Source organism: Cytobacillus sp. NCCP-133, from assembly GCF_026011715.1.
Classification (GTDB): Bacteria; Bacillota; Bacilli; order Bacillales; family Cytobacillaceae; genus Cytobacillus.
In genome coordinates this window covers 1-45655 of sequence record NZ_BRVM01000024.1, presented here as the reverse complement: position 1 = coordinate 45655, position 45655 = coordinate 1, and the positions used below count along the sequence as shown (strand labels likewise).

The window sequence follows — 45655 nt, the reverse complement described above, 5'->3', positions numbered from 1 at the left end:
CAATTGTAATCCTTTTTCTTTAGCTTTCATTTTCGTCTTTACTATTGCATTTTCGACTACTTCAACCAAATCTACTTCCTCAAAAAGCAATTCAACCTTTCCTTCCTCCATTTTAGATAACTCAAACAAATCATTGACTAATTTAGACATTCTTCTTGCTTCTTGTTGGATGATTTGAAGATATTGCTTTTTTTCTTCTTCGGATTGATATAGATTATTTTCTAATGCATTTGCATAACCCTCTAAATACGTAATGGGAGTCCGTAACTCGTGAGAAATGTTTGCAAAAAACTCCCTTCTGTTCGACCGATATCGGTGTAATTCAACGGCTAAATCATTTATAGCAGTCGCCAATGAGCCGATTTCATCATTTGTCCCTTCAGAAACTCTAGTATTCAAATCACCTTTTGCGATTTTACGAGTTGCTTTCTCCATTTCCAAAAGTGGATTTGATAATTTACGGGATAAGATAAAGATAAACCCAAGTGCCAAGAAAATAGCACCTATTCCTGCTAAAATCACTGCCTTTTCAACCATTTCCACCGATTGATACATGTCTTCGATTGAAGCCAAAACGAAGATTCTACCTATATACACTTTATTAGAATAAATTGGTTTTCCGATACTTAAATAACGTTTATTATTTGTTTCATCATAATATTCGGTTTGAGTAGCTTCACTATTTTTAACCCGCCATTCAAACTTATCTGAATGTACTTTTTCTCCTTTTGGTAAACTGGGTACTCCCGAATTGGCAACCACAATTCCCTGGTCATTAACGATAACGATTTTTTGCTCTGTCATGGCTGCATGCATTTCAATCATATTAAGATTGGGTACATCGAATGAATTTAAGGATGCTGCATAACGACTTGATAAATCATCAATTTGTTCTTGTACTTTGGTAATATAAAAACCAGAAATTATTTGATTTATAACAAAACCTAGTGGGAGTAAAATAGCTAAAACAAGAAGTAAGATACTTGCACCTAATTTGACAACAATACGATTCCACTTCATTGTCCTTCATCGGGCGCTTGAAATTTATAACCCTTTCCCCAAACTGTTTTTATTGGATTAAACGACAGATTATTTTTCCGAAACTTTTCCCGTACATTTTTAACATGCGAATCAACTGTACGAATATCAAGAACGTCATGAATCCCCCAAATATGATCCATAAGCATATCACGTGTAAAGATTGTTTTTGGATTTAACACGAGAAGTTGAACAAGATCATATTCCTTAGGAGTTAACTCTAAAGCGATATTTTTTATATAAACTTGCCTTTCTTTTTGATCTAATTTTAAATCTGATATTTCAATAACCCCATCAGAAAGTAAATTAATGTCTGACGATAACATTGAACGTCTAATAAGAGCTTTAGCTCTTACAAGTAACTCTTCTATGTTAAAGGGCTTAACAAGGTAATCATCTGCCCCAACATTAAACCCTTGAACTTTGTCCTTTATTTCTCCACGAGCTGTTAGCATAAGAATTGGTACTTGACTTATTTCTCTTATTTTCTTACAGACTTCCCAGCCATCCATTTCTGGCATCATTAAATCAAGTATCACTAAGTCTACCTTCGTTTTTTTTAGTACACCAAAGGCTTCTAGCCCGCTTGAAGCTTCTTCGACTTCAAAGTAGGGAGATAAATGGATTTTGAGTAAATTCCTCATATTCCATTCATCATCGATCACTATGACACGTTCCTTTTTCTTCACTGTTTCACCACCTCTGTAACGGATTTAGCTGGAACGACATCTTTTAACCTTCCCTTTCATCATTTTCCCTTTTCCTATTTAATTTTTACAGAATATATTTGAAGAAAATAAGGAGAGGTCTATATTATCCAGTAGGTAATTGTATCTAATACCCCTAATACAACCAAAATCACACCAGCAACTCTTTGAATATACAGGCCAATCCTTCTCCCTTTTTTCATCACAGCGCCACTAGCTCCGAAATACCAAATTAATAACATAGCTAGGAATAAAGGTAAGGATGTACCAATTGCGAACAAACTAGGCAAAACAATTCCATACGATGTTGAAAAAACAATTGGCATTAATGTTACAAAAAATAAAACAAACATGGTTGGACAGAAACCAAGTGAAAAGCTAACTCCCATGAAAAATGAACCCATTTTTCCCTTTTGGAAAAATCTTTTCGGTATTTCTAATAGTATTAGCGTCCTTTTTATCTTAATAAAGCCCAGCATAAATATACCGACAATAAAAAACATCGGACCAATTACTTTCCTAAACCATGGAAAATATATTGTAAGTTGAGATTCAAATCCTCTACCCAAAAACCAAACAAGAAGTCCTAAACCTGTAAACACAACAATTTTCCCTAGAGTGAAAAAGAAAACATCAACCCATGCAAGTTCTTTTTGGAGTGATTTACTTCCATAAAGAGTAATTGCACCAATATTTCCTGTGAATTGGCATGGAGCCATAGCACCAACAATCCCAAGTAAAAAGGCAAATAAAATTGGGATGCTTTCAAAACTGCGCGCAAGGTTTAAAAAAGGTTGAATCATCACATTACTTATTTGATTAAAAAATTCGTACATCTTTTATCACCATTTTCTTAAATTAACACTGTGGAAGATTCTATTATAAAAGTTTGAAGAAAATATGGAGATAAAATTCTAAATATCGGGGAAAAAAAAATTATCATAATTTTAAATTTTCTTCAACAAATATACTGGTAATGATGATTTTCAACATGTTTTGTCCTCCCTGATATTTGCGATGTATGGTTCTCGTCTAACAATCTGGCTGCAAATTAAAAAACGCATACATTCGCCATAAACTATAACTTAATCTACCCATCCTTTCAGCAAATTTTTAAGCGGTTCTTTGTTAAACAAAAGCACCCGGTATTTTCCCTTTCGTTTGGATCGTACGAGCCCCGCATCCTCCAATATATTAAGATGTTTAGCGATCGCCTGCCTTTCCGATCTCATATTCACATCAAGACGAGGATAGCCCCCTCAAATGAATCAGTAATTTTGATTTCCCTAATATTATATTTAAAAAAGGATATCTAATTTATAGGAGGTATATATATATATGAAGGACAGGACATTATTGAACTTGTTGACTTTATCTGGTGTGTCTGTCTGGAAGCATATTTTTTTTATAGCTTTTTGTAAATTCTTTTCTTCCGGTAACGATTGAGGGATGGTACATTTTGTTATAATCTTATTCTGTTAAATGGACCTTTTCCTAAAGAAAGGCCATCTATATTCGAAAATGCACTTCGAATGTGGAATAAGCTCAAGTTATATTAAACCTTTCTAATTCACGGATCTCATCTCTGATAAATTTCCCTAGCTTCATACCAGGAAGATGAAATGTAAGCATGTGGTCCTTGGAACATAATCGATATATCATCATTCTCAACCCATTGCCCCTCCTTCATTTGAAGAGCTGTCGAATGAGAAAATGGAACTTTTCCATAATGGCCAAAAGATCAGTGAAGGTGTGTCTTCCGCTGTTTTGGGCAATCCGGTTTCGTCTGTTTCATGGTGATCTCATAAACTAGCAAAGAAAGAAAAGAGGTTAAGGAAAGACATGATAATTTCATCAGGCACTTTTATTTCCCCGCTCGCTGCAAAAGAAGGCACCTATATCGCAAACTATCCGAATATTGGCAAAGCTGAAATAACCTTTAAACCATAAAATAAGGTACCTAGTCCCCTTTTCATGCAGCTGAGGGCAGGCACCTTTACTTACCAAGACGCTCAGTAAGGGAAAGTGCTTATCTTCCAATCTATATGCTATAATTTGGAGGGTAAAATGAAAATAGAGGTGACAATTCTTGGCATTACATGTTGTCCTATATCAACCAGATATTCCGGCTAATACCGGAAATATTGCCCTTACTTGTGCTGCAACGGATACAGCCTTGCATTTAATCCGACCACTTGGCTTTTCAACAGATGACAAGATGATCAAACGAGCAGGCTTTGATTTCTGGGGATCTGTAAACATAACGTATTATGACTCATTGGATGACTTTTTCTCAAAAAATCAAGGTGAGTACTACTATATTGAAACCTTTGGTGAAATAACACATTCATCCTTTGATTTTAGTGATGAATCAAAGGAGCATTATTTTATGTTTGGAAAAGAAACAACGGGTTTACCAAAAGATCTGCTAGAAACAAATAAAGATCACTTTTTGAGAATACCAATGAATAATAATGTCCGTTCACTCAACCTTTCGAATACAGCAGCTATATTGGTGTATGAAGCTTTACGCCAGCAGGGATTTCCCAATCTAAAATAAAAAAATCTTCCAACTGGAAGATTTTTTTGTATGCAGTGAAATCATCATCCTGCCCCCTTAGCCGCTAACGCATTCATGCATCTGGGGCATCAAAGGAAAGAAATGTTTTTCAAAATAGCAACAAAAATGGTGTTTAATGTAAATTATTTGCGAATGCTAGTAAATAGAAACAGAGGTGAGCTTGTTGCACTATTTACTTGTTTTATTCGTTATAATCCTTGCTTTCAAAAAAGGCGATTGGAAAAATTGGGAGAACTATTATCCCACAATGCTTTATGTTTCCTTGTCTTCTTTTGTTTACGAGTTTATTTCACACAGCCATTTTCATTTATGGGAACTTGAGAAGAAGCTTTTAAACTTGATGGGTGTCCATTTCTTGCATAACTTAATCATCAACCCTTTGCTGGGATTTGTGTTTTTATCCAGATATCCAAGTAATTCAAAAAGCCGTTTTTTCTATTGTGCCAAATGGATCGTCTTGTTTTTGGCTGCAGAATGGATTGCCCATCGCATTGGTATCATCACATACTATAATGGGTGGAATATTGGGTGGTCTCTTTTATTTGTGTTGATTATGTTTCCCATGATTCGTCTTCACTACTTACATAAACGTATAGCTTTATTGCTTTCGGTTGTTATTGCGACCATTTATTTGTTTTTGTTTGATTATCTATAATGCTCACTTGGGTGATAGACATAGTCAATTATAGAAAATAGACCTGGTTATTTTTTTATGTCTTCCTTAGTCAGCCTGTCAGCTCTGAATGATAAATATTTTAAAAATCTCTTGGACGCAAGGGAAAGTGATTTTTGCTCTCTCGTAGCAATCCCAATATTTCTAAACGCAGGAATTTCAAGTTCTTTCGCTATAATATTGTGAGGAATACGCTGTAAAATCAATTCTGGAAATATACTGATTCCTAACCCGTTTTCCACCATAGACATAATTGCATAGTCATCCCAAGTTGTAAAATGAACATGCGGTGAAATATGGTGCATCTCAAAAATTTCAGAGATTTCTGTTTTTGCTCCCTTTTCCAATAGCATAAACGGACTGTTCAATAAGTCATTGATTGGAAACTTTTCACAATTAGCAAGCGGATGATTTTGCGGAATCACTACCAGCAACCGGTCTTGCTCCAAAAAAGTAGTTTCAACCTCTGCTTTTGACGGTAGCCGCACAAATCCAAAGTCAACACGTCCATTTAGCATCCAGCTTTCAATTTCTGTATAATCACCAAGCAGAAGTTCAAAATCTATCTTTGGGTAATCTTTCCTGAAAATTCTAATCATGTTAGGGAGCCAATGGGTTGCTACACTTGAAAATGTTCCAATAGGAATCATCCCAGACTGCATATCATATAGGTCTTCGGACTTTGATAGGTATCATTTTTCTGATTTTAGTTTTTGCACTATCTAAGCAGAAAGTACAGTTTTGGAAAAACAGAACACACTTTTTATATATAGTGATTTCCGCCATGGCGATGGGTACAAGCTGGATGTTTTTATATGAAGCATACGCACAAATAGGTGTAAGCATTGCCAGCATTGCTTATTATTGCGGTCTCTCCTTTTTCACTATATACGAAGCAGCAACACCGTTTCAAAACATTTAAAACAATTGTGGATTATTCAGTTATCTTGCCTCTTTTTTAACCTTCATCAACAATCGGGTACATTATTTTAAAATCCGGCCGCCATCTTAGGCGGCATAAAAAAATAACCATTGGTAATGATACAACGGAGGTGGTCATTGTGGTTCGTAAAATATTGCTTTCATTCGTTTATATATTTTTCCTGCTTAATCTTCAAACAGTAAATGCACAAAACAGCACGAATATTGAACTTCTTGATATTGAAAAAAATAAAATAACCAAAACAATCCCCACTAATCCGGAGATACAATTAGAAGCTGAAAGAATGATAAAAGAAATTGATGATGTGGTTAAAAAGTTAAAACCTGTTCCTGACAAGGGTTATATGATCAAAATCCCCTTAGAGCCATCTCACCGGTTAGAAAATAAATGGATGAATGCAATGATTGATGAAGTAATCATTATTATTGCAGAAAATGAAAAGCCCTATTTACTCCTATTCGATGATGAAAATAACCCATATTTTTTTACATTTGATACAACAATCGATCTGTTACGAAACACTTTAGATTTGCCGCAATAATAGACCTCGTGTTCCACAAATTTATCCCGTTATCACATTAACATCCCTGTCTCTATTCATACAGAAATTCCACAACCACTTACCTATGTCCTTCTTCGCATATTAACTCCACCAAATGAAAGACCCACCAATATTATCACTTCTTCTTCAACCCAACCCGCCTTTAGCTTCATAAGAAATTCCATAAAAAAGGCCGCTCATCCTTCCCGGATTAGCAGGCCCGCAATTTTCGGTAAGATATCTCTCACCAACTCTTCCTTTCCTTCGTATGATTTACCCCTAAAAAGGATAAGGCATTCTTAACATTGGAAAAAGTAATTAGGTTTTTGAAGTTGAAGCCAAGCTTAACTGCTTCTTCAGCTAATTGTGGCCTTATCCCCGTCAAAATGCACGTTACCCCAAGTAATTTTAGTACATTGTTAATTTTAAAAAGAGATTCAATCACTAAGTTATCAATTTTATAAATTCCTGAACAATCTATAATTAAACGGCTTACTTTTTGCTCTTGAACATTGACTGGTACTAATTCTAAGAGTAGTTTTGCCCTATCCGGATTGATTGCTCCTAATAAAGGAAGAACAGCAATGTCTTCTAAAAGGGGCACAATTCTAGACGCTAGCTCATTTATTTGTAAATTCATTTCATTTTGTATTTTTTCTTGTTGTTTTCTCTCTGTGATGTCTTTTACATAAGTTTGAATAGCTTTTGTTTCCCTAATCTTGATAGGGTGGCAATATAACTCAACTTCAACTGGAGTCCCATCCATTCTATATATTGTTTCCTCAATAAGCTCTGCTGGTTCACTATAAGCCCCCGATATTCTTTTTGTAATTGCGGGTTTAGAGGTATCTTTAAAGATATCCAGCGGACTTGCCCCAATTACCTCCTCCCTTGAAGCTCTAAAAAATTTCTCTGCTGCTTTATTTATATATATTATCTTCAGCTGCGAATGAACAATTAGCGGATCCAGTGCATATTCAATTACTTCTTTGTAATTAATTCCTTCGATATTCTCACTCATTACTATCACTCCCTAAACAAAGAGTAAATTATTTTTTCATTGTATACAAGGAGAAGCCATCTTATATTCACATTAAGAGATTTTTATCATTCATCTTCTTCTACCTGCTTCGTAAGCCTATTCATTCTTATCTTTTTTTCATCTATATGTCAGAAAAATGACATATAGATGAAATCTTTTTTTTAGAATAATCACTTCTTTATAAAAGGCTGTTTTCGCAAAAGGTGTTGCTTACAAACTACAAACTAATTTGAGCTGGAAAAGGAAGAATTCATTGACGCACGCAGCGAGTGGGAAAACAAGGAATTATAAAAATTTCTTCAAATGACTACAAATTTTTTAGAAACAGTTGTATTATTATATATGCGGTTGGAAATGTGAATGATCTCACATAGGATAAGACACAGAATGGATAATCAGAAGAAGTGTGATTGTATCAGGAAAGTAATGAGTAGAATGGTGTCTAATCCCTCAGTCATTTGACGTGACCTAATGTATAATAAAATACTTGAATTGTTTTTTGCAAAAGTTTGTGAAATTATTCACGTCATATCCACTTCGTATCCATTTACCTGATAAATAATTTTTTTAGTAAAGGGGAATTGAATATGCCAGCAACTTTAATACGAGAAAAAACGGAACAAGAGTCAGGAACGATGACTACAAGCCAGGAACAGCTGGATATCCTTGATCAGCTATTGAAACCAGAGGTCCAGGATTCTCTGACTGCTTTAGTAGAGCAGCTTCCAAAATTAACTGAGCTTGTAACCATTTTAACTAAGTCCTATGACTTTGCTCAATCAGTGGCTACTGATGAGGTATTGAAAGAAGATACGGCTGGAGCGATAAAAGAAATTATTGATCCTATTAAAGGCTCTATTAAAACCATTACAGCAACAGCAATCGAAGCAAAAGATCGTGCAGAAGAAAGCAACGAGGTAATTGGTCTTTTTGGAATCTTAAAAATGCTTAAAGATCCACAGGCGCAGAAGCTTTTCCGTTTCGTAAATGCTTATCTTCAAGTCGCTTCAGAACAGGAGACTCAAAAATAATTCTCTATAATATTCAATAGCAGGGTGGGGGAATAAAATATGACAAAGAAAATTGTTATTTTAGGTGCAGGCTATGGAGGGCTTCTAACTGCCTTAACAGTTCGGAAATATTTAAATAAGGACGAAGCTCAAATCACTGTCGTTAACCAATATCAAACACACCAATATATTACTGAACTACACCGCCTGGCGGGTGGAACCATTTCAGAAAAAGCAGTATCTATTCCTTTAGCAACGCTCTTTAAAGGGAAGGATATTGATCTTAAAATCTCAAAGGTGGAAAATTTCACAGTAGATAAAAAAGAAGTCAGTCTTGAAGACGGAACGAAGTTAACCTATGACAACCTTGTTGTTGGTTTAGGCAGCAAGACTGGTTACTTTGGCATTCCAGGACTTGAAGAAAATAGTATGGTGTTAAAATCCGTTGATGATGCAAATAAGATTTATAACCATATTACAGAACGGATTCGTGAGTATTCGAAATCGAAAAATGAAGCAGATGCCACAATTTTAATTGGCGGTGGCGGATTAACAGGCGTAGAACTCATTGGTGAAATTGTAGATTACATGCCAAAAATTTCAAAAAAATATGGCGTCGATCCCAAGGAACTGAAATTTATGCTTGTAGAAGCTGGTCCGAATATTCTTCCTGTCTTGCCTCCAGAGTTAATTAATCGTGCAACCAAAAGCTTAGAAGCACGTGGTGTCGAATTTCTTACAGGATTACCAGTTACAAATGTTAAAGGAAATACAATTGAATTAAAAGATGGCCAGAAAATTGTGGCTAATACATTTGTATGGACCGGCGGAATTCAAGCTCTGCCAATCATAGGAGAATCAGGACTTGAAGTTGATCGCGGAAGGGCAACAGTGAATGAATACCTTCAGTCTACTTCACATAAAGATGTCTATGTTGTGGGTGATAGTGCTGTCGCTTTCCCTTCAGAAGGGGAAAGACCATACGCACCAACTGCCCAAAATGCATGGCAAATGGGTGAAGTTGCCGGATATAACTTGTTTGCCTCTTTAAAAGGAAAAACACTTGAAGTATTTTCACCAGTGAACTCAGGTACACTTGCAAGCTTGGGGCGTAAAGATGCTGTTGCTACCGTAGGTGCTAACGAAAATTCTCTTAAAGGGATGCCAGCAAGCTTAATGAAAGAAGCCAGTCACATCCGCTACTTAGCTCATATCAAAGGCTTACGCAGCTTAGCATATTAGGCTGCGTAGGAATTCAAAAAAAAAAAAAAAAATAAGAACCTGCAGCAAGGGTTAGATCATAATGTTGGATACCGCACAAGAGAATTACTGTGCGGTTTTTCTTTTTTATATCATGCTTCATTACAGGACAGCTGCTTTAGCCGCAGGTTTTTTACCCTTAAAAATAAAATGAAGTTGACGGAATGTGATTTACAATTGATTCCTTTTTCTGATTAATTCATCTCGATCAGATGCCATTGGAGGCTGTTCCAACCACCTATTTTTAATCATGATATTAGCTCCATCCTCAGAATACATCTGAACTTCTAAGGATAGCCTGTTATACATGGCACTAATATCTCCTCTAGGACTTTGGCTAATAGCTGCACCATAATAGCCAATACTCAAAGAAATCAAACCACTTGTGAAGAACATCATCAGTTTATCTGAAAAAGTATGGGATGTACTATTTGTTATTTCTGAATCCCAGCCCATAGGTGCTGGAAGTTTGCTTTCCTCTAGCTTCTCTCTAAATAATCGAATATGTTTATTCCCAACCTCTAAACCCTTTAAAAAGAATTGTTTTACATCCTTATCCTTTGCAACCTGACTAAAGCCAGTAAGTGTAGCTACTCCCAAGGCATTTCTTTGTAGATTCGCAAATAAATTATCAACTTCCGAAGCAATTAATGGTCTTTTTTCTCCGAAGACATCTAATATAAACCATTGCTTTTTTACAAATTCAATTTCCTCTAAATTAGGCAGGCCGGGAGACCTGATAAATAATCCTTTAGATAATAATAATTCAGTTGACTTATCATATAATTGCATTGTTTCTGTAAGGCAATCCATGTAATAGGATCTGATATCACTTCTTACAGATGTTCCAACACTGCCGGAATAAGCTGTAAGTCCAACCTTGGACATTTGGTTTATAAAATTTAGTACAAAACTGTCGGAATAAAGTCTAGGAGCATTTAAATCCACATCCTTTTTAATACTAAAGCCATCTGGAACTACATTTTTTTCCTCTGTTAGGATTGCCGTAATCTTTTGAATATGTGACTTTGATAATTCTAAAGCAAATTCAATTATAGGCTTAATTTCCATATCCTCAGCTTTTTTCAGAAAAAATGTAAGAATACATATGCTAGAGCTATCATTTAAGTATTGAAGCCAAAGCTGACCTACTTCACCCGCTGTTAGCCTAATCTGTTTTTCTTTTCCATCCATAAGCAACCTCCAAAAAAGTTATACTAAAAAATACCTTCCCCAGAAATTACGTATAGTATGTATCGGTTATCTTAATATCCCATATCTTCAGTAGGGCCTCTGTATTTTCATTTGTGTAAAGATAAGAGTGATGGATCAGCAACAAGCTTTACGAAAACAGCCAAAGATAAAAAGCATTCCTTTATTGAGATCCTCCTGTACTCTGATGGAAATATGATTTATTTTTACCTCGCTGAGCAAAATTCAGACCCTCAGCGAACCGCGAAAACCCCTTGCCCCATAGTAGGAATCTGCTCCGTTGTGGTACATAAAGACCGTGTCGTAGCGACGATCGCAAAAGATCGCCCCGCCAAGTTTTCTAATATTAGCAGGGGTTTGCACCCAGCTCGACGTTTTCATATCGAAAGGATCCAGCTCCTGCAGCGCTCGATATTGTTCTTCCGTTAAAAGTTCAATGCCCATGTCAGCGGCCATATCAATTGCGCTATTTTCTGGTTTATGTTTTTTCCTTGACTCCAGCGCTTCACGGTCGAAACAAACACTTCTGCGGCCTTTAGGACTTTCCGCTGAACAATCATAAAAAATATATTCGCCCGTCTCGTTATCAAAGCCAACCGCATCCGGCTCACCGCCAGTTCGTTCCATTTCATTGAGCGACCATAGCTTTTCAGTATTAGCTTCGAGCTTAGCTTGTACTTTAGCCCATTCAAGATCTTCATGGCGATGCATGTTCTTCTCAAAACGGGCTTTCAATGTTTGGAGTAATGCTTCACGTTCGTCTAGCGGCAGCTCCCTTTTATTGCTCTTTGTCATGGCAGCTTCCTCCTTTTTCATAATGGCTTTAACTTAATGTAGGTATTTTCGTTAAGTTATAAATTCAGTTTACAATAAAGGATATGATTGAGTAAATCCACTCACTCCTCCACAATCTGGCCCTAAAGCTTATAAATATAATCGTTTGGAAAACATTAGTCTGTGATATATGGCACGATTTTCAATTCCCCCGGATTTCCCCCAAAATGGCATAACCCCCTGCCTTTATTGATATATTTATAGAAATTAAATTTTTTATTGGGGGAAATAGTAAATGAAAAACATTATATTGTTTGCAGACCCCGGAATTGATGATTCCCTTGCCATCATCTATGCCCTCCTGAATCCAAAAATAAAAATATTAGCGATTGTATCGAGCTATGGGAATGTGACAAAAGAACAAGCAACAGACAATATCGCCTATTTACTCAAACTGGCTGGCAGAACGGATATCCCTATTATTGGAGGAACCAATATTCCTTCATCTGGGGAGACTCCAAGGCACTATCCGGAAATTCATGGAGAAGAGGGATTAGGTCCCATACGGCCCCCGGAAGATGTAAAAGGGGAACTAACCAATTTTTCCGATCTTTACAACATAATAAGAGAGAACCAGGACATAACTGTAGTCGATGTGGGGAGAAATACCTCTTTAGCTTCCCTTTTTCAATTAGGGGAAAATGTTTCAGGTATCATCAAGGAGTTTTTTTTAATGGGAGGAGCTTTTATGGTTCCCGGAAATGTAACCCCCTCAGCAGAAGCAAATTTCTATGGTGACCCTATTGCTTCTCAGCTGGTACTGACAAATTTAGATAATATATTCGTCGTTCCGCTCAACGTCACGAACCGGGCGATCATCACAATGGAGCATATTAAAATGATTCAGGAGATGACTGACAACCCCGTGATTCAGATTATGGATGAGGTGATGGAATACTATATAGAAGCCTATAAAAAACTCATCCCCGGAATGAGTGGCGCTCCATTGCATGATGTCTTAACACTTTTCCTTATGGTCAATCCAGACATGGGACGCACGATTAGAAGAGAGATAAATATTTTAACATCGAATGATGGAAGAGGTACGTCCATTGCAGATTTCAGAGTCAGTTCCAAACCTTCTGAAAAGAATATAAACATCTTTCTGGATTTTAATTATCAGGGATTTATTGAAGATTTTATAAAAGTCATGAGTTCTTCAGAAAATTCATAAGCACGAGGAAAAGAAGAGCAGATACCAGTAATGTTGCTATTTTCTTCTGTTCATTTCTATTTCAGCCAATCTTTCACCTCCGAACCCTCTATTCCCTTATTATACAACAAGGCATTAATTTCCAATAAAGGAGTTAATAGGCCAAAACAGCCGCGCTTTCCTTTTGGTTATAGCGAGCAAATTGGGTATATTTATGTAAGAACGCTGGAAGGTTTGATAGGTTTTCTTGACTGCCTGAAAACCTTCCTGTTATTCTTAGTCCGTTATAATGGATGCCATTTACAAAATGTCCAGCTCCTTTTCCATATTTGGAGGTTATGTCTTGAAAGATGCAAAAAAAATGATTTACAACCCCTTCTTTTTGTACAGCCTTTTGGGAATTTGCTTGGTCCTTTCGATTCTATTTGTCGAGCATAACGAGTCCTTCTATGACCGTCCCATTGCTGAAGTGATTGAAATAAAACAGCTGGAGAACGCCGAAATGGCGGATTCGCATAATAATAAAGACCGCCTATTTACTCAGAAGATCATCGCCCAATTAAGAAATGGCGAAAAAAAAGGGCAGCTTATCCACTTAACAAACGAGTATTCCTTATCCAAAGCGTACGACCAGGAATATAAAGAAGGGCAAAAGATATTTGTCTCCATCGCGGAGAACAAAGAGGGAAGTACAGAGTTAACCGGCTCGATTCTAGACCTTAAACGCGACCAATATCTATTGTTTGTCTTATGGATTTTCATTTTTATTTTACTTATCGTCGGAAAGAAGCAAGGCCTGTTTTCGGTTCTAAGTTTGGCATTCAACGCGACTTTATTATCCTATGCATTGGATGTTTACCTAAAACATCCCCAAATAAGCTTAGTATTGATTTGCAGTGTGGCTGTTATTTTATTTACAGTCGTTTCATTGCTGCTTGTGAATGGATTTAATGATAAGACGTATGCAGCCATTATTGCGACCTTGCTCGGAACGTTTAGCTCCTTGCTTGTCACTTATCTTGTGATAGAGCTAACCTCTGGAAATGGGCTTAGATATGAGGAAATCCAATTTATCACCCGCCCTTATCAAATGGTTTTCTTAGCAGGTCTATTCATCGGATCACTGGGAGCTGTCATGGATGTAGCCATCACCATGTCTTCATCCATCTTCAGCCTGTATGAAAAGAATCACAGCATACCTGTAAAAGCCCTAAAACATTCTGGATTGGAAATTGGAAAAGATATTATGGGGACAATGACAAATATCCTGTTTTTTGCTTATATAAGCGGCTCCATTCCCTTGCTGGTGCTTTATATAAAGAATGGCTCCCCCTTAGGGTTTTCCCTGAACATGAACCTGTCATTGGAATTGGCCCGGGCAATGGCTGGCGGCATCGGAATTGTCCTGACCATCCCAATCGGCCTGTATGTTTCAATCTTTTTTGTTAATAGAAAGAGGGCAAGAACATGAATGCATTAGTTGTGCTGGCAGCCATTTTATTTATTTTCATGACACTGATTGGAGGAAAAAAAGGGGCAAGGTCCTTCTTTGCGATATTCTTAAACTTTGGGATGATCATCTTTGTCCTCTTTTTTATGAACGACCCGAATATAAATCCTCTTTTCGTCACATTGATTGCCTGTGCAGTGATTAGCTGTATTAATCTTTTTTATATTAATGAAGTGAACATTAAGACCATAACGGCCTTTCTATCATCCATCATCACCATCGTCGTTTTAATCCTTTTTATTGTCATCATAACAGAGAAGGCCATGATTCAAGGCTTTGGTGAAGAAGAGATTGAAGAACTTAGTGTGTTTTCCCTTTATATCGGAGTTGATTTTGTCAAAATTGGCGCATCCGTCATCATCATGAGTACCATTGGTGCCATAACCGACACCGCCATGGCCATCTCCTCTCCCATGCGGGAAATCCATTATCATCATCCAGCTATCACTAAAAAGGATCTATTCACTGCCGGATTAAGCATCGGGAAAGACATCCTGGGCACAAGCGCGAACACCTTATTTTTCGCCTTCTTCGGAGGATACCTGGCACTTTTAATCTGGTTCAAGGATCTATCCTATTCAGCAGGAGAAATTGCCAATTCCAAAATATTCAGTGCCGAGATGATCACCATTCTTTGCGCAGGAATCGGGGTTACACTGGTCATCCCGATCACTTCATGGATTACGGCTTTCTATTTAGTGAAAAAAAGCAATAACACAGAAACCGTTGAATAAGCTAAAAAACCCTTCCCCGAATTTGCCTGGAGAGGATAGTACTGGCGAAAGGTTAAAATGCCGTTGTTTTCTTCATTAGGAATTTCAGCTTCGAAAAAATCATCGGATCCTTCATCAGAGTGGGATTCAAGAAATGCATCTAATCGTGAACAAGTCTTAGGAGAAAGTTGCTGATAGGTCATTTTATATAAATTCTTTTCAAAATTACCGATAGCAGATTCAATCATTCGCTTCAAACTTCCTACGGAAGGAGGTTCAACTTTCCACGTGCGAAAAAGACTGTATGCTTGATTTTTCAAGTAGTCGGTATCATGTGTAAACTGAACTTGTTCTTCTAACCACTTTACGAAAAGAGGATTATCATTTGCAGTAAGCTCTCGAAATCCGAAAAGGTTACGTATTGCTTTTCGATGTTCTGTATAACTTCTTTCTTTTCCACCCCAACCATAGCTGTCAAAAAAATCTTCAATCGAAGCATCTACTTGATCAGCTAGATGTTGAACAACCTCTTTAGGCACATCTTGCTTCTTGTTAGGAAACTGAGCTTCCTGTTGAAAATATTTAAGAAGGACAGCAAACCCTATACGGTTTGCGCTTGTTTTCTTACTCAGTACTAAGTGATTTTCATTTGATAATAAACTAAAATGTTCATCGAGTTCTTTTTGATTCCAATTTCTCTTCCATGGTTTCCCTCTTCTCGCTATGTCATTTTATAAATAGTATAAATTTCGACATAGAGAGCTATCAATAATCCTTCCCAAAATCATCAAAAAAATTGGTTTTTACTTTTGTTGGAAATAATCCTGCGGACTAGAACAGCTCCCCTGTCACTAAGCCTTAAACAGCTCGAGGAAAAAGGAATGGTCATCCGCAGGAAAAACCCTGAAGATAACCGTTTTACTTATGTCCGCCTGACTGAAGAAGGACAAATGAAAATCGCTGCCTACTGCGAGGAAAAGCTCCGCAGGTGAAGCTTTATAATGCGGAGGAAGTAAAATAAGAATTGCATAACAAAAACGCTTGGACTCCAAGCGTTTTTGTGTTTCTGTTTTATAGCATTTTTCACCAGTAAAAAAAAGCATATCCTTTTCTGCTAATCTTCCTTCTTCACCCATTCATCATCTTCATTTTTTTCATACTTGTTCTTCACGGCGCTCCACGCAACCTTAAAGGCTGTTTCCTCCTCCTTATACTCCCCGCTTGCCGAGTTGAAGGCCTCCTTAAAGATTTCCTGTGCGTGATGCGGCAGATTGTCTTTAACAGAATCCGGCAGATCGCTCAGTTTATCATATGGCATGAAGATTCCTCCTCTGCTTCTATTCTGTTAGGTATTTTTCCTGAAAAGGCGGTTTTCAAACACTTTTCGCCCATTTTCAGAGAGCTGATCAGTCATTGTTCCACAAAAAGACGCTTAGGATTTAACCCCCAAGCGTTTTAGTTTTATGGTCATATTTTTCAGTTTATCTTACACCCTCTGCCCGGCTAACTGCCTTGCATGGATTCCTGATTGACTGATTATAGCAAATAGATTAAAGGAATTTCTAATCCTTTTTACTTTTTATTTTCATTTTGATCATACGCAATCAAAATGACCTCTTCTCCTTTTTCTTCACTTAACCGCTTTTCAAGATTATGCACCTGCTGAAGATCTCCATCCGACAAATTCGCAAATTGATATTGTTTATCCATTTTCATCACCTTTTCATAAGTTTTCAGGATATATAAAGTATGTGTTTTCCAAGCGTTTTTATACAAAAAGCGATGTTGTACAAAGATGCCAAGTAAACAAAATGTAACTAGAATGTCACTGTATTCGTGTTGTTTGTCATGATCTACTCAGTATAGACTGATTTTAAGGAGTGAAAATAATGAAAACAGTAGCTGCATCACAATTAACTTTTAAGAAAAGGTTATCTATGATTGAACAAAGGTCACTAGAAGACACGGTTAAGAGATGGCTCAACGATCCAGAGGGAAAACTAAAGGACCTACTCCCCCTTCATTACACTGAAGACGTGTTTGCGAAGTTAGAGATCAAAAAAGAAAGTCAATTTACCATTTATACGAACGAATATTTTAGATATATTACCTTAACAGAAGATAACCAAATTATTATTGGAGTTTTAGATTCCAATCATTCCCTGCAGCATCGGGTTTTAACTTTAGATCATCTTTTAGTGTAGTTTTTAAAGTTTTTTTATTGAAGCGGGGGACTTGCGATGACTAAGAAAACAGCGAACATAGGGGATCGCATTTCTTTTCAAAGAAAAGAAATAACAATTGAAGGCGTTGTGGGCGTTGTAAGGGATAATAGTGTGATTGTTGATATTTCAACGGAATCGAGCCAAAGGTTACATTATGATACAACCAAAACCATCGTGAAACATTCTAATTATGTAGTATTATCCTCCGGGACATCCTAAAATTCTTCAATTACTCAATTGTATTCAACCTATTCCTTACATACTGTCAACAGGCCGCATTTTTGTTTATCGGCTAATGAAGAGGATAACATTTTTGTGAAATTATGTACTTAAACAAAAAACTCGCCATCACTGTGGCGAGTTTTTTGCATAATGGAAGTACCGTCCCCCCTCCCTTTTATATCCCCCAAATGGCAATGCTTATCACAGCCAGCACCAGACTCAGAAGCAAGGACATGCCCCAATGCTTCTTTTCCGTCATCTTAAACAAAACATTCATGACCGAACTAATCGCAAGAAAAATAAAGAAAACAAACAAGAAAATCATAAATTCCATCATTGCCTACCCTGCTTTCCATCTCGTTTCACCAGAAAATAGGAAGAGCTTCCCATCATCATCCCTCCGGAAACTCCCATAAAACTGCCGGCAGCCGTCCAAGAGGCAGGCAGATAGACTCCAGACATAATCAAAATCAGCCCTCCCCCAAAAATAGGGCTTCCCATTTGAAAGGCTAAAATGCTGCTAGCCTATCTTTTTAACAACCGCCATTTCCTTCCCAAAACGGTCGCCGTGATCCTTAAAACCCAAACTTGCATAAAGATTGTGTGCTTCCAGATTCTCCGGACTGTAGCCTATTACAATGTTCTTTGCTTCAGGCAATTTAGCCATTCTGGCAATCATAAGCTCTGTTGCCTTTTTGCCGATGCCCTTGCCTTGATATTTTTTATCGACCATGATTCGATAAATCCAGTAGCCATCCAATTCTTCCTGAACGGTATTGTACATCAGAAAGCCGACTGCTTTATCTCCCAAATAGATAGCGTATGGTTTTAAAGTGGTTTCAAATTTACTCTGTGCAATGGATACTGCATTTGGCTCCATATATACTTTTTGGTCCTCTGCAAGTTCCAGCAGGCAGCAGTCATACCAATTGTCTGCTGTTACTGCTCCAATTCTCACTTTAGCTGTATTCATATTCATTTCCCCTTTTCCTATTTTGGGGAAACGCTGCTTTTAATTAGGCGTTCTCCCCTTATTTTTATCCACAATCCCTAACGTATTTAGCATAGTGAACGCCTCCTTTTACGAAATTATCAGAAAAAAAACCAAGACTCGTTTATTATACTATATTATTCCATTTACTGCGCACTATGGATTTCAGTTATTTTTTCGGTGGAAAGGCCATATATAATATATTGATTCTGAAAAAAGGGGAGGATGCTTCATGCAAACTAAGCAAATTCGTCTAAGAAGAGTTCAAAACCTAGCCCATGATATTATGGTTGAGATGAATTCTGCGGATAAGCAAAAGGAAAATGAATCATACAGAATGGTGATTGACCATCTATCCAGAGCCATTGGGGAACTATCGGATCCATCGGGTGATTATTCATTGGACTATGTAGAAGAAAAAGTGGGCACCGCCCATTATAAGATCTTTAAAAACATGAAAAAACTCACGCCTCTCCGAAAGACAAAAGAATCAGCGCGATAAATTTTTTTGAATAAAACTGATAATGATTATCAATACTAATCAAAAGAACAGGTAACCAAAAATGGTTACCTTAACGTCTTAAACTCCCGGTTCAAACGTTTTGCAATCTGTTTCTTTGCTGTTAGACGCCTGATTGCCTGTATGGCTGACAACGTAAATAGCTTCTGCAGTACATTTATTTCCCTTTTCCCAATATGTGCAGTTATTTACTTCACAAAGAACATCTTTAGCCATGTCTATCACCTCCTGCTTTATTATTTTGGTCAAAACAGGAGGTGATATACTAGCATGTTTATTTTTACTAGTTCCACACTTCCTTTAAAATCGCATAATAATATTCATCCCACCACTCATCGCCATGAGGAATGCACTTTTTGTAAAAGCCTTCCCGTCTCATCCCGATTTTCTCCATCACCCGATAGGAAGGCGGATTCTCCAGCTGGCAGGCTGCGATGATCCGATGCAGGCCCAGCTCTTCAAATCCACCCTTCAGAACTGCATAAATTTGCGGTTTAGAACCAGCCTGCCAGTCTTCCAATTAGAACTTGCGCACATTCAATCTCTCTGTTTTTAGATTCATTTTGTTCTTCCCCTATCAATAATTAGTATCTAAAGGTTCGCTTATTTTGAGTGCAATCCCTTTTAGAAAGCGAAACGCACATGAAAAGTTTATCCGCACATAGATCCTTTCCTTTCAGATGCAGGAGGCTTTTCCACCACTTTTTCAAAGAAAAAACCCGCCCCCTACGCAAACTGCGGTTGAAAACGGGATTTTTCCATTTATATTAATTCAATTCCCCCTCCATCTCATCAGGTCCACCTGGCCTAGAGATAGCCTTCATTAAAATCACTCATACCGCAGCGATTCAATCGGACTCAGCCTCGACGCTTTATTAGCCGGCAATAGACCGAAGATGATGCCTATGGCCATGGAGAAGAACATGGCCCCTGACACCACCTGCCACGAAATAAGCGAAGGCAAGCCTGCAAAGTATGAAATCAGGGAACATCATGCTCGTATCAGTGATAGAGCGAACGAGGGAAACTGGCATCCGAAAAGCGCTTGGAGCGGCCCTCGAGGGGGCAGGCTGCTTGAGCTAGACAGTTCTCTAAGTTCAAAGGGATATAAATTCTGATATTAAAAAAAACGCCTGCAATACGCAGACGCTTCCTTGTTTATTCAACTAGCGTGCAATACTGACACTCTAGTTTTCTTCCGAATCCTCATTCATATTCATATCCGTTTCTTGATCTGTACCATCCATGCCGTCTTCCCCAGATGGCGTCTCTTCATTCATGCCTGGATCCTGCATTTCCGAATCTTCTGTTGTGGCTGGGTCCTGCATTTCTGAATCTTCTGATGTACCCGGATCCTGCATTTCTGTATCTGTATTATTTTCTTCCATTTCATTCTGTTCCAATTCCACGTCTTCCGTTTCCGGCGGCGGATCCTGTTCATCCGCTCCGCAGCCTGCCAAAAATAATCCTGCACTTAATGGGACGGAAAGCAATAATTTATTAAATTTCATTCTGTCATCTCCTTCAGCAGTATGATGGTTACGTTACGTCCTTTCCCGTTCCTCCTGTTCATAAACAAGTTTTCGGAAAAAACTGTACAAGGAGATGCTTTTACTCGATCAGCTAATATTTTGCTCCTTTTCCGCCTTTGCCGCTGTATACTTCCTTTTATTTGTAAACAAAGGAACCAAAATCGTCAGCACGCTAATGCCAATAAGCGTTAATGCAATCGGCTTATCAAGGAAGATGGAGAGACTTCCATTTGAAATGGTTAACGTTTGCCTCAAGGCCTGTTCCATCATGCCACCGAGGATAAAGGCGAGAATAAATGGCGCGGCAGGAAACGAAAACATTCTCATCAGGTACCCGATAATACCGAAGGCAACCAGCATGTATAAGTCAAAGGTGTTAAAGCTGATGGCATATACGCCGATCAAACTGAAGATAATAACCAATGAGATTAATAGCGGCCTGGGAATTCTAAGCACTTTTGCAATATAAGGGATCAACGGCAAGTTCAAGATCAGCAAAAAGATATTCCCAACATACATACTTGCAATGATGCCCCAGAATACTTCCGGGCGATCTTGAATTAATAGCGGGCCTGGCTGGACGCCTAATACTAAAAACGCTCCCAATAAAACAGCTGTCGTCCCTGATCCTGGAATCCCCAAACTTAACAGCGGCACAAATGCTCCGCCAGTAGCTGCGTTATTGGCCGTCTCAGGCGCTGCCAGCCCTTTAATTGAACCCTTTCCAAACTCCTCTGGTTTTTTCGAGATTTTCTTTTCCGTTATATAAGCAATAAATGAAGCAATCGTTGCACCCGCACCCGGCAAGACACCGATGATAAATCCCAAAAAGGACTGCCTTGTCATCGGCCCGCTCATTTCCTTCATATCCTGCTTGGAGATTCTGAGGCTTCCGAGCTCTTGATTGTTGCTCATTGTATCATCTTTCCGGTTCAATATAAGTGTACAAACTTCCGCAAGAGCAAATAGCCCAAGGGCAATAACTAGAAAATCTATCCCTTCAAGCAGATTCGGATTGCCAAATGTAAAACGGCTTGTACCCGTTTGGCTGTCGATTCCGATCGTAACAACGATAAACCCTAATGCTGCCGAAATAAACGCTTTAATTGTCGAGCCATCAGACAGGCTCGAGATCGCTGTCAGACCCATGAACATGAGGGCAAAATACTCTGCCGGCCCAAACGATACAGCCACTGCTGAGAGCATTGGCGTGAACAGCATGAGTAAAATAACACTCACAGTACCTCCTGTAAAAGAAGCAATCGCGGCAATCGCAAGCGCTTTGCCGGCCTTCCCCTGCTGCGCCATTGGATAGCCATCGAAAGCCGTTGCTACCGTTCCGGCCACCCCTGGTGCATTCAAGAGAATCGAAGAACTCGATCCTCCAAAAATTGCCCCGTAATATACTCCAGCCATCATCACTAGCGCTACGGTCGGATCCATGCTATAGGTGATCGGGATCATAATCGCAATGGCGCTAATCGGTCCCAGCCCAGGCATCATCCCGATGAAGGTCCCAACAAATACACCGATAAAAACAAACAGGAGCCCCTGCAAACTAAACGCAACCTGAAATCCTGACATTAACCCTTGAAATGCATCCATGCTCTTCCCCCCTCTTAAAATGGAATAATGCCCGCAGGCAGATTAATACGAAGCAAATAATTAAACAGCCCATAAATGACAAGCGAAAAAACAACCGACACAATTCCATTGGAAAGATGTTTTTTATAGCCCAGGAATAATGAACAGCCAAAAATAAAGACAGAGGTCATGATTAAAAATCCAAGAATCTCAAGCAAAGAAATATAAATTAAAATGAATGCCAATACAGCCAGCAGCACCAATAAATTGCTTTTACTCAAGTGTCTCTTCTGCTTTTCCGCTTTTGTTTCTTCCTTCTTATCGAAAAATAATAGAACAGCGAAGAATAATAAAAGAAAACCCAGCCCTTTTGGAACAACATCTGCATCAATAATCGCATTCGGATATTTAGGCAGGCTGTAGCTTATGATCAAATAAACACCGGCAATAGCCGCAAGGATGACAGCAATTTTTTGATTAATCCTCGAAAGCATCTTTATCACCTCAATTAATAGAATGAAAGATAGAACCGCGTGAATGTGTTCTATCTTTCTTTTAAGTTCTGTGAAATTTTTCTGCTGAATTCCGCTTCAAAAGCTCAGTCAACAGAATGCCAAAACACGTTTAAACAGCCAAATGATTGATTAGTTTCGAGCCAGCCCTAATTCCTTCAGTAGAACTTCCATCTCTTCCGCTTCTTTTTTCAGGAACTCACTGTACTCTTCACTGTCCATATACAGCTCGCCCCAGCCATACTTTTTACGGATCTCATCCCATGCTGGCGAGTCATTCAGCTCTTTGAATTTTTCCTCATAGTATTTCACAGCGGCAGGGTCCATGTTCGGAGGTCCGAAGAAGCCTCTCCAGTTAATAAATGTCTCATCGATTCCCTGCTCTTTGGCAGTTGGGAAGTCTGATAACACATCGCCTTCCAATCTTTCTTCAGACGTGATGCCTAGCACTTTAATTTTTCCTGCACGTACCTGTTCAATGGTTTCAGCGACACCTGTTGTATAAACATCGACACTTCCATTCAGAACTGCTGTTAATCCGCCTGCATCCGGGTCGGAGATATATTTAATCTTTGTCACATCCACTCCTGCTGCTTTCGCAATCTTGACGAATTGCATATGGTCCATGCTTCCTGGAGATGATGTCCCAATGATGCTGACGCTTGCAGGATCCTTTTTCATGTCTTCAAACAAATCATTCAGGCTGTCCCACTTTGCATCCGCTTTTACAACGAATGCACCATAATCGGCAATGACATTCGCTATTGGTGTAAAGTCTTCATAGCCATACTCCGATTGGCCATTCAAAGGCACCAATACGAGCGGAGGCGATCCAACAAACATATGATGCGGGCTTCCATCTTTCCCGGCCACATACGCCCAGCCAATTGCCCCGCCGCCGCCTGCCTTATTGACAACCGGCAGCCGTTTATCAATGATTTTTTCCTGTTCAAACACCTGAGATGCCATCCTTGCCGTTGTATCCCAGCCGCCGCCAGGTCCTGAAGGTGCCGTAATTTCAATTGGCTGCGACGGTGTCCACTCTCCATTAGCGCTTGTATTTCCGCCAGATGATTGACTTGAACATCCGGCAGTCACAAGCATCATCAAAGCAGCTGCCGTACCCAATAATTTCTTCAAAATGATTCCCCCTCTGTTTCATCCATTCTTCCATCCTTAAACGCTATGATAAGTCAGAAAAGTAAAAATGTAATCGTTTCCAAAATATCCTGCATAAAAACCTTTTTGGCTATTTTGTTCATTTTGTTCACGAAGCATGGAAGTTCATAATGAATTCGCATAGGCTGCGAAAAAGAAAGCAAACTAAAACCGCGGATAGCTGACGCTTGGCGAGGGTGTCCATAAAGAGATGGCAAGGGTGGTGAAATCATGGCTAAAAACAAGAAAAAACAAACTGAACATAAAAACAATGCACTTCCAAAAGACACAGAATTTGCGGATGACAGAGAAAATGGTCTTGAAAGAATCGCATTAAAAGCCCAGAGAGATCACACCAAGTAAACAGAAAAAGGGACAGTTTGTCTGTCCCTTTTTTTATGGCTAAAAAAAACACCTCCCTAAAAGAAGGTGCACATTAGACCAAATAATATTTACGTTCAGGCCTTCCGACAATACCGTACTCCAATTCAGCTTTTGCTTTTCCTGCAGATATCAGGTACTCAAGATATCTCCTTGCGGTTGTTCTTGACGCGCCAAGATGCCCGCTTAATTCCTCTGCATTAATGCCATGATTTAAGCTTTCCATTGTTTCCTGCACTTTTGTCAAAGTTAATGGATCAATTCCTTTTGGCAGGGACACCGTTTTAGCTGCATGGGCCCGTCCGGACATGACCTGATCGATGACAGTCTGATTAAGATCATTCTCAGACTCCAGCAGCTTTCTTCTGTTCATTACCTTTTCCAGAGCCGCCTTAAATCGGTTTATATCCACTGGCTTGACGATATAATCGAGGACTCCATTGCGAATGGCAGGCTCTACCACTTTCCTCTCCGTTGAAGCTGTGATTAAAATAACGTCCAGCTTCGGAAACCGGCTCCGCAATTCCGGCAGGATCGAGACCCCGCTGCGATCCGGCAAATAATTATCCAATAATAAAACATCTGCTTCTTTCGTTTCCAATAGGGCAAGGGCCTCGGATGCATTTAGCGCTTTCCAGGCCACTTCAACACCCTCGATCTTTTCTAAAAATTGTTCATGTATCGAAGCGACACGGAAATCATCCTCTGCAATAGCAATTTTCATGAACGATTCACCTCTCATTTTTGGATTCCGGCTGTTTTTTAGGCAGATAGATTGAGAGTACTGTTCCGCTCCCAGGCGTGGATTGCAATTCAATGGTTCCATTCAGGTTTTCCACGCTTTGTTTGACGATCGCCAATCCAAAGCCTCTATTCTGCCCCCCTTTAGTTGAATATCCCTTTTCAAAAATCTTATCGGATTGTTCTTCTGGTATGCCCTGACCATTATCATAGACCTCCATGACCAGATCCTCCCCCACATCTATGGCAAAGAACGTGACTTCACCGTCCTTTCTTTCCTCCACAGCCTCAAAAGCATTATCAATAAGGTTGCCGATAATCGAAATTACTTCAGAATAAGAAAAATGCGCCGGCAGTACATCCATGCTGCTGTTTTCATCAATCCTAAACTGAATCTTTTTCTCTGAAGCTTTGCCCAGCTTCCCAAGCAGCAGGGCTTGAACTTTTGGATCATGAATCTGCTCAAAAATGATTTTATTCTGATTTTCAATGGCAGCAGACTCTGCCTGAATCATTTTGATTGCATCATCATAATTCCCTAATTGCAGAAGACCGGATATTACATAGAGCTTATTTGAAAATTCATGCGTCTGTGCCCGCAGATCCTCTGAATACTTTTTCACTTCCGTTAACGTTTCGACCATATGATTGATTTCGGTTTTATCCCTGAACGTGGACACGGCGCCAATAACCTGGCCCTTTTCAAAAATCGGAGTCCGATTGATGATCACATCCCTATTTCTTAATGTCACTTCATGGTCACGATCCGGCTCTCCCGTTTGGAGCACTCTATAAACGCCTGTATTGGGAAGAATGGTTTCGATTTTTTGATTCAGAATATCATCCTTTACACCCAGCAGATTTTTGGCTGATTGATTGATCATTTTGATAAACCCATGTTTATCAACAGAAATAATTCCTTCTTTAGTAGAGTACAGGATCGCGTTCCTCTCAAGGTATAGGGATGTCATTTCGTACGGCTCCATCCCCAAAGTTGTTCTGCGGATATTTCTCGCTAACAGATAGCTTGCGATGACCCCCATCATGATAACAAATAAGGAAAGGAAGCCAAACTCTTTCCCACGCTGCAATACGGTCTCTTGCAGGTCTTCCATTAAATATCCAACAGAGACGACACCAATGATCTGTCCTTCTTCATTTTTAATGGGCCCTTTTCCTCTAATGGAATTGCCAAGCGATCCCTTTGCTTTGGATATATAAAACTCACCCTTCAGCGCCTGGCTGTTATCGCCTCCCACCATTAAGAGGCCCAGCTTTTCATCATCCGGATGGGCGTAGCGGACTCCCTCTGTATTCCCTATGACAATGAATTCCGCTCCCGTTTCTTTTCTAATTTTATTCACCATTGGCTGAAGAATCTTTGACGGCTCGTCCTTCTCAAAGGACGAAACAACGGAGGGCATCGAAGAAACAGCAATTGCCAGCTGAAGAGCCTGCTTGCCCATTTGCTTTTCCACATGTTTATATTCAATCACTAATGAAATAGCGAAAAAAATGAAAATAATAAAAACGGTATTTAAGATATTCGAACCAATAATCTTTGTTTGCAGCGACATCGGAAGTTTTTTGGTTTTCATAAGCACCCCGGTTTGAACACAAAATTTTTAAATCTATTAATATTCTAATAATAATTTACACTTTTGTCATCACGGTATGGGTGCTAATCACTTGCTGCATTTGAAAACACACTGATTAAATACCGTATCTTAACAAATACTATTCTGCATAAACCACTGGAGGACTACTATGAAAGCACTTATTTCCATTGTTTTACTTAGCTTATTGAGCATACCGCTTTGCAGTGTACCTATGGCAGAAAAGGACAGCTGGAACAAGCAGGGCCTTTCAGAAGATTACCACGGTCATATGGACGAACGTTCAGAGTCCTTAAATCCTCAAATCAAGCTCCTGGGCATAAACGACCTCCATGGCCAGCTGAACGTAACCCGGCAGGTCAATGGCCAGCCCGCAGGCCGCGCTGACTATCTGGCTGCTTACCTGCGCCAGCGTGCCGCTGAAAGTGAAAATACGATTTTGCTTCACACCGGCGATATGATCGGAGCCAGTCCTCCGCTATCGGCACTTTTGAAAGATGAACCCACTATCCATTTTCTCAATCTGATGGGATTTGATATTGGAACAGTCGGCAATCATGAATTGGATGAAGGAGCTGCTGAACTGATTCGGCTTCTGTACGGTGTCAAACCTACCGCAACCGGGGGTTTTACCGGATCACAATTCCCATGGATTGCGGCAAATGTGATCAGCAATCATACAGGCAAGCCTCTCCTTCCTCCCTTTAAAATTTTAAAAAGAAGCGGGATGCCGATCGGCTTTATTGGAGTCGTCATGAAAGAAACACCCAATCTTGTGGCGCCAAGCGGGGTTAAGGGGTTAACGTTTACAGATGAAGCAGAAGCCATTAACAAATATGCAGGCATGCTCAAGAAAAAAGGAGTCAGAGCAATTGTCGTGCTTGCCCATATTCCCGGAAAGTCAAAAGCCGGCGGGGAACAGCCCACTGGCCTTCTAATCGATTTAGCAAAAAATGTCGACGATGAAGTGGACATTCTTTTCGGCGGCCATAATCATGCATACTTAAATAGCATGGCAGATGGAAAACTGCTCATCCAATCCTATTCATATGGAACAGCCTTTTCAGATGTGGATATTGAAATCGACCGGAACACAAAGGATATCGTCAGCAAGCAGGCGGAAATTGTGACCGTTTATCAAGAGAATATCCAACCGGCCACCGATATTACCCGGATGATTGAAAAATATGAGAAAAAGGTTGAATCGATTGTAAACAGGGAAGTAGGTATTGCTGCGAACCAGATTAAGGCCGAACGGAATCAAAGCGGTGAATCCGCACTCGGCAATCTCATTGCCGGCTCCCAGCGTGCTGCCTTGAACACTGACTTCGCTTTCATCAATCCAGGCGGAATCCGGGCTGACATTGATGCAGGTAATGTCACATGGGGCAACCTTTACACCGTTCTTCCTTTTAACAATCAACTGGTCAAAATGAATCTAACCGGCCGGCAAATCCGCGACGTCCTGAATCAGCAATGGCAGCCGAATGCAACGAGGATCCTGCAGATTTCTGATCTGGCTTACACATGGGATGACAGCCGGCCCCGCGGTAAAAAAGTAATGGATATCACCGCTGCGGATGGGAAAAAGCTCGATCCCGCCCAAAGCTATTCAATCGCTGTAAACACCTACCTGGCTGAAGGCGGGGACAATTTCACCGTCTTCCGCAATGGGACCAACCGCGAAACCGGGCCAATGGACATCGAGGCGCTAGTAGATCATATTCAAAAGCTGAAGCAGCCGTTTAGCTCAAAGATCGATGGGCGGATTCAAAGAATTAACTAAAAGGTACTTCTCTTGCTCCATTGATCCTAAAAAAAAGTCTATTTTTATTATTTCTAGTTACTTGCTCAAACGCTTGTCTGCATTTCTCATATAATACATTGATTCTTCTTGAAGGGAGGTTATGATATGTGTAACTTTAGACGCAGGGATGATGACGTAGCAGGAGTAAGTGACAGGAACAGAAGAAGAGACTTTACGTTTGACGCAAGAATTACAATTGACAGAGATGATTTCTGCCGTGCAGTAGACCGCTGTGTGGAAGCCGAAGAAGATCGCAGACGCCGCCGCAGACGTTCCCGCTGTAACTGGATATAAACTGAATGGAGGGTGTCCCAAAAGTATAGCTTTTGGACACCCTCTTTCATACTTTCTATTAATAAAAACAGGACAGGCATCATATCTTTTCATTAATAAATGGAAAGGACAGATCTCATGAAAAAATATCTATACTTTTTAATGCTTTTCGGTGTTTTCTTTCCTGTTTTTCAAAAGATAGCTATTGTAATAGATAACATACGGCTATGTTCTAATTACTCTATACTTATCGGCTTCCAGCTTTACGGATTAGATTCTATGAGAAACTTGCTGATCTCTGCCTTTGCAGCTTTATGCGCTTTCTTTTTTACCAATGTATTTATCCGATGGGATAAATACTCCTAGCTCTGTTACTTTTTTTCCGAGCAGACACGACGGGCACATGAATGGGCATCTTAATCGATCCGGACCTATATGCCTGATTCATATTTTACCAGTTTCTAACTCTTTATACCTATTTAATAGCAAAAACCTATCCCCCATAGCAGCATGCTTGTATAATCAAGGCAAGGAACCAATGAGAAAGGAGCATTAGTCAAGTGCTTTATATTTGGGATATTGAAAAAATAATCAAAAACACTTTAGCCGAGCACCGTTTGAATATAAACGATGAATTTAACAATAAACTAAAAGCTCCCATGAACTTTAATGTTTCTACTAATACCATCAAGTTTAACTACCTGGAGGTTAACGGATACATAGCCAAAATTAATTTTAAAATTAAGGAAACCGATGAAAACATTGTCAAATTGCTTCTTTATCATGAAATCGGCTATTATTTGGATTTTAAGAAAAACAAATATGATATCAGGACATTATTGTACGGAGAAGACGAGGAAAAAGAACAGTTGATGGCTGCAATTGAAAGAAATGCGTGGGAATATGGACGGCTGTTAGTGCCAGAGCATCTCGCAGCCGCCTATGATCAGGTAAGAAAGCTCGACGAGGTGCTTTTATAATGCCGCTGACGCAAATAAACATGCGCCCCCATGTAAGAGAATCGAGGGCGCATGTTTGTGTACACTGCTGAATTAACCCAAATAGCGGTGATACAGGTTTTTTGCCTGAAGAACATCCTTTACCCCATGAACCATCACTCGACCATCTTTAAAAACAACCAATCTGGCCTGATCGATCAAAAACGAAAGCAAATAAGGGTTGCTCTCTACTTTGATTTCTTGATCCATCAAAGTTTTTTCCAAATAGGCGAAATCAACATCCTGAAGGGCAGAAGGCCTGATTTGCACTGTGTCTCTTCCGCATAACAGCGCTGTTTTTATCTGATTTTCATAAGCAAGGAATGGGTAGGTTTGATTACTTCCACAGGATGGGCATTCCGGGTTTTTTAAAGCAGATACATTTATCGAACTAAAGTGATTTTTCCAAATATCAAATGAGACAAGCGTTCCGCGCAATGATTCGAAATCCTCCGCCAAAATCTTTAATGCCTCTGCTGTCTGGTGAGATGAGACCGCCACGATAGCCGGCTGAATAACACCGGCCGTATCACAGGTAATTCCTCCTAATGGCAACTTATCCATCAAGCAATTCAAGCAAGGTGTCACACCAGGCAGAATCGTAAAACTCAATCCGTAGCTTCCAGCGCAGCCTCCATATATCCATGGAATTTTGTGCTTTTGAGAGATATCATTGATCAGAAAGCGAATATCAAAATTATCGGTTGAGTCAATCATTAAATCAACGCCCTCAATCAGCTCTTCTAATTCCTGTACTCCTACATCCATTATGCGGGGGATGATGTGCACCTCTGAGTTGATGTCTTTTAATCGGTTAGCTGCAGCAATGGCCTTGGGCTTCCTCTGACTAGCATCTTCTTCACAATAAAGCTGCTGGCGCTGCAGATTGCTCCATTCTACATAATCGCGATCCACAATGGTTAGTTTGCCGATGCCTGCTCTCACAAGGGTTTCAGCATTTGCAGCCCCCAATGCACCAACCCCTGCTAATAAAACATGCTTTTCTCCAAGCCTTTTCTGGCCTTCCTTGCCAATTGGAGGGAATAAGATTTGGCGGGAGTAGCGCTCATTCAACTAAAAATCATTCCTTCCGCCGGGCTGCTCGCTGATGCATAACGTTTTTTCGGCATCCGGCCTGCTTCATAGCCTAGCCTCCCTGCTTCAATGGCCAGCTTCATCGCTTTCGCCATCTTGACAGGATCATTTGCAGAGGAAACAGCTGTATTTAATAAAACACCATCTGCCCCAAGCTCCATGGCCAATGCTGCATCTGCGGGACTTCCAATCCCGGCGTCCACAATAACTGGCACATCAGCCTGCATAGTAATAAATTCAAGATTAACCGGATTAATGATCCCCTGCCCTGAACCAATTGGCGAAGCACATGGCATGACAGCATGACAGCCCAGCTCCTCCAGCCTTTTGGCAAGCACTACATCATCAGAAGTATATGGCAAGACAATAAACCCTTCGTTTAATAGGATTTCCGCCGCTTTCAGTGTTTCAAACGGATCAGGAAGCAGTGTTTTGCTGCAGCCGATCACCTCAACCTTGATCATGTCGCAAAGACCTGAAGCTTTCGATAGCCTGGCAATCCTTACTGCTTCATCGGCTGTACTTGCTCCGGCCGTATTAGGCAGCAATTTATATTTTTTCAAATCCAGCTTTTCCAAAAAGTTGGGCTGGTTCGCTTCGAATAGGTTCATGCGGCGTACAGCAAACGTAAGCACCTCTGTACCAGAAGCTTCTACCGCTTCTTTTTGACTATCAAAGTTAGGATATTTTCCTGTACCCAGCAGCAGTCTTGAGTTAAATTCATACGGTCCAATTTTCAACATATTATCCGCCTCCCACAAAGTGTACAATTTCCATGCGATCTCCATCCGATAAAACCGTTTCAGCATGCATCGATTGATCTAAAATCGTTTGGTTCCACTCAACAATGACAACCTTTTGCTCCAAGTCAAAGTATTTGAGCAAGGTGGAAACCCGGTTCACTGTGCCCGGAAGCTCGACACCTTCCCCATTAATGACCACTTTCATAAAAAGCACCCCTTTTTTAGGTTTGAATGAAAGGTTTAAGGCGGGACAGACCAAATGGGTTTGATTGCTCTGTTCTTCCTTCGACAATGTCTGCCATAAGCTCTCCAGTAGCCGGGGCAAGGAGGATCCCATTCCGGAAATGGCCAGCCGCAATATATAGCCCTCTATATAGAGGATGTTCTCCTAGGAATGGCTTGCCATCAGCCGATTGCGGACGAATCCCTGTCCATGCCCCCTCCCATTCAGCTTTTTCGATGTCCGGCACCAGGTTTTTCGCCCTTTCCATCAACGAGGAGATTCCCCCAAGCGTCACCCTCTCATCAAATGAGTTCACATTAACAGTCGCTCCAACTACTAATCTCCCTGATTTCTTTGGAACGATATAGCATCCATGAGAAAAGATCGTTCCCTGTACAAGCAGTTTCTCAAAGCTGACCGAGAAACACTCGCCTTTGACAGGGATCAGCGGCAATGACAAGCCCGTTTTTTCAAGAACTTCCCTGCTCCAGGCCCCGGCAGCCACAATAACGGATTCAGCCAGAAATTCTCCCTGACTCGTTTTGACCCCATGAACTCTTCCATCCTTTAAAATAAAATCTGATACATTTGTATACTCATAAATGTCTGCGCCGAGTGCCCTGGAAGCTTTTGCAAAGGCAAGGGATAATTCATATGCTTGGACCTGGCCATCATGAGGGATATACATGGCGCCAAGCAATTCAGCTGATATGGCTGGCTCACGTTTGGTGAGCTCTTCAACAGAAAGCCACTCCGCCAGCTCGCCTGCTTTTCGCTGGCTTTCTATTATTCTCTTAAGTTCCGTCTCTTGATCCTTATCAGCGGCCACTTTATACATGCCTTTGTTACGATAGCCAATATGCACTTGTGATAGCTCCTCCAGCTCGGGAATCAGGCTTCGATACATGGAGCGGCTTTTGCAAGCAAGCCGGAATAGCGGGCCATCTTCTGTCAGCTCCGTTTGCGCACCTAATATTCCAGCTGCAGCTCCTGAAGCCTTTTCAGCTATTTTCCCCTGTTCCAAAATGGCCGCTTTCAATCCTCTTTTAGCCAGCTGAAAAGCAATGGAGCTTCCATTAATGCCTCCCCCAACAATAACGGTGTCATACACTTTCCTCATTACTGACCCTCCCCGTTTATTTTCTTTGAAAATTCCTTTGCTGCCCTGACAGGATCCCGTGCCTGCATAATCGCTGACATCACAGCAATGCCATCAGCTCCCGCCTCCAATACCTCCGAAATGTTCTCCGGTTTCATGCCCCCAATTGCTACTAACGGGATCACACTGCTTTTTTTTACAGCCTCCAGCTCTTTAATTCCTTTTGGCGATACTCCCTTTTTAGAATCCGTCTCAAAAATGTGGCCAAACAGGATATAATCCGCTCCTTGCTTGGCCGCCTTATTAGCTTCATCAGGAGAATGAACAGAACAGCCGATTATTAGATCAGGAAAATGTTTTTTTGCAACGTGTACCGGCAGACTGTGATAGGCAAGCTGCACACCTGCTTTAAATGCCCACGCAACATCTGCCCGATCATTTATAACCAATTTCTTAATAGGGACTCCCTTTCCAATCAGCAGCTCTACTCCCCCATATAGCTCTCTAGAGGTACGATGTTTTTCCCGTAAGTGAAACCTGTCCACAAAGGGTTCCACTTCACCAGCAATCTCAGCAAAAGCTTCCAGAGAAAGCTTGCCATCCGATATAACATGCAGCTGCTTTTTCATTGCGATCTCCCCTGTTTTTAAAATGAAAAGCCGCCTCCAAATAGGAAGCGGCTGTATGGGTTATAAAATCCCGATACTCCACTTCCCTACGCCGGAATAATCCAGATCAGGTTCTAAGGGTCTAAAAGCTTTTGCTCTCATCTCAGCCTTCAAGCAGGCACCCCCAGCGGACATAATTTCTATTAAACTATAAAAAGATTACTGATAAATACGGCCTCCAGCTTGCTGGAATTCCTCAGCTTTGTCTTCCATGCCTTTCTTAATCGCTTCCTCGGTGCCGAGTTTATTTTCTTTTGCATAATTGCGGATATCCTGAGAAATTCTCATGCTGCAGAATTTCGGTCCGCACATGGAACAGAAGTGAGCTGTTTTGGCTCCTTCTGCCGGCAGAGTCTCATCATGGTATTCCAAAGCTTTCTCGGGATCCAGCGATAAGTTGAATTGATCTTTCCAGCGGAATTCAAACCGGGCCTTTGACAGGGCATCATCCCTTTTTTGCGCTCCCGGGTGGCCTTTTGCCAAGTCCGCAGCATGCGCGGCTATTTTGTAAGTGATGACTCCCTCGCGCACATCGTCCCGATTTGGCAATCCTAAATGTTCTTTTGGGGTTACATAACAAAGCATGGCAGTGCCATACCATCCGATCATGGCCGCCCCGATTGCAGATGTAATATGGTCATAACCTGGAGCAATATCTGTTGTAAGCGGCCCAAGTGTGTAGAAGGGGGCTTCCTTGCAGATTTCTAATTGTTTATCCATATTTTCTTTAATGAGATGCATTGGAACATGGCCCGGTCCCTCTACCATCACCTGTACATCATGTTCCCATGCAATTTTGGTGAGTTCTCCGAGCGTCTCAAGCTCTGCAAATTGAGCCTCATCATTGGCATCTGCAATCGATCCAGGCCGCAGGCCATCCCCCAATGAAAACGCCACATCATACGTTTTCATAATTTCGCAGATTTCCTCAAAATGCGTATATAAAAAGTTTTCTTTATGATGATGCAAGCACCACTGTGCCATAATCGATCCGCCCCTTGATACAATTCCGGTCATCCTTTTTGCAGTGAGCGGCACATACCGCAAAAGGACACCCGCATGAATGGTAAAATAGTCAACACCTTGCTCCGCTTGTTCAATCAGGGTATCTCGGTATACTTCCCACGTTAGATCCTCGGCAATGCCATTTACCTTTTCCAGAGCTTGATAAATTGGAACCGTGCCGACCGGGACTGCAGAGTTTCTGATAATCCATTCACGCGTTGTGTGAATATTTTTTCCTGTGGAAAGATCCATAATGGTATCGGCTCCCCAGCGCGTCGCCCACGTCATTTTTTCTACCTCTTCTTCAATAGATGAAGAAACAGCAGAATTTCCAAGGTTCGCGTTAATTTTAACGTGGAAATGCCGGCCGATGATCATTGGCTCTGTTTCCGGGTGATTAATGTTAGAAGGAATGATTGCACGGCCTCTGGCTACTTCGGATCGTACAAATTCCGGATCCATATTCTCTCTAATCGCTATAAACTCCATCTCTGAAGTAATGATTCCTTGTTTAGCATAGTGAAGCTGAGTCACATTCCTGCCTTTTTTCGCTCTCAAAGGCTTGCGGGATAATCCAGGGAAAACTTTATGATTGGCCCGCGGATCATCCTCATTGCGATACCCATTATCCTCTGGCTTCACTTTACGGCCTTCATACTCTTCGGCATCCTCCCGTTCAAAAATCCACTTGCTTCTCAATGCCGGCAGCCCTCTTGTGAGATTCGGTGTATAGTGAGGATCCGTATAAGGTCCGCTCGTATCATATACGCGAACAGGTTCGTTGATGTCCTCTCCAAAAGTTCCGGAAGTCGGGCTTAGCTCAATCTCACGCATTGGTACCTTTAGATCGGGCCTCGATCCCTCCACATATACTTTCTTGCTTCCCGTAAAACTCTTCATAATGGAAATGCGATCATGATTTAATGTACTTTCTTTCATTGATAAATCTCTCCCTTATTAGATGTCAGGACGAGATCCAGAGCAAAGGAAGTGCAGATATGTAAAAAAGCCGGCCCAAACGTAAATGGACCGGCTTTAACCGCAGATGTCTTAGCACAAAATACAAATTGCACTTTCTAACTTCCCCACGCTGGTATGATCCAGATCAGGTCCAAAGAGTCAAGAAACTTAAACGCGTTTCTTTCTCAGCCCAAACTATTGGGCACCCCTAGTTATTGCTATTAAAATTTATCTTCAGTATACATAAATATTGGAACAAATAAAAGATTTTTTTAAAACATCCTCCAATATTCACCAAAAACTTAATACCTTCCCGTTGATTATGACGTGGAAGATACCCGCTTACAAAATCTTTTTTCCTGTCTTTGCCATTTACTCATCCACGTGATTAAATTTTTTTCTTAAAAGTAAGTTAAGCCTTATTCAGACTCGCTTCAAACAAATCGATAATTTCCAAAAACCTCTCAGCTTCCCTAAATGTATGGTCTGCCAGAAGTGGGTGAATATTGCTCTTGATGCGGCATGCCTCAATTAATTCTCTGGCTGTTTTCTTAAAGTCTCTTAACGAAGCAACGGAAACCTTATTCTGATTTAAGAATTGCCTAAGTATAGGTTTTGTTTCTGATTGCGGCTGCATCGAATCAAGATCAACAGCCTGGAATACCAATTGGTCAAAATCATGGCTAAACTCTCTGGCCTGTTCAACTAGCTTTCTTTCTGAAGGATCTAAAAGATGGCCGATAAACTTAGCATGATCCGCCATGATTTTGAGGAAGAAAACATTCTCTTCAATAATTGCTTCAGGTTTTGGAGCGAGTACCCCTGAATTGAGTTCTTTTAATCGATTAGCAAAATAGGCAGCTTCTCTGCTGATATGGTCGATTAATAAAGGAAAATTATTTGACCGGATTTCACATCTTAATGTCAGGCCCAATACTTTTCTTTTATAGCTCCAAATAGCAGCTGCTGCTTGATAAACCTCGTTATTAAAAGCTTGAACTTGGCCTAGTTCCGAGTTTACAGTAAACCTTGCCAGCCTTTCCTCTATTCTTTCAAATAGAGCGATAAACTGCTGTGCTTCGGCAATCAGCTGTTTCTGTTCATAAGTAAACCCCAGACTCAAAAATAAAGCATGTTCTTTCATAATCCTTGACCAAAATCTAATTTCATCCAGTGATCTTGCAACAATTGGATTGGCCATGTAGTCCCTCCTTATTTCTACTCCCTTCTCATATATATGAATGGTTTTGAATCCTAATACTACCAAAATTAAATTGCCAATCTCCGTATTTGTTCATCGCATGCCAATCAAATACCTGCTGCCCAAACGGCAGCAGGCATTCTTTATTCATATTTTGAAAAATCCATAAAATAGCTGTAAACCAAGTAAACAACCATCGCAAATGCCGTCGAGATAAAGCCCCATCCAAGCGTAATCTGCTCGATAACCAAATAATTGTTGCAAAGCTGGACAGGGGACCACATATACAGCCACCCCAGTGCCAGGAATAAGATTGTAAAAAAGATAATAAGAGCATGTTTCCAAAAAGAACTTAACTTTGGCCAGCTGTCCCGCAAAGGCACCCCTGCCAAAAATGGCAGAGAAACGAATTTAAAGGCTTCCACACTGGTCAGCGTCAATGCTTCATCCATGGTCCTCGGCAAGGACCAATACGCCATAATAATCGTAAACAGCAAGATCCCCGGCACTCCGTTTTCATTCCATTTTGCAAAGAACTGCAAATAGTGCTGCTGAAAGAACTTCGCCATTAAAAATCCTGCAATCACCAGTATCGGCATTTGCATATGCATATGGGTAATCATGATCGATTCCAGCAAATTGGCGACAGGAGGGAGCAGCATCACAAGCAGCAGAATTAAACCATAGCCTGATTGCTTCACCTCTCATCCCCTCCGCTCTCCAAAATCTCCTTCACCCGAACAGCCGCTTCCTCAATCAGCGTATAATCCATCACTTCCATTAATCGTCCCTCAGGGTTCACAAGATAAAAAGCGGAGTTATGGGCAAAGTTTCCGTACTCATCCGGTATGACGATTACACCGAATCGATCTAACAGTGACTGAAGCTCCTGCTGATCAGGAATCCTTGCCATCCTCCATGTTTCCCCGTCACTTCCAAATGCTTTCCGGTATGTGTTCAACGTTTCAGGATCATCCCGCTCCGGATCAAAGCTGATGCTCAGGAACTGAATATCTTTCCCCATGTATTCTTCCGGTATCCGTTTATACACTTCAGACATATTCACCTCAAGCTCCGGGCAAACTGTTCCACAGGATGTATACAGGAAGGTAATAAACACATACTTTCCTCCAAACTCTGAAAAAGAGTAGAATCTTCCTTTATGGTCCTCAAGTATTACATCCGGAAACTCCGGCTGTTCATCCTTTAACTGATTTACCCGGGCTGTTTCTGCTGTAAAGGCCTGAAAGCCATCGGTACCGATATAAAACAGGACAACCCCAAACAGCAGGACGACCAGGCTCGATAAAGCCGTTCAATTTTTCAGAAACATGTTTCATCACTTCCTTTTAAAAGAAAGAGACAGCCCAGGCAGCCGAGCTATCTCTTAATTCTTACCAGGTCTTATATGGAGGAGAACCTGGAGGTGCATTGACAATGAAGTCTACTAATGGGATGACATACGCCATGCCGACAAGAACAATCATGCACACAATCCATAAGCCCCAGCGCTCTGTCCATCTTGGTGTGGGCGCTGCATCCTCTTCCACTTCAGCCACCGGAAACTCAGTATTTCCTTTTGGTGCAAAGAACATGAGGTAGAATACTGCGTACACTTGGATGAGCACACCGATCATTAACAGCGTTCCGCCGATTGCCAGGAAGAATAAATATGGATCCCAGCTTAGAGCCGTTGCATTGTCAAAATAAGTGGAATAAGAAGTTCTTCTTGGAGATCCAAGTAAACCGACCCAGTGCATTGCACCAGACATGATCACCATGCCGATCGTCCAAATAATTGTTTGAATCACACCCAATTTATTAATCTGCGGAGTCAGCACTCTTTTTGACACATAAGGAACGAGCCAGTAACTGATGCCGAAGAATGTCATCACAACAGACATTCCCAGTGTCAAGTGGAAGTGGCCGACAATCCACATGGTGTTATGAACAACTTGGTTCAACTGGTTTGTGCTTTGGACAATCCCGCCCGCACCGGCAGGGATAAAGGCCGCCATCGCGATAAACGGTGCAAGGAAGCGGACATCGCCCCACGGCAACTTTTTATACCAGCCCACAAGGCCTTTTCCGCCCTTCCTTCGGGCTGTGCGTTCAAATACAGCAAACATCGCATAAGCAGTCATCAAGGACGGGAAGCCAATGGCTAAACTCATAAACACGTGCATGTATTTCACTGGTTCAGAAATACCAGGGTCAATAATCTGATGATGGAAGCCCCCTGTAATATTCATGATCACTAGCGCAATAACCACAATTCTTGTTAAAAGATCATTCCATCTTCGTCCGCCAATAATTTTCGGCACAATCACATACCAGGCAGAAACTGCAGTTAAATACCAGATGTTAACGAGCGTATGGCCGAATGCCCAGAACAGCGTACGTGCGACCATAACATTTATTGTTTCAACCCAGCCGAAAGCCCAAGGAATGATTGTAAACACCTCAATTGCTACTGGCAGGCTTCCGAAAAATAACAGGACAAACACACCAGTTGCAAAGAAAGAGAGAATGGGAATGTGCTGTCCTGGATTGCGTTTTCTCCAGCTCGCCACATTGATAAAGGCCCCGAATGCGCACATCCAAACTCCAAGAACGATGAACACCAATCCGATATAGAAGATCGGTGAAGCAGCCATTGGCGGGTAGAACGTATACATAACAGATGCTTCATTCATTAAAATCGGAATAACAGCTAATACAAACCCGAATATCTTCATCCAAAAGCCGATCCATGCCATCTTTCTGACCTTTGGAAGCAGTCCGCCCAATGTATGGGATAAACCGGCATAGAAGTAACCGATTGTAAAGAAGGCTGACAGTACAACCACCAGCAGAAGACCGTGTGCCGTCAATACCTGATAGTAGTTCAGCCATACCGGAAGCTCGAGCAGCCCAGCCCGGTTCAGCCCTTGCAATAGTCCAAGCAATCCGCCCAGCAAAATGGCCAAGAACGCAACAGATAAATATGATTTCGTTAATCTCGCATCCTCCAGGCTGATGCCCAAGACTTTATTTACTTTTTCTCTAATAACTTGTGTCTTCCCTGACTTATTCATAATGGTTTCCACTGTTTATCCCCCCTTTATTTAACCGTAATCGTCGTGCTCATCATTTGGTGCCCGGCACCGCAGTACTCATTGCACAAAACTAAATATTCGCCCGGATTATCAAATTTTTGAGTAATCTTTTGTACATATCCGGGAACCACCATGGCATTCAAGTTGGTTTCTGCAACCTGGAACCCGTGAACAACATCTTTAGAAGTTAGTATAAAATGAACAGTTGATCCAGCAGGAACTTCAATCTTGCTTGGTGTAAAACTGAATACCTGAAGTGTCATGACCACTTCATATTCATCCTCGCCAATCTGCTTAATGCCCGGATTATCAAATGGTGCTGTTTCATCTACCTTCTGAGGATCAATTCTTTCCCCATAGCTTGGCGGGCCCATTTCCAAGGCAAATGTCTGATAGCCCGTTATGAGCATGAACCCGATAATCATTCCGAAACTCAAGAATAGCCATACCTTCTCTGAGCGATGCATCATTGTTTATCCCCCCTATAATCTGGCCATATAAAGGCCATAAACAAGTAAGTACGTAACAAAAATTCCTAATCCCACTACAGTTACTGAAAAAATGGTCCCTTTCAAAGTGCCAAGTTCCTTGGAAGCTTTGCCCCCCTGGTTCACTTTTCTCGTTTCCACCCTCATCATCTCCTTTAATCATTTCTTACTTAAAATATAATTGAGAACGCTTTTCACAAAAGTGAACTGAATCACACTTTTCTCACATACTCTTATTTAGTACAAGCATCGGATCCTCAAATGACTCAGGAATACCAAGGCTTCGAGCACCCTTTCCGGTTAAGTATTTGCATTAGCCGTTCACAAATCATTCACATTTCCAGAGCTTTGATCTTATAAGCATTAGTGCTCTTCATCTTCTCTTTCCAGCTTCTAAGGGAACGAATGATTCTGATAAGATCCCCTCACTCTTTTTTCCTTGTACCAACGGCACTAATGACTCTGATCCGTTCCGTTCACTTTCTTTTTTCTTGCTTCAAAACTGCACTTATAACTTCAATTAGTTCCATTCACCTTCTAATTCGCGCCTCAATCGGCGCTAACTTCGCCGATTAGTTCCATTCACTCTTACTTCCCAGTTTCGATGGACTTAAAAAGAATGACCGTTTTACCTGAACGAAATATAACCCAAAGCCAAAAGAAAAAAGCCTGTCCCTTAGAGACAAGCTTCATTATCGATCATTTAATTCTTTTTTATAATGATAAGCTGACAGCAGCTTCACACCCCGCAGATTCCTCAGCTGCTCCTCAACCATTTCCAAAGCCTCAGCATTCTGTCTACCCCGGGTGTTCTCTTCTATATCCAGAAAAGTTAAGAAGGTTTTATCTTAACAAGTCCTTTATAGTATTCATACTGCTTCTAATCTCCTTCGTTTCCTGCAATGACTGCACCGTTATACCATGGTAAACATTGCTTTGTGAACTACTCCCACCACTTCCTACCCTTGCGGGTTGCTTGAAGTGGGGGCTTCTTGGGTAATCGCCACTTTTGGTAGCTAACGAAATTGACCAAGCTAACCCTCTTGTTCCAAGAGTTTATATTTTTAGTAGGCACTTGCTAATAAGCGAATGCCTTCTTTTTTGATATTGAGTGCTGAATTATAATCTCTATCGATATTTAGCCCACTTGAACAAGCGTATGTCCTAATTTCCATAGGCATAGGTTGGGTATTTCCGCAACTCGAACAAGTTTTGGTATCTATTTTGATAAGTTGTTTCCCTCGTTCACTTAGTTTGTACTGTAAGAAAGAAGTGAACATTCCCCATCCATTATCAGCTACGCTTTTACCGAAATTAAGTGCTTGTGACATTCCTTTCATGTCTAAATCTTCAATCACAACAGCATCGAAGGTAGACACTAACTCCTTTGATTTATGATGAAGAAAGTTTTTCCTTTGATTGGCAGTTTTTTTCTTGAATTTTAGCTACTCGAATACGTTGTTTATTCCAATTTGAAGAACCTTTCTTTTTAAGAGAAAGGTTGCGTTGTTCTTTTGCTGATTTCGCAAGCATTTGTCGATAAAACTTGGGGTAATTGGCTTTCTCACCCTCGCTATCAACAAACAACCCATCCATCGCAAAATCTAGCCCAACTACTTTTTCAATTTTTTTGATTTCAATCTCCTTCTCATACTCTGTAAGAATAGAAATATAGTATTTTCCTGATGAAGTCATTGATAGTGTACAAGATTTGATTTTGTATTCAGAAGGGATTTCTTGATGTTGCTTGATTTTGACCATTTTCAATTTAGGTAATTTGATATGACCATCCAACAATTGAATATTACCGTTTACGACATTTGCTGTGTAGCTTTGTTTGTGTCGTTTCCTTTTGAACTTTGGGAACTTGGCATTCCCTTTGAAGAAGGCTTTATATGCCTTATCTAAGTTTAGTTGAGCGTTCGCCAACGCTAAAGAGTCTACTTCCTTTAGCCATTCAAATTCCTTCTTATATTTAGCAGGAGTAGGAGGTTTTCCCTTTTTCAATTCTTCTTTATCATCTTTTAGGCTTTCATACGTTTCTTTTCGTTCTGCTAACATTTTGTTATAGACAAAACGAACACACCCAAAGGTTTTGCGGATAGCTGAAGCCTGTTCATCTGTTGGACACAACCTGAACTTGTATGCCTTATTTTGTTTAGCCATATCAAATCACCTCACTTCATCCCTTGATTTTCAATATATTTTTTCACCGCTTCAATAGGTGAGCCACCAGTGGTCAACAAACAAAAACTTCTTGACCAAAACATTTCTTTCCATAACTTTTTGCGAACATGAGGAAAATCCTTCTTGATTAGTCTTGAACTAGCACTTTTATAGGCATTGATGAATTTCGATCATTCACTGTTGGGTTGTGTGCTTTGAACAAAATATGAACATGGTCAATCTCGTGGTTCCATTCGACCTAATGTAATATTATATTTCTCACTCAAAGATACAAATTGATCTTTGGCATAGTCTGAAATAGTATCATCTATTACTTTCCTTCGATACTTCACAACTAACACAAGGTGGTAATACATCAAGAACACTGAATGATTATTGCTGTCTAATTTCAATGTTATATCAGTCCTTATCCTTTATAATACTGACTATACCATGTTAAGCAAAAAGACAAGAGAAAAAGCCTTTGGGCTATCGCCCAACCGAAATTCATCTCTCCCTTACCATTGGGCTTCGCCCTTCACACGCTTGAAGAGGGAGACTTCTTTCGGAAGTACGTTAAAGCAGGCAAAAGCCTTTTAGCCTCGTCCGCAAAATGATTTCATCCACTCGTTAGATCGACTTGGAACGGATTTTTGCTATTCTCCTCTAAAAGTCTATTTACTTTACTATAAACAAAAAAACTAACCCGTATAGGATTAGTTTAAATGGTATGTATAATGGTGGGCCTAAGTGGACTCGAACCACCGACCTCACGCTTATCAGGCGTGCGCTCTAACCAGCTGAGCTATAGGCCCATTTTCGTCTAGCTTCGGCTCCTAGCTTTTTATGTTGGAGCGGGTGAAGGGAATCGAACCCTCATCATCAGCTTGGAAGGCTGAGGTTTTACCACTAAACTACACCCGCATTGATTTTTTGTCTGGAGGCAACACCCGGATTTGAACCGGGGATGGAGGTTTTGCAGACCTCTGCCTTACCACTTGGCTATGCTGCCTTAAAAATGGCTGGGCTAGCAGGAATCGAACCTGCGAGTGACGGAGTCAAAGTCCGGTGCCTTACCGCTTGGCTATAGCCCAATAATTAGTTGTTATAAAAGAATAATGGGGCGATTGATGGGAATCGAACCCACGAATGTCGGAGCCACAATCCGATGCGTTAACCACTTCGCCACAACCGCCACTATCCTACTGGCAGGGGTAGCAGGAATCGAACCCACATCAAAGGTTTTGGAGACCTTCGTTTTACCATTAAACTATACCCCTATTTAACTGGTGGAGGGGGGCAGATTCGAACTGCCGAACCCGAAGGAGCGGATTTACAGTCCGCCGCGTTTAGCCACTTCGCTACCCCTCCATGTCTGAGAAGACTTGAAAAAATGGTGGCTCAGGACGGAATCGAACCGCCGACACAAGGATTTTCAGTCCTTTGCTCTACCGACTGAGCTACTGAGCCATATAAAATTATTACGTCTAGATTTAAATCACTATAATTCAAAGTCCTGCGTTCTTTGTCGCAGATTTTAAAAACATGCCATTCGATGACGTTAGAGCTTCGCAGCTGTCCTCTGCCGACTAAGCCACATTATTATTAGCTTTTTATTAAAAATGGCGGTCCGGACGGGACTCGAACCCGCGACCTCCTGCGTGACAGGCAGGCATTCTAACCAACTGAACTACCGGACCAGATTGCGGGGGCAGGATTTGAACCTGCGACCTTCGGGTTATGAGCCCGACGAGCTACCGGACTGCTCCACCCCGCGATAATAGTATTTATGTGATTTTTTTATGCTCACATCTAGCATAAGGACTGTCCCAATCTCAATCATAGCATTAAAACAATGGAGGAGGAAAGGGGATTCGAACCCCTGCGCGGTTTGACCCGCCTGTCGGTTTTCAAGACCGATCCCTTCAGCCGGACTTGGGTATTCCTCCGAAATATTAATGAATCATATCTTTGGTAGCGGCGGAGGGGATCGAACCCCCGACCTCACGGGTATGAACCGTACGCTCTAGCCAGCTGAGCTACACCGCCAAAATGATAAAATATTTATGGTGGAGCCTAGCGGGATCGAACCGCTGACCTCCTGCGTGCAAAGCAGGCGCTCTCCCAGCTGAGCTAAGGCCCCATATGTTAATAATAAGTGTCGCTGGTCGGGAAGACAGGATTCGAACCTGCGACCCCTTGGTCCCAAACCAAGTGCTCTACCAAGCTGAGCTACTCCCCGTTCATATGGCGCGCCCGAGAGGAGTCGAACCCCTAACCTTTTGATCCGTAGTCAAACGCTCTATCCAATTGAGCTACGAGCGCAAAATAATGGAGCGGAAGACGGGATTCGAACCCGCGACCCCCACCTTGGCAAGGTGATGTTCTACCACTGAACTACTTCCGCTTAAAATGGTGCGGGTGAAGGGAGTCGAACCCCCACGCCTTGCGGCGCCAGATCCTAAGTCTGGTGCGTCTGCCAATTCCGCCACACCCGCAATATGAAATAAAAATGGTGAGCCATGAAGGACTCGAACCTTCGACCCTCTGATTAAAAGTCAGATGCTCTACCGACTGAGCTAATGGCTCATGCTTTGATATTAACTTCCTAAACCTTGTTTCAGCGGTGCTTCAAAGCCCTGCGTTCTTTGTCGCAGATTTTAAAAGTTTGCTATTCGTGGATGAATCCCTTCGATGCTGCAAATTTTAAAATCCTCTACCGACTGAGCTAATGGCTCATCCTTTATGAAAGAGCAGACAGCTCGTCCAAAAATGATGGTGGAGGATGACGGGATCGAACCGCCGACCCTCTGCTTGTAAGGCAGATGCTCTCCCAGCTGAGCTAATCCTCCGAATGAATGGTGACCCCTACGGGATTCGAACCCGTGTTACCGCCGTGAAAGGGCGGTGTCTTAACCGCTTGACCAAGGGGCCATTTATGGCTCCGCAGGTAGGATTCGAACCTACGACCGTTCGGTTAACAGCCGAATGCTCTACCACTGAGCTACTGCGGAATAGTGGTATTATGAAACAGCCCGGCAGCGTCCTACTCTCACAAGGGGACAGCCCCCAACTACCATCGGCGCTGAGAAGCTTAACTTCCGTGTTCGGTATGGGAACGGGTGTGACCTT

General features: G+C 41.0%; 48 protein-coding genes, 21 tRNA genes, 1 rRNA gene, 9 pseudogenes and 2 riboswitches. Of the genes and pseudogenes, 18 read left to right on the top strand and 61 right to left on the bottom strand.

Annotated features, from left to right (window positions below; genetic code table 11):
* The 5 genes and pseudogenes from NCCP133_RS19505 to NCCP133_RS22020 all read right to left on the bottom strand — a co-directional run.
* Positions 1-1020, bottom strand: a 1020-nt coding sequence (locus tag NCCP133_RS19505) for a sensor histidine kinase (protein ID WP_264806906.1), incomplete at its 3' end; no start/stop codon positions are given.
* The gene (locus tag NCCP133_RS19500; protein WP_264806905.1) at positions 1017-1727 is read right to left on the bottom strand and encodes a response regulator transcription factor; all 711 of its coding nucleotides are present in this window, start codon (positions 1725-1727) and stop codon (positions 1017-1019) included. The genes NCCP133_RS19500 and NCCP133_RS19505, both read right to left, overlap by 4 nt.
* 119 nt (positions 1728-1846) lie before the next feature.
* Positions 1847-2581 carry a sulfite exporter TauE/SafE family protein gene (locus tag NCCP133_RS19495; RefSeq protein ID WP_264806904.1) on the bottom strand — a complete coding sequence of 245 codons (735 nt, stop codon included), beginning with the start codon at positions 2579-2581 and terminating at the stop codon, positions 1847-1849.
* A 249-nt stretch (positions 2582-2830) separates the two neighbouring features.
* Positions 2831-2965, bottom strand: a pseudogene (locus NCCP133_RS19490) (transcriptional regulator); the annotation flags it as partial.
* A 359-nt stretch (positions 2966-3324) separates the two neighbouring features.
* Positions 3325-3435 (bottom strand): FMN-binding negative transcriptional regulator, encoded by a 111-nt coding sequence (locus NCCP133_RS22020; RefSeq protein WP_442874296.1) that lies wholly within the window; start codon positions 3433-3435, stop codon positions 3325-3327.
* 399 nt (positions 3436-3834) lie between these two features.
* Here NCCP133_RS22020 and trmL point away from each other — a divergent pair, with 399 nt between their 5' ends.
* The gene (gene trmL, locus NCCP133_RS19485; protein WP_264806903.1) at positions 3835-4305 is read left to right on the top strand and encodes a tRNA (uridine(34)/cytosine(34)/5-carboxymethylaminomethyluridine(34)-2'-O)-methyltransferase TrmL; all 471 of its coding nucleotides are present in this window, start codon (positions 3835-3837) and stop codon (positions 4303-4305) included.
* Between the two features lie 175 nt (positions 4306-4480).
* Complete coding sequence (locus NCCP133_RS19480; protein ID WP_309298093.1) at positions 4481-4981, top strand: CBO0543 family protein; 501 nt, start codon at positions 4481-4483, stop codon at positions 4979-4981.
* Positions 4982-5028: 47 nt separating this feature from the next.
* Here NCCP133_RS19480 and NCCP133_RS19475 read toward each other — a convergent pair.
* Positions 5029-5676: pseudogene (locus tag NCCP133_RS19475) on the bottom strand (LysR family transcriptional regulator substrate-binding protein); the annotation flags it as partial.
* 107 nt (positions 5677-5783) lie between these two features.
* Here NCCP133_RS19475 and NCCP133_RS19470 point away from each other — a divergent pair.
* Together NCCP133_RS19470 and NCCP133_RS19465 are read left to right on the top strand one after the other, a co-directional pair.
* A complete protein-coding gene (locus NCCP133_RS19470; RefSeq protein ID WP_264806901.1) occupies positions 5784-5921 on the top strand; it encodes a hypothetical protein in 138 nt (45 codons plus the stop codon).
* A gap of 139 nt (positions 5922-6060) precedes the next feature.
* Positions 6061-6483 carry a hypothetical protein gene (locus NCCP133_RS19465; RefSeq protein WP_264806900.1) on the top strand — a complete coding sequence of 141 codons (423 nt, stop codon included), beginning with the start codon at positions 6061-6063 and terminating at the stop codon, positions 6481-6483.
* A 244-nt stretch (positions 6484-6727) separates the two neighbouring features.
* On the opposite strand, the gene NCCP133_RS19460 is transcribed toward NCCP133_RS19465, so the two are convergent.
* A complete protein-coding gene (locus NCCP133_RS19460) occupies positions 6728-7504 on the bottom strand; it encodes a PAS domain S-box protein (protein WP_264806899.1) in 777 nt (258 codons plus the stop codon).
* Positions 7505-8112: 608 nt separating this feature from the next.
* Between NCCP133_RS19460 and NCCP133_RS19455 the strand changes: the two genes are divergently transcribed.
* Both NCCP133_RS19455 and NCCP133_RS19450 read left to right on the top strand, forming a co-directional pair.
* Complete coding sequence (locus NCCP133_RS19455) at positions 8113-8556, top strand: DUF1641 domain-containing protein (protein ID WP_264806898.1); 444 nt, start codon at positions 8113-8115, stop codon at positions 8554-8556.
* Positions 8557-8595: 39 nt separating this feature from the next.
* Complete coding sequence (locus NCCP133_RS19450; RefSeq protein WP_264806897.1) at positions 8596-9777, top strand: NAD(P)/FAD-dependent oxidoreductase; 1182 nt, start codon at positions 8596-8598, stop codon at positions 9775-9777.
* Between the two features lie 189 nt (positions 9778-9966).
* Here NCCP133_RS19450 and NCCP133_RS19445 read toward each other — a convergent pair whose 3' ends face one another.
* Positions 9967-10989: a DUF3231 family protein gene (locus tag NCCP133_RS19445; protein WP_264806896.1), complete on the bottom strand. Its 1023-nt coding sequence runs from the start codon at positions 10987-10989 to the stop codon at positions 9967-9969.
* 243 nt (positions 10990-11232) lie between these two features.
* Positions 11233-11802, bottom strand: coding sequence for a DUF4256 domain-containing protein (locus tag NCCP133_RS19440; protein ID WP_264806895.1), 570 nt, complete (start codon positions 11800-11802; stop codon positions 11233-11235).
* Between the two features lie 274 nt (positions 11803-12076).
* Here NCCP133_RS19440 and NCCP133_RS19435 point away from each other — a divergent pair, with 274 nt between their 5' ends.
* The 3 genes from NCCP133_RS19435 (at position 12077) to NCCP133_RS19425 (ending at position 15238) form a co-directional block, all read left to right on the top strand.
* Positions 12077-13015: a nucleoside hydrolase gene (locus NCCP133_RS19435; RefSeq protein WP_264806894.1), complete on the top strand. Its 939-nt coding sequence runs from the start codon at positions 12077-12079 to the stop codon at positions 13013-13015.
* Positions 13016-13355: 340 nt separating this feature from the next.
* Positions 13356-14465: a YibE/F family protein gene (locus NCCP133_RS19430; RefSeq protein ID WP_264806910.1), complete on the top strand. Its 1110-nt coding sequence runs from the start codon at positions 13356-13358 to the stop codon at positions 14463-14465.
* Positions 14462-15238, top strand: coding sequence for a YibE/F family protein (locus NCCP133_RS19425; protein ID WP_264806893.1), 777 nt, complete (start codon positions 14462-14464; stop codon positions 15236-15238). Before NCCP133_RS19430 ends, NCCP133_RS19425 begins: the two co-directional genes overlap by 4 nt.
* A 21-nt stretch (positions 15239-15259) precedes the next feature.
* Here the strand turns inward: NCCP133_RS19425 and NCCP133_RS19420 are convergent.
* A pseudogene (locus NCCP133_RS19420) lies at positions 15260-15942 on the bottom strand (DUF4158 domain-containing protein); the annotation flags it as partial.
* Between the two features lie 84 nt (positions 15943-16026).
* On the opposite strand from NCCP133_RS19420, the gene NCCP133_RS19415 reads away from it, so the two are divergent.
* Entirely contained in the window at positions 16027-16209 is a 183-nt protein-coding gene (locus tag NCCP133_RS19415; protein WP_264806892.1) for a winged helix DNA-binding protein, read from the top strand.
* A 122-nt stretch (positions 16210-16331) separates the two neighbouring features.
* Here the strand turns inward: NCCP133_RS19415 and NCCP133_RS19410 are convergent, their stop codons facing one another.
* Positions 16332-16535 (bottom strand): ChaB family protein, encoded by a 204-nt coding sequence (locus tag NCCP133_RS19410; RefSeq protein ID WP_264806891.1) that lies wholly within the window; start codon positions 16533-16535, stop codon positions 16332-16334.
* Positions 16536-16789: 254 nt separating this feature from the next.
* Positions 16790-16927 (bottom strand): hypothetical protein, encoded by a 138-nt coding sequence (locus NCCP133_RS19405; protein ID WP_264806890.1) that lies wholly within the window; start codon positions 16925-16927, stop codon positions 16790-16792.
* Positions 16928-17106: 179 nt separating this feature from the next.
* Here NCCP133_RS19405 and NCCP133_RS19400 point away from each other — a divergent pair, with 179 nt between their 5' ends.
* Positions 17107-17421, top strand: coding sequence for a hypothetical protein (locus NCCP133_RS19400; protein ID WP_264806889.1), 315 nt, complete (start codon positions 17107-17109; stop codon positions 17419-17421).
* Positions 17422-17457: 36 nt separating this feature from the next.
* A complete protein-coding gene (locus NCCP133_RS19395; RefSeq protein WP_264806888.1) occupies positions 17458-17661 on the top strand; it encodes a YkvS family protein in 204 nt (67 codons plus the stop codon).
* Positions 17662-17839: 178 nt separating this feature from the next.
* On the opposite strand, the gene NCCP133_RS19390 is transcribed toward NCCP133_RS19395, so the two are convergent.
* The 3 genes from NCCP133_RS19390 to NCCP133_RS19380 are packed head-to-tail and all read right to left on the bottom strand — an operon-like array spanning position 17840 to position 18637.
* Positions 17840-18001 carry a hypothetical protein gene (locus tag NCCP133_RS19390; RefSeq protein WP_264806887.1) on the bottom strand — a complete coding sequence of 54 codons (162 nt, stop codon included), beginning with the start codon at positions 17999-18001 and terminating at the stop codon, positions 17840-17842.
* Positions 17998-18132, bottom strand: a complete 135-nt coding sequence (locus NCCP133_RS19385) for a hypothetical protein (protein WP_264806886.1) — start codon at positions 18130-18132, stop codon at positions 17998-18000. Before NCCP133_RS19385 ends, NCCP133_RS19390 begins: the two co-directional genes overlap by 4 nt.
* A gap of 52 nt (positions 18133-18184) precedes the next feature.
* Positions 18185-18637 (bottom strand): GNAT family N-acetyltransferase, encoded by a 453-nt coding sequence (locus NCCP133_RS19380; protein WP_264806885.1) that lies wholly within the window; start codon positions 18635-18637, stop codon positions 18185-18187.
* 250 nt (positions 18638-18887) lie between these two features.
* On the opposite strand from NCCP133_RS19380, the gene NCCP133_RS19375 reads away from it, so the two are divergent.
* Positions 18888-19157: a hypothetical protein gene (locus tag NCCP133_RS19375; RefSeq protein ID WP_264806884.1), complete on the top strand. Its 270-nt coding sequence runs from the start codon at positions 18888-18890 to the stop codon at positions 19155-19157.
* Between the two features lie 78 nt (positions 19158-19235).
* Here the strand turns inward: NCCP133_RS19375 and NCCP133_RS19370 are convergent, their stop codons facing one another.
* From NCCP133_RS19370 to NCCP133_RS19360, 3 genes and pseudogenes are all read right to left on the bottom strand, one after another.
* The gene (locus NCCP133_RS19370; RefSeq protein ID WP_264806883.1) at positions 19236-19391 is read right to left on the bottom strand and encodes a DUF1540 domain-containing protein; all 156 of its coding nucleotides are present in this window, start codon (positions 19389-19391) and stop codon (positions 19236-19238) included.
* 67 nt (positions 19392-19458) lie between these two features.
* Positions 19459-19656 (bottom strand): annotated as a pseudogene (locus NCCP133_RS19365) (GNAT family N-acetyltransferase); the annotation flags it as partial.
* 348 nt (positions 19657-20004) lie between these two features.
* A pseudogene (locus NCCP133_RS19360) lies at positions 20005-20163 on the bottom strand (ABC transporter permease); the annotation flags it as partial.
* Between NCCP133_RS19360 and NCCP133_RS22015 the strand changes: the two are divergent.
* Positions 20163-20228, top strand: a pseudogene (locus NCCP133_RS22015) (ABC transporter permease); the annotation flags it as partial. The pseudogenes NCCP133_RS19360 and NCCP133_RS22015 overlap by 1 nt on opposite strands.
* Before the next feature lie 134 nt (positions 20229-20362).
* Here the strand turns inward: NCCP133_RS22015 and NCCP133_RS19355 are convergent.
* The 4 genes from NCCP133_RS19355 to NCCP133_RS19340 all read right to left on the bottom strand — a co-directional run bounded on the left by NCCP133_RS19355 (position 20363) and on the right by NCCP133_RS19340 (position 23946).
* Positions 20363-20686 (bottom strand): RNA polymerase I-specific transcription initiation factor RRN3 family protein, encoded by a 324-nt coding sequence (locus tag NCCP133_RS19355; protein ID WP_264806882.1) that lies wholly within the window; start codon positions 20684-20686, stop codon positions 20363-20365.
* Between the two features lie 108 nt (positions 20687-20794).
* Complete coding sequence (locus tag NCCP133_RS19350) at positions 20795-22312, bottom strand: tripartite tricarboxylate transporter permease (RefSeq protein WP_264806881.1); 1518 nt, start codon at positions 22310-22312, stop codon at positions 20795-20797.
* 14 nt (positions 22313-22326) lie between these two features.
* Positions 22327-22785 (bottom strand): tripartite tricarboxylate transporter TctB family protein, encoded by a 459-nt coding sequence (locus NCCP133_RS19345; protein WP_264806880.1) that lies wholly within the window; start codon positions 22783-22785, stop codon positions 22327-22329.
* 150 nt (positions 22786-22935) lie between these two features.
* Positions 22936-23946: a tripartite tricarboxylate transporter substrate binding protein gene (locus tag NCCP133_RS19340; protein WP_442874298.1), complete on the bottom strand. Its 1011-nt coding sequence runs from the start codon at positions 23944-23946 to the stop codon at positions 22936-22938.
* Between the two features lie 246 nt (positions 23947-24192).
* Here NCCP133_RS19340 and NCCP133_RS19335 point away from each other — a divergent pair, with 246 nt between their 5' ends.
* Positions 24193-24324, top strand: a complete 132-nt coding sequence (locus tag NCCP133_RS19335; RefSeq protein ID WP_264806879.1) for a hypothetical protein — start codon at positions 24193-24195, stop codon at positions 24322-24324.
* A 73-nt stretch (positions 24325-24397) separates the two neighbouring features.
* Here the strand turns inward: NCCP133_RS19335 and NCCP133_RS19330 are convergent, their stop codons facing one another.
* Positions 24398-25066, bottom strand: coding sequence for a response regulator (locus tag NCCP133_RS19330; protein ID WP_264806878.1), 669 nt, complete (start codon positions 25064-25066; stop codon positions 24398-24400).
* Between the two features lie 7 nt (positions 25067-25073).
* A complete protein-coding gene (locus NCCP133_RS19325) occupies positions 25074-26681 on the bottom strand; it encodes an ATP-binding protein (protein ID WP_264806877.1) in 1608 nt (535 codons plus the stop codon).
* 169 nt (positions 26682-26850) lie between these two features.
* On the opposite strand from NCCP133_RS19325, the gene NCCP133_RS19320 reads away from it, so the two are divergent.
* The 3 genes from NCCP133_RS19320 to NCCP133_RS19310 all read left to right on the top strand — a co-directional run bounded on the left by NCCP133_RS19320 (position 26851) and on the right by NCCP133_RS19310 (position 29759).
* Positions 26851-28485: a bifunctional metallophosphatase/5'-nucleotidase gene (locus NCCP133_RS19320; RefSeq protein ID WP_264806876.1), complete on the top strand. Its 1635-nt coding sequence runs from the start codon at positions 26851-26853 to the stop codon at positions 28483-28485.
* Between the two features lie 126 nt (positions 28486-28611).
* Positions 28612-28800, top strand: a complete 189-nt coding sequence (locus NCCP133_RS19315) for a hypothetical protein (protein ID WP_264806875.1) — start codon at positions 28612-28614, stop codon at positions 28798-28800.
* A gap of 539 nt (positions 28801-29339) precedes the next feature.
* A complete protein-coding gene (locus tag NCCP133_RS19310; protein ID WP_264806874.1) occupies positions 29340-29759 on the top strand; it encodes a hypothetical protein in 420 nt (139 codons plus the stop codon).
* A gap of 72 nt (positions 29760-29831) precedes the next feature.
* On the opposite strand, the gene NCCP133_RS19305 is transcribed toward NCCP133_RS19310, so the two are convergent.
* The 37 genes and pseudogenes from NCCP133_RS19305 to rrf form a co-directional block, all read right to left on the bottom strand.
* The gene (locus tag NCCP133_RS19305) at positions 29832-30851 is read right to left on the bottom strand and encodes a MoeB/ThiF family adenylyltransferase (protein WP_264806873.1); all 1020 of its coding nucleotides are present in this window, start codon (positions 30849-30851) and stop codon (positions 29832-29834) included.
* Positions 30848-31615, bottom strand: a complete 768-nt coding sequence (locus NCCP133_RS19300; protein ID WP_264806872.1) for a thiazole synthase — start codon at positions 31613-31615, stop codon at positions 30848-30850. The genes NCCP133_RS19305 and NCCP133_RS19300 overlap by 4 nt, the downstream gene beginning before the upstream one ends.
* Before the next feature lies 1 nt (position 31616).
* The gene (gene thiS / locus NCCP133_RS19295) at positions 31617-31820 is read right to left on the bottom strand and encodes a sulfur carrier protein ThiS (RefSeq protein WP_264806871.1); all 204 of its coding nucleotides are present in this window, start codon (positions 31818-31820) and stop codon (positions 31617-31619) included.
* A gap of 16 nt (positions 31821-31836) precedes the next feature.
* Positions 31837-32958 (bottom strand): glycine oxidase ThiO, encoded by a 1122-nt coding sequence (thiO, locus tag NCCP133_RS19290; protein ID WP_264806870.1) that lies wholly within the window; start codon positions 32956-32958, stop codon positions 31837-31839.
* A complete protein-coding gene (tenI, locus tag NCCP133_RS19285) occupies positions 32958-33566 on the bottom strand; it encodes a thiazole tautomerase TenI (RefSeq protein ID WP_264806869.1) in 609 nt (202 codons plus the stop codon). Before tenI ends, thiO begins: the two co-directional genes overlap by 1 nt.
* 66 nt (positions 33567-33632) lie before the next feature.
* Positions 33633-33741: riboswitch (TPP riboswitch) on the bottom strand.
* A 23-nt stretch (positions 33742-33764) separates the two neighbouring features.
* On the bottom strand, positions 33765-35549 hold the full coding sequence (gene thiC / locus NCCP133_RS19280; RefSeq protein WP_264806868.1) for a phosphomethylpyrimidine synthase ThiC: 1785 nt from the start codon (positions 35547-35549) through the stop codon (positions 33765-33767).
* Between the two features lie 126 nt (positions 35550-35675).
* A riboswitch (TPP riboswitch) is annotated at positions 35676-35790 on the bottom strand.
* Between the two features lie 192 nt (positions 35791-35982).
* Positions 35983-36771 carry a DUF2935 domain-containing protein gene (locus tag NCCP133_RS19275; RefSeq protein WP_264806867.1) on the bottom strand — a complete coding sequence of 263 codons (789 nt, stop codon included), beginning with the start codon at positions 36769-36771 and terminating at the stop codon, positions 35983-35985.
* Between the two features lie 143 nt (positions 36772-36914).
* Complete coding sequence (locus NCCP133_RS19270) at positions 36915-37472, bottom strand: hypothetical protein (RefSeq protein WP_264806866.1); 558 nt, start codon at positions 37470-37472, stop codon at positions 36915-36917.
* Positions 37469-38071 carry an SCO family protein gene (locus NCCP133_RS19265; RefSeq protein ID WP_264806907.1) on the bottom strand — a complete coding sequence of 201 codons (603 nt, stop codon included), beginning with the start codon at positions 38069-38071 and terminating at the stop codon, positions 37469-37471. Before NCCP133_RS19265 ends, NCCP133_RS19270 begins: the two co-directional genes overlap by 4 nt.
* A gap of 94 nt (positions 38072-38165) precedes the next feature.
* The gene (locus tag NCCP133_RS19260) at positions 38166-39848 is read right to left on the bottom strand and encodes a cbb3-type cytochrome c oxidase subunit I (protein WP_442874297.1); all 1683 of its coding nucleotides are present in this window, start codon (positions 39846-39848) and stop codon (positions 38166-38168) included.
* Between the two features lie 26 nt (positions 39849-39874).
* Positions 39875-40339: a cytochrome c oxidase subunit II gene (locus tag NCCP133_RS19255; RefSeq protein WP_264806864.1), complete on the bottom strand. Its 465-nt coding sequence runs from the start codon at positions 40337-40339 to the stop codon at positions 39875-39877.
* A gap of 12 nt (positions 40340-40351) precedes the next feature.
* Positions 40352-40498 carry a cytochrome c oxidase subunit 2A gene (locus tag NCCP133_RS19250; RefSeq protein WP_264806863.1) on the bottom strand — a complete coding sequence of 49 codons (147 nt, stop codon included), beginning with the start codon at positions 40496-40498 and terminating at the stop codon, positions 40352-40354.
* A 923-nt stretch (positions 40499-41421) separates the two neighbouring features.
* A pseudogene (locus NCCP133_RS19245) lies at positions 41422-42523 on the bottom strand (RNA-guided endonuclease TnpB family protein).
* Positions 42524-42534: 11 nt separating this feature from the next.
* A pseudogene (gene tnpA / locus NCCP133_RS19240) lies at positions 42535-42855 on the bottom strand (IS200/IS605 family transposase).
* Positions 42840-42900 (bottom strand): annotated as a pseudogene (locus NCCP133_RS22010) (IS200/IS605 family transposase); the annotation flags it as partial. The pseudogenes tnpA and NCCP133_RS22010, both read right to left, overlap by 16 nt.
* A gap of 361 nt (positions 42901-43261) precedes the next feature.
* Positions 43262-43338: transfer RNA gene (locus NCCP133_RS19235), tRNA-Ile, on the bottom strand.
* A 35-nt stretch (positions 43339-43373) separates the two neighbouring features.
* Positions 43374-43447 (bottom strand) — tRNA-Gly (locus NCCP133_RS19230).
* Between the two features lie 14 nt (positions 43448-43461).
* Positions 43462-43535 (bottom strand) — tRNA-Cys (locus NCCP133_RS19225).
* 7 nt (positions 43536-43542) lie between these two features.
* Positions 43543-43617: transfer RNA gene (locus NCCP133_RS19220), tRNA-Gln, on the bottom strand.
* A gap of 25 nt (positions 43618-43642) precedes the next feature.
* Positions 43643-43718: transfer RNA gene (locus NCCP133_RS19215), tRNA-His, on the bottom strand.
* An 11-nt stretch (positions 43719-43729) separates the two neighbouring features.
* Positions 43730-43803 (bottom strand) — tRNA-Trp (locus NCCP133_RS19210).
* A 7-nt stretch (positions 43804-43810) separates the two neighbouring features.
* Positions 43811-43894, bottom strand: a tRNA-Tyr gene (locus NCCP133_RS19205).
* Between the two features lie 23 nt (positions 43895-43917).
* Positions 43918-43993, bottom strand: a tRNA-Phe gene (locus tag NCCP133_RS19200).
* 153 nt (positions 43994-44146) lie between these two features.
* Positions 44147-44223: transfer RNA gene (locus tag NCCP133_RS19195), tRNA-Asp, on the bottom strand.
* Between the two features lie 3 nt (positions 44224-44226).
* Positions 44227-44300 (bottom strand) — tRNA-Met (locus NCCP133_RS19190).
* Positions 44301-44379: 79 nt separating this feature from the next.
* Positions 44380-44472, bottom strand: a tRNA-Ser gene (locus NCCP133_RS19185).
* Between the two features lie 23 nt (positions 44473-44495).
* Positions 44496-44572, bottom strand: a tRNA-Met gene (locus NCCP133_RS19180).
* Positions 44573-44590: 18 nt separating this feature from the next.
* Positions 44591-44666, bottom strand: a tRNA-Ala gene (locus tag NCCP133_RS19175).
* A 22-nt stretch (positions 44667-44688) separates the two neighbouring features.
* Positions 44689-44765, bottom strand: a tRNA-Pro gene (locus NCCP133_RS19170).
* A gap of 6 nt (positions 44766-44771) precedes the next feature.
* Positions 44772-44848, bottom strand: a tRNA-Arg gene (locus tag NCCP133_RS19165).
* A gap of 7 nt (positions 44849-44855) precedes the next feature.
* Positions 44856-44930, bottom strand: a tRNA-Gly gene (locus NCCP133_RS19160).
* Positions 44931-44936: 6 nt separating this feature from the next.
* Positions 44937-45021, bottom strand: a tRNA-Leu gene (locus NCCP133_RS19155).
* 15 nt (positions 45022-45036) lie between these two features.
* A tRNA-Lys gene (locus NCCP133_RS19150) sits at positions 45037-45112 on the bottom strand.
* Positions 45113-45299: 187 nt separating this feature from the next.
* Positions 45300-45375: transfer RNA gene (locus tag NCCP133_RS19145), tRNA-Val, on the bottom strand.
* Positions 45376-45382: 7 nt separating this feature from the next.
* Positions 45383-45457, bottom strand: a tRNA-Glu gene (locus NCCP133_RS19140).
* Positions 45458-45462: 5 nt separating this feature from the next.
* A tRNA-Asn gene (locus tag NCCP133_RS19135) sits at positions 45463-45537 on the bottom strand.
* Positions 45538-45556: 19 nt separating this feature from the next.
* Positions 45557-45655 (bottom strand): 5S ribosomal RNA (rrf, locus tag NCCP133_RS19130); the annotation flags it as partial.

Coding starts and splice junctions, on each gene's coding strand:
- NCCP133_RS19495 (WP_264806904.1), bottom strand. CDS start 2,581: ATGTACGAATTTTTTAATCAAATAAGTAATGTGATGATTCAACCTTTT.
- NCCP133_RS22020 (WP_442874296.1), bottom strand. CDS start 3,435: ATGAAGGAGGGGCAATGGGTTGAGAATGATGATATATCGATTATGTTC.
- NCCP133_RS19470 (WP_264806901.1), top strand. CDS start 5,784: ATGGCGATGGGTACAAGCTGGATGTTTTTATATGAAGCATACGCACAA.
- NCCP133_RS19460 (WP_264806899.1), bottom strand. CDS start 7,504: ATGAGTGAGAATATCGAAGGAATTAATTACAAAGAAGTAATTGAATAT.
- NCCP133_RS19455 (WP_264806898.1), top strand. CDS start 8,113: ATGCCAGCAACTTTAATACGAGAAAAAACGGAACAAGAGTCAGGAACG.
- NCCP133_RS19450 (WP_264806897.1), top strand. CDS start 8,596: ATGACAAAGAAAATTGTTATTTTAGGTGCAGGCTATGGAGGGCTTCTA.
- NCCP133_RS19445 (WP_264806896.1), bottom strand. CDS start 10,989: ATGGATGGAAAAGAAAAACAGATTAGGCTAACAGCGGGTGAAGTAGGT.
- NCCP133_RS19440 (WP_264806895.1), bottom strand. CDS start 11,802: ATGACAAAGAGCAATAAAAGGGAGCTGCCGCTAGACGAACGTGAAGCA.
- NCCP133_RS19435 (WP_264806894.1), top strand. CDS start 12,077: ATGAAAAACATTATATTGTTTGCAGACCCCGGAATTGATGATTCCCTT.
- NCCP133_RS19430 (WP_264806910.1), top strand. CDS start 13,356: ATGATTTACAACCCCTTCTTTTTGTACAGCCTTTTGGGAATTTGCTTG.
- NCCP133_RS19425 (WP_264806893.1), top strand. CDS start 14,462: ATGAATGCATTAGTTGTGCTGGCAGCCATTTTATTTATTTTCATGACA.
- NCCP133_RS19410 (WP_264806891.1), bottom strand. CDS start 16,535: ATGCCATATGATAAACTGAGCGATCTGCCGGATTCTGTTAAAGACAAT.
- NCCP133_RS19405 (WP_264806890.1), bottom strand. CDS start 16,927: ATGGATAAACAATATCAATTTGCGAATTTGTCGGATGGAGATCTTCAG.
- NCCP133_RS19400 (WP_264806889.1), top strand. CDS start 17,107: ATGAAAACAGTAGCTGCATCACAATTAACTTTTAAGAAAAGGTTATCT.
- NCCP133_RS19395 (WP_264806888.1), top strand. CDS start 17,458: ATGACTAAGAAAACAGCGAACATAGGGGATCGCATTTCTTTTCAAAGA.
- NCCP133_RS19390 (WP_264806887.1), bottom strand. CDS start 18,001: ATGATGGAATTTATGATTTTCTTGTTTGTTTTCTTTATTTTTCTTGCG.
- NCCP133_RS19380 (WP_264806885.1), bottom strand. CDS start 18,637: ATGAATACAGCTAAAGTGAGAATTGGAGCAGTAACAGCAGACAATTGG.
- NCCP133_RS19375 (WP_264806884.1), top strand. CDS start 18,888: ATGCAAACTAAGCAAATTCGTCTAAGAAGAGTTCAAAACCTAGCCCAT.
- NCCP133_RS19370 (WP_264806883.1), bottom strand. CDS start 19,391: ATGGCTAAAGATGTTCTTTGTGAAGTAAATAACTGCACATATTGGGAA.
- NCCP133_RS19355 (WP_264806882.1), bottom strand. CDS start 20,686: ATGAAATTTAATAAATTATTGCTTTCCGTCCCATTAAGTGCAGGATTA.
- NCCP133_RS19350 (WP_264806881.1), bottom strand. CDS start 22,312: ATGGATGCATTTCAAGGGTTAATGTCAGGATTTCAGGTTGCGTTTAGT.
- NCCP133_RS19345 (WP_264806880.1), bottom strand. CDS start 22,785: ATGCTTTCGAGGATTAATCAAAAAATTGCTGTCATCCTTGCGGCTATT.
- NCCP133_RS19335 (WP_264806879.1), top strand. CDS start 24,193: ATGGCTAAAAACAAGAAAAAACAAACTGAACATAAAAACAATGCACTT.
- NCCP133_RS19330 (WP_264806878.1), bottom strand. CDS start 25,066: ATGAAAATTGCTATTGCAGAGGATGATTTCCGTGTCGCTTCGATACAT.
- NCCP133_RS19325 (WP_264806877.1), bottom strand. CDS start 26,681: ATGAAAACCAAAAAACTTCCGATGTCGCTGCAAACAAAGATTATTGGT.
- NCCP133_RS19320 (WP_264806876.1), top strand. CDS start 26,851: ATGAAAGCACTTATTTCCATTGTTTTACTTAGCTTATTGAGCATACCG.
- NCCP133_RS19315 (WP_264806875.1), top strand. CDS start 28,612: ATGTGTAACTTTAGACGCAGGGATGATGACGTAGCAGGAGTAAGTGAC.
- NCCP133_RS19300 (WP_264806872.1), bottom strand. CDS start 31,615: ATGTTGAAAATTGGACCGTATGAATTTAACTCAAGACTGCTGCTGGGT.
- thiS (WP_264806871.1), bottom strand. CDS start 31,820: ATGAAAGTGGTCATTAATGGGGAAGGTGTCGAGCTTCCGGGCACAGTG.
- thiO (WP_264806870.1), bottom strand. CDS start 32,958: ATGAGGAAAGTGTATGACACCGTTATTGTTGGGGGAGGCATTAATGGA.
- tenI (WP_264806869.1), bottom strand. CDS start 33,566: ATGAAAAAGCAGCTGCATGTTATATCGGATGGCAAGCTTTCTCTGGAA.
- thiC (WP_264806868.1), bottom strand. CDS start 35,549: ATGAAAGAAAGTACATTAAATCATGATCGCATTTCCATTATGAAGAGT.
- NCCP133_RS19275 (WP_264806867.1), bottom strand. CDS start 36,771: ATGGCCAATCCAATTGTTGCAAGATCACTGGATGAAATTAGATTTTGG.
- NCCP133_RS19260 (WP_442874297.1), bottom strand. CDS start 39,848: ATGAATAAGTCAGGGAAGACACAAGTTATTAGAGAAAAAGTAAATAAA.
- NCCP133_RS19255 (WP_264806864.1), bottom strand. CDS start 40,339: ATGATGCATCGCTCAGAGAAGGTATGGCTATTCTTGAGTTTCGGAATG.